Genomic DNA, 57,671 nt, shown 5'->3' on the forward strand with positions numbered 1-57,671 from the left:
GAGCTCACCGTGTGAGCGCATACGCCCACTTCCTCGGCGATGGTCTTGTTGTTAAGCCCCTCATGCATCCGCATCAGCGCACGAGCACGACGCGATTCGCCCTGAGGTAGATTACGGCGACGAAGAAGGGTTTGAAGATACCCAAGCTCATCGGTGTTTAGCTCAATCTTTGCTACATTGCGTCCACGTGTTTCCATCCAAAAGAGCATGAATGGGCTCTCCGAAAAAGTACAGATTATTTTGAGATAAACTTCGCTGACACCACACTAGAGATAACATGAAGTTGCCGGGTCCAGCCACCTCCGCTCGTCCTCGGTCAATGCGATGCGCAAGCCTTCGAGCGATGTCCGCAGCTCGGTAATCGTGCGGGGGCCGATGATCGGAAACGTCGGGAAGGGCTGGCTGAGTACCCACGCCATCGCCAGGTTGATCGGCAGCACGCCTTTCTTTTCAGCGAGCTGGTAGGCGCGCTTTTTGCGCTCGAAATTGCGGTCGCTGTAATAGCCCTTCACCAAGAGCCCATTGTCCTTTTTATCCGGCGCGCTTTGCTCGGTGAAGAAGCCTGCGGCTTGGCTCGACCAAGCGACCAGCGGCACGTTGCGCTCTGCCAGCCAAGCTTGACGCTCAGCATTCGAGCAGGACTCCGTCCCCGGCCAGACCGGGTTAACCATCTCCGCGAGGCTCAACTGATTCGACAAACAAACCGGTCCACGCACGCCCTTGGCCTGCGCATAGGCAGCGGCTTCATCGTAGCGCTCGGGTGTCCAGTTGGAGAGCCCGTAAGCGTGAATTTTGCCGGCATCGATTTGCGCATTGAGTAAGTCCACGAACTCGCCCACCGGCACGTCAAGGTTGTCGCGATGCATCAGGTAGAGGTCAATGTAGCCGCAATAATTCGTCTTCAGCAGGCGGTCGATTTCGTCCGGCATGTAGTCCGGTGTGCAGTTGGGCGTATGCGCGCCCTTGTCAATTATCACACATTCTTCGCGCACGCCGCGCATCGTCATCCAGCGTCCGGCAAAGCTCGGTTTCGTCGCCCAGCCACGGTAGATGCTGCCGTCATCGAAAACATTGCCGCCGCGCTCGAAGTAGGCATCGAAAAGCGATACGCAGTCCGTAAACAAGCGCTGCGTGTTGGGATGCCCCATACACAGACGCGCCATTGGCTTGGCCACGCCAGGCATTTCCGCGCTCGGAATTTCGCAGCCGCGCGCCCAACCGGTACCATACACGCAGGGGAACTTCGGACCCGGTTTTTCCATTTGATAAACCAAGCCGATCTCCTGACGCCAACGGTCGAGTGCCTGCATGTTGCCCAGGGTATCCTCGACGCTCATCGCGCAATTGAGCAAACCGCCGCCATGCGCGAGCTGGTGCAGCGCCTCGATTTCGTAAGTGTAAAGGTGGCGCTCCACAAGCGGCTCGAACACCTCCGGCTGCTGACCTTTGCGCTGCAAAGTAATCGGCTCACGGCAAAACCAGAAATCCTTCACGTGAATCGTCCCTTCCGTGCCCTGCACGAAGAGCTCGTTTTCCGCATTGGCGCGCACAGCGGTAAAGGCCTCGGCCACGATGTCGCCCTCAAAAAGCATGACTGCGCTCGTCCACACATCCACGCCGGTCTTCGGGTCGAGGCGCCCCACCGCCTTCAGCTCCTTTGGTTCGAGGAAGCGCTCACCATGTGCCGCGCCCGCCAGCAGACGGCACATCGACACCGGGTAGCAACCGACATCCAGAATGCCGCCGCCGCCCAGTTCGTTGGCCTGCAATCGGCTTTTCAAGTTCTCACCACAGTCAAAAGCAAACGACACCCGCATACGCTGCACTTGGCCGATGGCCCCGCTTTGCACGAGCTCGTAAAGCTTCGCAGTGGCCGGATGGCAGCGATACATAAAGGCCTCCAAAAACACCACCCCGGCTTCCGCCGCAGCGTCCACCACCGCTAGCGCATCGCCGTAATTGAGCGTCACCGGTTTTTCGCACAGCACGTGCTTGCCTGCGCGGGCGGCCTTGATCGCCCATTCCGCGTGCATGGGGTGCGGTGTGGCAATGTAAACCGCGTCCACCGTCGGATCATCGAGCAAGGCCTGGTAACTATCATAGGCTTGGCCACCGCCAAACTCATCCAGAAACTTCTGCGCCCGCGCCTTATCGCGACTGGCGGCAGCGTAGAGCACACCCGTGTCGGTGTCGTCGAGCCCCGCAGCGAATTTACGCGCAATGTTACCCGGGCCGATAACGCCCCAGTTAAAAACTTTCGTGTCGGAAGAGGAGAGGGAAGCAAGCGTTGTCATACCACCAGCATACGCCACATCACCCTTGAAAACAAGCGTCAGTCTGGTCATAAAGTATAAAAATCTTGCTATATGCCCCAACTCGCCAGCAGTCCGAGAATCATCATCGCCGGCAAAGCCCGACACGATCAAAAGTCTCCCAACCGCATACGCCGCCCCCAAGGCCTCCCCCACTGGCTCCTTGAATACACCACTGCGGGCGAAGCTTGCATGCACCTAAGCGGGCAAGATGTAACCGTAGGCAAACACAGCCTATTCCTCTACGAGCCGGGGGCACCGCAATCCTACGAAAACCATGCCAACTCTGGCGCATGGACCCACTACTGGGTGTGCTTTCAACCGCGCTCTGAGTGGATCGACTGGATGCGATGGCCTCGCGAAGATACCGGATTTGGCCTTTTGCCAGCGCTGGACCCCACCATTGCTAATCATGTAAAATCCTGCTTCATCGACTTGGTGAAGGTTTTCCTTGGCCCCTTGCCCCAACGCCAAGCGCTAGCGATGTCGCTACTCGAACAGCTGCTGCTTTGGAGTGACTCCGCCAACCCCAACACCGCCGCGCAACGACTCGACTCACGCGTTCGGCGTGCCATGGCCTACATCTGCGAACACTACCGCGAACCGCTCACGCTGGACGCGATTGCGGCCGCCTCCGGCATCTCCATTTCCCGGCTGGCGCATCTATTTCCTCAGGAGATCGGCGTCACCCCGATGCGCTACCTGGAGCAACACCGCATTGAGGTCGCGCGGCAGCGTCTGGCGGGCACCACGGACTCCATCACGACCATCGCGGAACACGTCGGCTACGGCAGCGCGAGCTATTTCAGCAAAGTCTTTCGCGCCAACGAGGGCTGCACGCCGCGCGAATGCCGCACCCGCGCCAACCAAGGCTAGCATAACGTTCAACAATAGAGGCGGCGGTATCACTCCTAAGAGCGCCGCCAGCATGGACCTGCTATTTTGACTGTATATATGCTAACTCTTAAAACGAATCTCTCTGCTATCCATTCACGATAATAAGACGCCCTGCCCCTGTGTTGCCTCTTGGGGATAGGGCTGTAGCCGACTGAGAATGTGGCAAATGCTGTGGCTTGGCAGTTCTTTATGAGCGCCGTGCGGTCGCACGTTTCGCATCCCACCCGAGTTCGAAGACTGAGCCGACTACAAGGTCGTCATTCGCGCCCGCGCGCCATGCCCCGAAAAAGCCTACTTAGGAAACTCAGAAAAGCCTGCGTAGGAAACTGGCCAAAGCCTATACGGTTGTTTCCGAAAAGCCTATGTAGGAAACTCAAAAAGAACCGCTCGGTTCTCTCCCTAGTACAGCATCGGTTGTCGACCAAGTACAGCCACTGTTGTTGCTCCAGTACAGCATCGGTTCTTTTTGAAAACGCAGGTGTGGGAATTGAAAAGCACCCTGGATGGCATCACTGAACGTCAAAAAGCTGGTTGATGATGTCGTGGCAGAGATCCACTTCGAAAAATGTTAACCCGAAATGCCTGCCTCCTTTCTCCCTTTCTGGGCTGGTCAGCGAGGCATGGGATTCACCGGGCGTAACTGTGTTTCACGGTGGACTTAAATTGATAAACAATGCAAGGTTGATTCACGAATCACAATGTTACACATCAGCGCCTTAGATGATTTTATGGGTAGAGTATGAACCTTCAAATTGAGCAGTTCTTCAGAGAAATCTTAGTCAGAGATTTTAAGCGGCGAGAAGATGGTGATGCTGCTCAAATCATTGGGATCCAATGGTATGCCGATACGGCCCCAGCGGTAACCTTTTCTGAAGGTATAGAGAAATCGATTTCTGGGTATTTCGGATTAAGCGACTCCCCAGCGGTAACCTTTTCTGAAGGTATAGAGAAATACTTCGATGATCTGAATACATCCACTTTATGGCTGAACGTAGCTGGCACTAAAACCGAACCGGACGAGAAGCTTCTGGAGTTTGCGCACACGGCCTTGGTCGAACTTGGTCGCTTTGCGGCAAAATTACCACAATGGGCCATTGAAGACTTTGAGCTATGTGGACTGACTTTCCCATACGGATGCAGAGATAAGTGTTGGTATATAGAGATGATTTCGGAATATGGATCCATGATCGATTTCGCGGTGTTCAGTGGGCTTGAAAATCGCGAAGCAGAAGTCCTGTCCGTTGATTCAGCTATCACATTTCAGCGCATCCCAGACTTGATCGACTCTGCGATTCGAGCATTGAATGTGTGTGAGGATCAGAACGCTCAGGAATTGGTGAATTACGTTAGAAATGGCAGCTTCTTCGGCGACGAGATTATTGAGCGCGTCTATGAAGCATTTATTAGCTATGCTTCGCCTGACAACACATGGAACTATGAAATGATTGCATCAGGCCTACAGACTGCGATGGCCATGAAAATGAATGGATTTAAATGAGCCACTTCTTTCAACGCAGGCGATAGTAGTCCAGAGATCGAACAGATAGCTATGCGACTCACCATTTACGGCACAACTGATCCACCTGCTTTAACAGAGTAGGAATGCGGTGAGGTCCGTGCATTAAGGCAATCGCGTTGCAGGCGTCCTTTAAATCAATGCCAGATGTAGTCACATAGAGCGGGTTTTTACTTATGCCTCGGAGAACCTCACCAGGATGACTTCCCGCGAAATAACTCTTAGCTACACCAATGACTTTATATGCGGGACCGACCGCATTCTGCAAATGTGCACCGAGGCCTGGCTTATCGCCCAGCTTCACATAGCCATCTACAATGATCGTATAGAAAGACACTTCCATCTCATCTATGAGTGCAAGAATGCAGGGCAACTCGCGCCTGTAGAATTCACCCGGATGATATTCTTCGGTTTGAGAAATGCGCTTAGTGTAGCAAGCTACTGAGTCAGCATCTGCGTATTCCTCGAAAACGACGGCAGCTGCATGGGCGCTACCATCTTCAGCATAGTCGACATCGAAAGCGGCAATCATAGACTTTGTTAATTCCAGAACACTGTTCTTTGGGCTTAACGATGATGGTGCAATCGTATTTATGCTGCAATGCGGAGCAGAAACAGAAACCTGACCCTGTGCTATATTTTTGGAAAAAGTTATCGACCTACGACTGTGGCAATGTCAGCTAAAATAGCAGTATGAGATAGTTGAAGTAGTGTTTTGTTATGAATATAAAATTATTGATGTTTGTGTTAGGGGTGACGACTGGTGCGTTATTGAGTGCTTTGTTGTTTAGGGAGCGAAGTATTCCTGATAAGATATCAAAATTTTCTAATGAAAGTGTTGTAGATAAAAGAATATTGTTTGAGGAGTTTTCTCAATCTGCTGAAGGAATGATGTTTATGATGGCTGTATTGGGTGATGACGGTTGTAGTGTTGAGGATCGAAAGATGGCTCTGTCTGGAATCCTTAACACTTCATTTGTTTATAATGGTGCGTATCTGTCTACCGCTCACGCCACGCTTGATTCGGAGGATTCAATTAGAGCAGAGACAATTGGTATTTTGTCTAATAAGTATTATGTTTTGCATGGTTCATTGCTGAATATTATTTTCAAGTCTGCGTACTATGAAAATGATCCTGGTATAAAGGGGGATAAGATTAGTTTTATTGCTTTGCTTATCGGCCGTGATGATCAATTTATCTGGAAGCTGCTTAATGGATATTCAGACGATGTTGATGTTGGAGTCTATCTAGAAGAATATTACCTGAGTAAATCGAAGGGGACAGACTAAAGGCCTGACCCTGTGTTGTCTCTTTGATGAGGCGCGCTAAACATGACTCCAATCCAAGAGGATGCCGAGATTGTCTTGAGACGGGTCCGAAGCCATAGCGTAAGCTTCCTTAGCCTCGGTTGCAGGAAAACGGTGGCTGGTTAAGCGAGCAACATCGAGCTTGCCATTGGCTAGTAACCTGAGCCCGTAATTAATCATACGGTCCGGTGTCCAATTATTGCGCGGAGCAAAAGCCAATGCCGGATGATTATCGTGAGCCCCCAGTAAACGGACACCGCGCAGGATGATATCCTTAGTAATGTGCTGGCCATTTGGGTCGCCGGGGTCGCCCAGCAACACGACCTTTCCGAAATCGCGGACCATTGCCAAGCAGTGAGGCAATACGGCCGAAGAGCCGGTCACATCAATCACGATGTCAGGCGCTTCGCCGTAACAAGCTTGGAGCACGGCCTCGCCCGATTCCCCAATGCCGGACGCAATAACGTGCGTAGCGCCGTTTGCTTGCGCGGTGTCCAGGCGTGACTGGTTGGTGTCAATAGCGATGATCGTTTCACAACCCGCGTGCGCCATATATTGCACTGCCAATTGCCCCAAGATTCCGCAACCGACAATGACCACCTTTGAGCCCAATTCGGGGTCCGCGGTTCGGGCTCCTACCTGAACGATTTTCAGCAATCCAACCCAAGCCGCCAGGCTGGCATCCAAGCCATCCGGCAAGCGGTAGAGGCTTTCTGCATTCACACACACATGGGAAGCATGCGCGATGCGGGCGGCCACGCGATCGCCTACCGACCATTCCTTAGCGGCTTCACTGCCGACGGCAATGATCCGCCCCGCTGCGCTGTAGCCAGGCGTATGCGGATACTTGAGCCAGTCATCCCAATGCGTGCCCGCCGCAAAGCGACGATGCAGGCAGGTGAGCTCGGTGCCAGCGGAAATCAGGGACCAGTCATTTTTGACAATGACTTCGTTTGCGTTGGGTTCGCCCAGCTCGCTGGAAACGAGTTCCACTTCTCCTTGGGCAACGAATTGAACGGTCTTGGTTGGGTAACTCATGATAGATAAACTCCTCTCGAAATGAGCTCGGTGCGTAATTGTTGGACGTTGATTTGATGAATGTCTTGGCTCGCTATCGCCATGCTCGCAGCGACGCCGGCGGCCTCCCCCGTCGACAAGCAAACTGGCATGACGCGCACGCTTGCGTTAACGGCCCGATCCGTGCCGATGCAGCGTCCGGCAACGAGCACATTTTTCAAAGCTTTGGGGCAAAGGCTGCGGTAGGGAATGCCATGGGATTCGCCCGGCTGGTATTTCTCAAAACGCCCATGCACGCGCTCTTCCCACGGCTTGTCATCCTCGACTTCTTCCGAATAGAGGTGGATGTCGATGAAGTAGGCGTTGCGGCAGATGTCGTCTTCAAACGAGCGCCGGTCCAGGTAGTCCTTGATCGTTAATTCATAGTCGGCGATGATCCGGCGCGTTTCACGAACGCCCAACAAGGAGCCCGTGTTGATAAGCACTGCCTCACCAAAAATTTCCGGCAAATACTTGGCGAGCCCGTCCCGGTAGAGCTGCGCCAGACGCCGACCTTGCATCACGCCGCGAGAAACGCTTTCCGGCTGGGTGTTGTCGATGTCATAAATATGACCGGCATTGAAGCTCATGCAGCCGGGGCCAGTCAGGGCGACGCAGATGTGGTCATCCGGAATTTCTTTAAACAAAGGGTCTTGGCGAATCTCGTGGATGACGGATGGGCGGTCGCCTCTTGGATTGATGAGATCCAGCGAGCGGTCATCGCCAGTTTTCTGACAGTTAGCCAGGGTGAAACACATGGTTGAGGGCATCAACTCACCGCCCTGATCATCGCCCATATGAATGTCGACATCGCAGCGGGCAACCAAGTCGGCATCTCCCGTGCAGTCGATAAACACGGCGCCGCGGATCAAGTGTAGGCCCGCTTTATCCGCTACGACCAGACCACTCATCAGGCCTTCCTCATCGGACACCACGTCCACGACCAAGGTGTCGAAGCGAACTTCTGCGCCGCTATTCGTGACCTCTTCATCGTAGATGACTTTGAGGTGCTCAAAGGAGATAGGAACCCAGTCCAGACGATTGGGATCAATGTGTGGGGTCGACGCAAGAGAGCGGCTCAACATACGGCCTGCGAAGCCGCGGTGAATTTGCTGTTTACGGTCGCTGTAGGGACACCAGGCCGGAACTCTCGCCAGTGTGCCCATGCCTCCAAGTGCGCAGCAGCGTTCGATCAGCAATGTACGGGAGCCACTCGATGCAGCGCCAACGGCCGCAGCGCAGCCCGCAGGACCACCGCCAACGACAACGACATCCCAGTCGCCAGCATGGTCCAGTTGATCAGGCGACAGTTGAAATGAACGACTTTTCAGCCCAGGGATAGGTTCGCTTTTCATGCCAACAGTATATTAAATGGAGAAAGATTGCTCAATGGGGGCAAACCGCATACTTTTGCGTTTTTATGACGTATAGGTCTTTTAAGACTAAAAACAGCCTCACCGAACAGGCGCTTGAGCTGATTGACAGTGTCGAAAGCGCCTGGGATTGCCGTATCACCATCCACGATCAGCTTGGGTGTCTGGCGCTCGACGGCACCCCGCTGCTCCCTAAAAATCGCTACGAGCACTCGCATCGTTTCTGTCGCTGGCGGCGATACAAGCAGACCGGCTGGCACACCGCCTGCAACCAGCATTGCCTCTACGACATGGGTAAGTATGTGCTGCGGGGCAGTGGCTGCCACAGCTGCTGGAAGGGAGCACAGGAAGTTGTCTGCCCAATCATTGTAGGTGACGCTCACATGCTCACCATCTTTGGAGGCGTCTTTCGCGGAATCCAACCCACTGGGATCGAGGGGAGCGTCGCTTGGCAGGAAGAGTGGAGTCGTTTGCCAGAGCTATCCGCAGCTGATCAACGTCGTTTGGTGTCGCAACTACAGATGCTTGGGCACCACCTATGCCAACTGGTTCAGCCACGTCCGAAGAGCAGCATCACGCGCAAAGAGCGCATTGAGCTATTCTTCGCGACCCGAGCCCATGAGCCCGTCATGCTTGGTGATTTGGCCAATGAGCTCGGGCTCAGTGATGCCCAATGCAGTCGTGAAGTGAGTCGCCTGATGGGAAATTCATTCAAGAAGCTCTTGCAACTTGAGCGACTGAAACGCGCAGCGATACTCTTGCAATATTCCGAACTGAGGGTTGGCGAAGTCGCGCAACGTGTTGGCTTTGGCGACCCTTACCATTTCAACCGCATCTTCAAGGTGCAATACGGTTCCTCACCCGGGGCCTGGCGTTCCGATACGAAAAGCTGACAGAGTAAGGAAGAGCGTGGTGCATAATCATCAAATTGCGAATATTAGGATGCGCAAGGACTACTTCGTTAAATTCATTTAGAACCGCCTCAGGAAGGTTCATGAGGTGGAGATGGCCGCAAAAAGGCTCACAAAACACAAATACTTGCTGCGCTGCCTACTGGTCTTGCGCTCTTTTGTGCCTTTTTGTGGCGATCTATTCTTTCTAACTAAGTAGAACTATGTTGCCTGCAGCGATTGGATCGCCGCCGCCGTCTGACCTTTGCACTTATTCAGTTTGCGCTCAATCGCCACCCCAGCCCGTGTCTCTCGGGGATTGCGATGCAGCCGTCCACAATGTCGAAGGGAGTGGTTAGTATATCGGTGCGCAGTTGATTGCGATTGATGTCCCATTCGCACAAGCCCTCTGGGCAACCCGCTGCATAGTGCAGCGAGGCGGCTTGCCCAATTGCCGATCCGAGAAAGTGCGGCACCACTCGTTTTCCGCCGAGATCAGCTTTCAGCAAGTTTAGCGCGAAGCTTGGCATCGTGTACTTGGTGATGTCGGGCTGGAGAATATCGAGTGGCAAAGCGAGCGTCTGCGTCCAGTGCTCCTCGTCGGCCATCAACTGGTTTTCGCCGCCGGAGATCGGTATCGGGCTTAGCCGCCGCAGTTCACCGAGCCGATGTTCATCGTTCCTCGACAGTGGCTCCTCAAGCCATTGGATATCGAGCCCTGCCAGCATCGGCAACCACTCGAGTGCTTGTTCGAAGGACCAACCGCGGTTCACGTCGACTGCAACCTTGGCATGCTCGCCAACATGTTGCTTGAGCGTATTGAGGTTGTAACGGTCAATGGCATCGCCAAATCCTAGTTTGAGCTTAAATAGCTGCACGCCTGCCTGCATGTGGGCATCGACCAAATCAAGTGGAAGCGGGCTGTTGATGCCGCTGGCGTAGAGCCGAATTCGGTCATGGGGCTGTTCAAACCACAGCTTGGAAAGGGGGAGCTTTGCGCGTTGGGCTTGGATATCCCACAGTGCGAGTTCCATTGCGCTCAGTGCTTGAATCAGCGGTCCGATCGTACCGGCTTGATGAGCCGGGCCCGAAAAATCTTTATAAGCCTGCGCCATGGTTGTCTCAATGGAATCGACTGCTTTCCCACGAAAATAGGGAAAGATACCTTGTTCAAAAGCGGCGATTCGCTCAGCCCATGCCCAAGTGGGAAAATTCACCCAACTTTCGGCGACACCCGACACGCCATCGGTGTCGACTATCTCGATGAATAGCGCATGCCGCTCAGTCATTTCGGCAAAAGCAGTTTTAACAGCATGTGCTATGCTCACAGACCGATGACGAACTACGCATTTATCGATTTTCATCATCGCAGGAAAATAGATCTAAAAGCCTGGGTCAATGGCGTGATTTGGGCGACTTGATAGTGTGCGCTCGGAAGTTTTAGGCTATGTGGCTTCAGTCGCTTCTCGTGGCAAGTCGTTGATAGAGGCTTTGATCGTCTTTGGGCATCGGTTGGCCTGAGTGCCGCGGTGGCTGGGAATCGCAGAGATGCGATGCATACCTATTGCAGATTTCGCGGGATGTGGTATTCTATAGGCTAATCTGTTGCGGAAATGAAAATTATCTCTCTTGTTTGGGCGCTGGTCGCCCTGGTGGTCGGCGTAGTCATTGGCTACTCTTTGTCGTCTGGCGATGCGCCGACGGGTGAAACTCAGGTTGTCGCGTCTGCGCCGAAAAAGGACGCCCTGGCGGCGACGAAGGCGCGCGAGGCAAGCTTTGCTGTGGATGAAGTCACCGGCGAAGAGCAACTGGCCGAAATGGTGACGGAAGAGGATGTCCGCATTGCGGCGTTTCAGGAATATCTAGCCCTCAGTCAGGCGCAGCCGCTCAAGGCCGCGCGCGAGGCCCTGCAGTCGACCAACGATTTGGAGCGCATGATGAAGCTTTCCATGCTGCTCGAAGGGGCGTCGGCAGATGACTTACCCGCGATCGCGGAGATCATCCAAGAAGAGTCCGATGGCTGGCAGCGCATGCAGCAGATGGGCATGCTTTATTACGCTTGGGGCCGCGTGGATGCGCCGTCCGCAGTGGCTTACGCCGAAACGCAGGGTGGCCGCGCAGCTGGCATGGGTGTCACGGCGGCCTTGTCTTCCTGGGCGCGGGTGGACCCGTCTGCCGCACGTTTTTGGGTCGAGGAAAGCGAAGATCCGGGCCGTTATCGGCGTGGGCTGCTGATCGGCTGGAGCGAAAGTGACCCGACGGGCGCTCTACAATATGTGTCTGCGCAAGAGGGTGAAGGCTCGATGCTTGATCGCTGGAGCGGTCGGCAATTTGCGCGCAATTTAGTGAATGCGCGCGGCGTTCTGGCCCTCGATGATGTGGCGGCGATGTCGAACAATGAGACGCGTCGCGAGCTGTTGGAGCGCATTGGCAGCGAGTTGGGTGAAAACGACCCCGCTAGCGCCGCCGCACGATTGTCCCGCATTGAAGACGCCGACATTTTGCGCTCAACGATTCCTCAGCTCGCGCAGCAGTGGGCGCAGGATGACCCCGTGGCCGCCATCGAATTTGTTTCCCAATACCAGAGTGATCCGAGCATCTACCAGCATGCGATGGCGGAAGCCATTGAAGAGTGGGCAGAGCGCGATCCTTACAGCGCGGGGAATTACCTGAATGAGCAACCGCCCTCGCCCGAGCTGGACCGCGCCGTGGCGGAGTATTCCCGCGAGGCGGCCCGCGTTGACCCCGATGCGGCCATGACTTATGCGATGTCGGTCAACGACGATGGCATGCGCTCGCAGGCGGTCCAGCAAGTGGCGCGTCAGTGGAATCGCAATGCGCCCGAGGCCTATGCCAAGTGGGCGGCGGATAATCCCGAGATCGCGCCGTCGGCTGATTCACTGCAAGATCGCCGTGGCGATCGACGCTGGTAGGGTAGGGCGCAGTATTTTTAATTAGTGCTTCCGGTAAAAATCAAGTATGCGCATGTTGATTCGCATGTTTCAGACATGGCGGTAGGCTATGCGGCCAGTCGCCCGGTAGCTGACTTAGATGAAAAGTGCTGCTATGAAGTTTTTTGAGTCAAGCATGCTGTTTGTTATTTTTTCTGGTTGAAGTCCTCCCTCGTTTGCTCGCTTGTTTTCAAGCGGCTTATACTGCTATGCGCGCGACTGGTCGGCGCTTAATGACGTATTCAATGTCGTTTGAGGGTGGCAGGCGGTCTTATCTCTAGAACGGGCTTGGCCCATACATTTTTCCAGACGCGCTCCTTCACCGAAAGTTTTGTTTGGTTGGCTTTTCTACTTTGTTTATCTTGAGCGAAGTTATCCTATTGACGGTTTGATGAGCAGGCCGATTTGCTCGGGGGTGGTTTGCTCGGTAAAGAGTCGCCACAGGTCCACGGCCAGTCGTCGTGTGACGGCGACGATGGCTTTTTTCCTGGCTGCCGGGGAGGTTTTCTTTTCCAGCAAGGCGGCGCGGAACTTTTGGATCGGCGGGTAGTCGGGCTGATAGCGCACCAGGCGCCAGGCGCACTCGACCAGCTTGGCGCGCACGCGCGGGTTGCCGTGTTTGGTGATGTGGCCCTGCCGTCGCTTTTTGCCCGAGGAGTGTTCGCTGGGGCACAGTCCGGTGTAGCTGCTGACTTGGCGGCGGTTGTTGAAACGACTCCAGCCAAACGGACCAGCCTCGTAACAGGCATACACCTGCTCGGCCTCAGACTGCTGCTTGCTCACGAAGCGAAGAAAAGACTCACGAGTGCGAAACTTTTGCGAAGTCTGAGGCGTGCTGCCATCAACTTGACGAACCACCACGTAACTGTCAGCGTGAACATCGATGCCGAGCTTAACGGCCAGGTATTGTTTTTGATCTATCATCAGTTGCCGGGTTGAGCAAGGGCTGGACCCGGCAACTTCATGTTATCTCTAGAGCACGGGAAAGCGCCCACAAAAAAGCGCCCACCCGCTAAGGTGAGCGCTCTTCATATACCCCTTCTTGATACGAAATTATGCGACGGGGGCGGCGGCCTCGGCGTAGGGCACGAAGCCATCCGGGCAGGCTTCGCCGTTGACCGTGATCGCGTAGCCTTCGCCTTCGCGGCGAATCTCAATCGCGTAGAGCTTGCCCCGAACCATGCGGTCGACCTTTACGTTGTCCCACTCGGTCGGCAGGCACGGCGTGATGTCCACCCCCGCGTAGCCCGGCTGAACGCCGCAGAAGTAGTCGACGATCGAGCGGAACATCCACCCGGCTGAGCCGGTGATCCAGCCGCTGATCGACTCACCCGCGCGACCGTTGTCCGGCCCGAGGTATTGGTTCGTAAAGGCATAGGGCTCGCAGCCGCTGATGAGTGACGGGTGCTCCGGCGTGTCGGGCATGACCTTGCGGTAGCTGTGCAGACCTTCGTCCGGGCGACCGGCCACGCAGTCCATGACGATCTTAAACGCGGTGCCGTGGCAATACGGCGTGCCGTTTTCATACATGCCCGGCAGGAGCATGGTCACGCGGCCGACGTTCTCGTCCTTGGCGTTGTAGGCGGGCGTCAAAGTCAGCGAACCGTGATCGGACTCGAGCTGTTCGTCGATGGCCTTGAGGCAAGCTTCGCGGCGTTCGCCCTTGGCGAGACCGGCGAGGATGGCCCAGGTTTGCGGGTTGAGGAATACTTTGCCTTCGGCGTTTTCCTGCGAGCCAACGGCATTGCCGAAGTCACTGTAGCCGGCCAGATACCACTCGCCGTCCCAGCCGTGTTCTTCGATCGCGGCTTCGATCTTGGCCTGGCGGTCGCGGAGCTCGGTGGCGAGCGCGGCGTCCTTGAGCACTTCGTCGGCAAGCTCGATCATGGCGGTGAGGCCGTAGTGCAAGCCGATGGAGGTCCAAACGCTTTCGCCCTTGCCGGCGCGGCCCATCCAGTTGAGCGAGTCATTCCAGTCGCCTTCGTGGGCGAGGCAGAGGCCGTGTTCGCCAAGGTCTTCGCTCAGGTGGCGGAGGCCGGTCAAGGTGTGTTCGAGCACGGTGGCTTCGCCTTCGTCGAGGTAGGGGACGACTTCGTCGAGCAGGCTCAGGTCGCCGGTTTCCTTCAGGTAGCCGCAGATCGCGAGCGGGATCCACACGGGGCCGTCCGAGTAATGGTGCGGCTGCAGCGGAAGCCAACCGCGAACGGCGTGGCCGTCGGCGTGCTGGTGGCGCAGCGTTTCAATGATCTTTTCGCGGGCGAGGGCCGGGTTAAACGGCGCAGTGCCCCAGGCGTCCTGCAAGGTGTCGCGGAAGCCGCGGGCGCCGTCGCGACCAAACTCCACGCAGAGCTGAATCTGCTGCTTGGACCAAATATTTGTCAGCAAGTTGATGCGCTCGTCCGGCGTTTCGACGCGGACGGTGTCGATCATGGTTTGCTTTTGCGCGGCGAGTTCGGCGAAGGCCTTGGCGCGGTAATCGGCGTCGAGCACCTTGCCGATCAGGCGGTCCTTTTCCGCGTCGGAATCGAAGGAGCCAATGATCACGCAGCAGGTCTGCGTTTCACCGGGCTGGAGGTCGAAGTCGATGCCGAGTGAGCCGGCGAGCTCTTCCACCCAGGCTTCGCGGCAGGCCATGCCGTCCTTGAGCGCCTGCGGGCGCGCGGCGTCGCCATAGGGGCCAAAGAAGTCGCGGCGGCCACCGCACCAGTCGTCAACCTTGCGGTCGGTGGCGAGGAAGGCGTTGTAGCGCTCGTGCGGACGCTCGTCCGAGGTGTTGTAGCTGAGCACCGCGTTGCGCTCGGCGTCAAAGGTGCTGCGCAGGTAAGAATACGGGCTGCTGAACGTCGCGTAACCGCCGAGGTGGAATTCCACAAACGGCGCGAGGCGAATCTGGCGCGCGCGGTCGGTCTGGTTGGTGACTTCAAACTCCCAGATTTCGACGGGCTCATCCGGCGCCAGGAAGCACTTGGAAACGGTGCGGACGCCTTCATCTTCCATTTCGAAAACCGAGTAGCCGAGGCCGACGCGGGTGACGAGCTTGCCGCCCTCCTTGTTGACCGGGAACAGGCCGGCGCTCCAAAACGCGCCCGACTCGCGGTCCTGCAAATAGAAATACCGGCGGCCGTGGCGGATCAGCTGCACGCGGCCCTTCGGGTGGTTGAGCATCAAGGTGCGGTCGTTGAAGATGCCTTCGCCGCTGCCGAACTGGTTGAGCCCGGAAATGATGTGGTCATTCCACAGGAAGTTAATCTGAGCGCGGGGCGGAGCCAGCGGATCAGTGATCACATACTCGAGGCCATCTTCTGAAAAGTGGCCGAAGGTAGTTGGGGTGTTTGTCATAATTGCATCCATAGAAAAAAGGAGGCCACCAGCAAGAGTGACGGCTTCCATACATTTGAAACAATAACCACCGCGACGGCGGGTAATTTATAAGTTTACAGTAAAATGGCCTCCGAGGATAGGTCTGGAGCCGACTGAATTTGTGGCAAATGCCGTGGCGTTAAGCTCTAGATAAGCGCCGCCATAGCGTATTGGACGGAGCCGACCACAAGGTCGTCATTCGCGTCCGCACGCCACGCCCCGAAAAAGCCTACGTAGGAAACTCGCAATTGCCTACGTAGGAAACTCGGAAAAGCCTATACGGTTGTTGCCGAAAAGCCTACTTAGGAAACTCAAAAAGAACCGCTCGGTTCTTTCCCCAGTACAGCATCGGTTGTCGACCAGGTACAGCCACTGTTGTTACTCCAGTACAGCAGCGGTTCTTTTTGAAAACACAGGTGTGGGAATTGAAAAGCACCCTGGATGACATCACCGAACGTTAAAAGTGGGTTGATGATTTCGTGGCAGAGATCCACTTCGAAAAATGTCAATCATACCCAAAGCCCCCCCCTTGACCTGACCGCCCAGACAAGCCACTGCCCTACAGTGCCATTTAAAAGATCTGGAAAAGGTAGCAACTGAGAGGCAACGCGGCGGCTTGTCTGGAGACTGCGCCCTACCATCAGAGAGGCAATGCGAGCAGCTGATAAATCGACCAATAAAGCACTGAACAAGCCACGCCTATTCGCGCCTGCCTGCCGTAGGCAAAAAAAGCGCCAGGCCGCTGACGACCTGACGCTATTAATGAGGGATATACAAGCAAAAGCTAACTTTCCTTAAACTGCGTGACCAGCCCGGTGATGGTCGCCTTCGCGTCGCCGTAGAGCATGCGCGTGTTCGGCATCAGGAAGAGCTTGTTCTGCAGTCCGGAGAAGCCGGCACCCTTACCGCGCTTCAAGCAGAAGCAGGTCTTGGCGTGGTGCGCGTTGATGATCGGCATGCCGTAAATCGGGGAGCCTTCGTCTTCGGCGGCGGCGGGGTTGACCACGTCGTTCGCGCCGATGACCACCGCCACGTCGACCGTTTCCATGGTCGGGTTGACGGCGTCCATTTCGCAAAGCTGCTCGTATTCCACGTCGGCTTCGGCGAGGAGCACGTTCATGTGGCCGGGCATGCGGCCCGCGACCGGGTGGATCGCAAAGCGGACTTCCGCGCCGTTGTTTTCCAGCAGCTCACCGAGCTCCTTCACGGCGTGTTGCGCCTGCGCAACGGCCATACCGTAACCCGGGATGAAGACCACGCTCTTGGCGGCTTCCAAAATGTAATACGCGTCTTCCGCGCTGATCGGCTTAAGCTCGCCTTCGGTCTCACCGGCCGACGATTGCTGCGTCGCGCCAAAGCCCGAGAAGAGCACATTGCTCAGCGTGCGGTTCATCGCCTTACACATGATCACGGTCAGGATCAGGCCACTGGCGCCCACCAAGCAGCCCGCGACGATGAGCACGTTGTTCGCAATGACGAAGCCAGCGAAACTCGCGGCCAAGCCCGAGAAGCTATTGAGCAGCGAAATCACCACCGGCATGTCGCCGCCGCCAATCGGCATGACGAACATCACGCCCAGCACCAGCGACAACACAATGACGCCAATCAACACTGCCGAAGCCGTGCTGCTCATCGGCGAAATCGTGAAGACCACACCCGCGCCCACGAGCGCCAAGGCGATCAGGCCGTTGACGGCTTTTTGTCCGCCAAACACTGTGGCCGCGCCGCCGAGTTTACCACTCAGCTTGCCCCACGCGTAAATACTGCCGGTAAAGGTCACGCCGCCGATGAGGATCGTCAGGATGATGACCGCCGCCGTAAAGGCGCTCAGCTGAATGCCCTCCGGGTAGTGCGTGGCGAGGAAGGAATCGCCGCCACTGGTCAGCGCGCCGACTACGTTTTCCTTGGTTGCCAAGTAGGCTTGGTTGATCGCTTCAACGCGGGCAAACTCGGCCCAGCCAACCAGCAAACTGGCGAGGCCGCCAAAGCCGTTGAACAGCGCCACCAGCTCGGGCATGCCCGTCATGGCAACCTTTTTGGCTGCGACCAGGCCGATGACCGCGCCGATTAAAATGCCGGCAATGATCAGCTCATAACGAATGATGTGGTGGTCGAACATCGTGACCACCACGGCCAGCAACATGCCGACCGACGAGAGTTTGTTACCCTTGCGCGCGGTGTCGGCGCGCCCGAGCATTTTGATCCCGAAGACAAACAGGATCGCCGCTACAATGTAGGCGAGATTAACAAATGTTTCCATGACGCGTTACTCCGGGCGCTTGGCCTTTTCCTTCGGCTTAAACATGCCGAGCATGCGGTCGGTCACCACGTAACCGCCCACGACGTTAATGGTCGCCAGCACGACCGCCGCAAATCCCAACCAGGGCGCGAGCGCGCCGGCTGTTTCATTGGTGGAGCCCGCCGCGAGGAGCGCGCCCACAATCGTGATGCCGCTGATCGCATTGGAGCCGGACATGAGCGGCGTGTGCAGCTGCGACGGAACTTTCGCAATCAGCTCGAAGCCGAGGAAAGCCGCCAGCGTGAAAATAAAAAGAAGTAATACGAGGTCCATGATTTGAATGGGGTTAACTACGAATAGCGCGAATGTTCACAGATCCATCAGGACGCATAGGCACGGGCAAAAACGCTGCGCCTTGGAGTCAAATCTGCGTCTATCTGCGACATTCGTAGTTTTAAACTTCGTTGGTTAGGCTTTGAATTTTTCGTGGACGATTTCGCCGTCGCGGGTGATCAAGCTGCCGCTCAGGATTTCGTCTTCGGTGCGGTAAACAAACGCCTGCTGCTCAGCGTCCCAGAAGTGCTCGATGAAGTTCGCAAAGTTTGCGCCGAGCATCTGCGTGGCGTCCTTCGGGTAATAGCCCTCGAGGTTTTCCGGGCCAATGATCTTTACGCCGTTTGCCGTAATGACGTCTTCGCCGACCTTGGAGCCAGCGACGTTGCCACCGGATTCCACGGCGAGGTCCACCACGATGCTGCCAGGCTTCATTTGCTCGAGCACGGCCTCGTTGAGGATCACCGGCGCCTTGCGGCCAAAGAGTTTCGCCGTCGTGATGACCACGTCTGCGCGGGCGCAGGCCTTGGCCATTTCGAGGCGTTGCTTTTCCATTTGCTCGGGCGTGAGCTCCTTTGCGTAGCCCTGGTCGGTCTGGCCAGTGTCGCCGAGGTCCACCTTGACAAACTTTGCGCCGAGCGAGCGGACTTGCTCTTCCACGACGGGACGGGTGTCAAAGGCTTCCACGCGGGCGCCGAGGCGCTTGGCGGTCGCGATGGCCTGGAGGCCGGCCACGCCCACCCCGATGATGAAAAAGCGCGACGGGGAAATCGTCCCGGCCGGCGTCATCATCATGGGCAAAATCTTCTGCATGCGGTCCGAAGCGAGCACCACGGCGGCGTAGCCAGCGAGGTTGGCCTGGGATGACAGGGCGTCCATCTTTTGCGCAATCGTCGAACGCGGAATCATTTCCACGCTGACGGCGTTGACCTTCTTCGCGGCCAGCTTCTGGATCAGCGCCGACTCGTTAAAGGGATCGAGGAAACTCAGGTGCAGCACGCCGGTGGGCAGGGTCTCGATCTCCGAATCCTCGGGCTTGCGCACGCGGAGGATAATCTCCGCTTCTGGCAACGCCTTGGAGCGTTCGGCGACGGCTGCCCCGGCTTGACGGTAGTCCTCATCCGAATAGCCGGCCCGGTCGCCGAGGCCTTGCTCGACGGTTACAGACAGGCCGAGCCCCGCCAATTTCTTAGCGGATTCGGGAGAGAGTGCGGCGCGGGTTTCCTTAGGGTGGCTTTCGCGCAAAGCGAGTACGCGTTTCATGGCGATACCGTGTCGCAAAAAGTTTTACTAATCAAGCTCGTATTTCACTATTAGAAATTTAACTCAGAGATAAATACAGATTCTGCCGCTCAGTGCATAAAACGGCCTCTCACACTTTGGGATTTTATCAGAACGCATTGGGAACGTTAGCTGGCGGCGGCGGCGGGAAATCTTTCTGGAATTCTTGCGTGCCATCGGCGGCATTCGTGACCAAGCTAGCCCCGTGAGTCAGAAAACAGCTCCTTTAAAATGCGGTGTCGCCGGCGTTGGCTATTTGGGCCAACACCATGCGCGGCTCTACGCAGCCCTGCCCCAGACCGAGCTCGTCGGCATCTACGACGTCGACCCGAAGCGCGCCAAGAAGATCGCGTCCGAGCACGGCGGCCAAGCTTACACCTCGCTGGAAGAACTCGGTGCCGCATGCGACGCAGTCAGCGTGGTTGTCCCCACGGATCACCACTGCGCCGTCGCCCAAACGCTGCTCAAGCAAGGCTGCCACCTGCTCATCGAGAAGCCGCTGTGCACGAGTCTGGAAGAAGCGGAGATTATCCTCGGCGCCGCCAAGGAGGCCGACCGCATGGTGCAGGTGGGCCACATCGAGCACTTCAACCCGGTCATGTCGTTCCTGGAAAAACACGTGACCAACCCGCGCTTCATCACCTGCGACCGCCTCGCGCCGTTCAAGGAACGCGGTATCGAAGTCAGCGTGGTGCTCGACCTGATGATTCACGATATCGGCGTGATCCTGCAGTTGGTCAACTCCCCCCTCGAGCGCGTGGACGCCGTCGGCGTGGACGTGCTGACCAAGACTGAGGACATCGCCAATGCGCGCCTGACCTTTGCCAACGGCTGCGTGGCGAACATCAACACCAGCCGCGTGAGCCTGAAGCCGGTCCGCGAGATTCGCCTTTTCCAAAGCAACGCCTACCTGTCGCTCAATTTCGCCGAACAAAAGGGCCACCTGATCCGCAAGACCAAGCTCGGTCTGCGCAAAAAAAACGTCCCCATCGAAAAAGGCGAACCCCTCGCGCTCGAACTGGCTGGCTTTGCCCACGCCGTGCAAAACAGCGCTGCGCCCAAGGTCAGTGGCGAGCTCGGCAAGACCGCGCTCGAAGTCGCGATCAAGGTCACCGAAAAGATCCGCGAAAGCGCGGCGAAGGGGAAGACTGAATTATGAAGTATGAATTCAGAATTATGAAAACCACCCACAAGGATTCCACAGAAGATCCCTTTCATAATTCAACCTTCATCATTCATAATTAGATATCCATGCCTGAGCCCATTCAGCTACCGGTGCCGACGCAGCAGCCGGACTTGCTCATCGTTGCGGGCGAGCACTCGGGAGACCAGCATGCCGCGGAGCTGCTCGACCAGTTGTCCGAGATCAAGCCCGGGCTGACCGTGTGTGCGCTCGGCGGGGAAGCGTTGTCCAAAGCTGGCGCGCAGGTGATCTTCGACCTCGTGGACCATTCCGTGGTCGGCATTGCCGAGGTGCTGAAAAACTACGGCTTCTTTAAAGAACTGTTCGAAAAGGTTGCAGCGTGGATTCGCGAGCACCGCCCCAAGGCGATTTGCTTCGTGGACTACCCGGGCTTCAACCTCCGCCTCGCCGAGCGCCTCGTCAAAGAAGGCCTCGCAGTCAAGGGCGGCGGCGACATCCCCCTGCTCTACTACATCAGCCCGCAAATCTGGGCGTGGAAGGGCAAACGCCGCTTCAAGATGGCAAAGCTGCTGGACTCGCTCGGCGTGATTTTTCCGTTTGAAATCGACTGCTATCAGGACACCGACTTGCCGGTGGAATTCGTCGGCCACCCCTTTGTCGCGAAGGATTTCAACCTCGGCCTACGCTACGAAAAAGGCGCGCCGATCCTGCTCCTGCCGGGCAGTCGGTTGACGCCTGTGCGCCGCATTTTCCCGACGCTGATCGAGGCCTTTATCGACTTCCATGCCGAGCGCGCCACGAACCGCGCCATCGTGCTCTACCCGAGCCCCGCGGTCAAAGCGCTGCTCGAAGAGCTCATAGCCGCGCGTCATGGTGCCAAGGATTTGATCAAGCTCATGCCAGCCGATGCGGACATCGCGGCCTCGGCGGTGTTGACCAGCTCGGGCACGATGTCCCTCAAGGTCGCGTTGGCGGGCATCCCCGGCCGCATCGTTTACCGCGCGAATCCAATCACCTACGTGCTCGGCCGCATGCTCGTGAAGATTCCCTACCTCGGCATTTCCAACATCCTGCTCGATCGCCCCAGCTACCCGGAGTATCTTCAAGGCGCAGCCAACTCGGCTGTACTTGCCCGCGAGTTGGCCAAGATCACCGACGGCGACGAGGCGGCCAAAGCAGCGCAAGCCGACGCCCAAGAGCTGCGCAAGCTCCTCGGCGAAGGCCAGGAACACGCCGTCGCCGCATGGCTGGCAAAGTTTCTATAAGAGGGCGTCTAAAAAGTCTAATCGAGTCGGCGAGATGTATTTGGGAGGCAAAATTTCGGCTTCTGAATCGAGGCGAAACCAGTTTCGTCGAAATGAAGAAATGATATTTTGACCCCGAAGACGCTCTCCGGCGAAGACCAATTGAGTTTTTAGACGCCCTCTGAGTGAATCAGCCAAACTCCATCGTCAAAATGCAGCTCAGCAAGTGACATTGCCCGCGTGTTGACGTAACACTGGTTCGTTTGCTTTCAAAATTGATGGACGTGGAAATAGGCAATGCCCATCCCGCGCAAGGATCACTCCGTTTCGTCTTCGAGTTCGAGCTCCTCGCTTACTTTTTCCATCAGATCTTCAGTCGTAGCTTCCGTATGCGCATCGACGATTTGCTGCAATGCATGCGCGGGTTCACGGGCCAGGATCGGGCTCCAGATGCGTTTGAGGTTCCAGCCTTGGCCACGCAAAATTTCCGTTCGGAAATACTCCCAGGCAATGGGGTCCGGCGTCTTGCGGAAGCGATTGAAATCGATCAGCAACCCCAGCGTGACATCCTCGGGCAGGTCAGGATGCGTCAGGGCGACATCGACGCAGAAGCCATCATTGCCCCAATGCACCGTGCTGCCGATCTGGCAGTCATCGCGCAAAGCCATGCCGGTCTGCACCGCCAGCTTACTGGGCGCATCCGTCTCAACGACGTGACACACCGACTGCGCATCTCGCTTCATCGTTTCGAGGTAGTCCTGGTAATTCTCGAACTGCTCCTCAACATACTCCGCATAGCGCAGGTAGGCGTAAAGCTGATGGCGTCCGGTGACTTGGCCAGGCTCCGGCATGACGCTGGATCGGTATTCACTGCGGGGAATCGACGTCAGCACGTGGATGGCTGAACGCGCACGCGTAACCAGCACATTCAAACGACGGTCGCCACCGACTCGCGACAAGGCACCGAAGTTGCGGCGAAACTTTCCGTCCGCATCTGGCCCAAAGGTCGTGGATATTATGATGTGGTCGCGCTCATCGCCTTGAACGCTTTCCAGATTGCGTACAAATAAGCCTTCAAACGAATCCCGTCCGCGCCGTATCCGCGCGGCGGCGAGGCGTTCCGCGAAGTCCTTATCCTGCTCGGCGCGATCTTCCAGCGTTTCGATGATCAAGTCGCGCTGGTTGATGTTAAAGCTCACAACGCCAATGCTTGGCGGGTGTTCCTCATCCAACAACTTCGCGAGCAAATCAACTGCCGCAATGGCTTCGTCCGGGTTCGTCCGCTCTTGGTAAACACCATCGACGGAGGTCAGCTTAAGCGGCGCTTGCAACGCCTTGTTGCGAGGATGCCCGGGGATCGGCTGCAAACGGCGACCGTAAAATGCTTCGTTCGAAAAGCCGATCAATGCCTCATTACGCGAGCGGTAATGCACGTCGAGAAACGCTTCTTCCACATCGAGGTTGAGCGACGCGGAAAGCAAATCCTCCGTCTCGCTCATTTGCTGCTCGGCCAGCTCTTCAATCGTCTCCGCATCGGTGTCGTCCGACTCCGCGACATTGCTTTCGAAGAAGCGAGTTGGCGGCAGTTGCTTCGGATCACCTGCCACCACAACACGCGCCCCGCGCAGCAACACAGGCATGGCTTCTTCCAGGCGACATTGGCTGGCCTCATCAAACACCACTACATCAAACATCTCGCGCCGCGGAAAGATCTGCGCCACCGTCGAGGGGCCCGCCATCCACACCGGGCAAAGCTCGAACAAAGGATCTCCGCCCTCGATGCCCTCGCCCGTGGCAATCATCTGCCGCAGCTTCAACGCCTTCTTGCCACGCACATAGAGGCGGTTGCGCAACGCGGCACCATTCGAGTTAAGTCGCGAGCCGGTTGAAGCTAAGAGCTGCTCCCGCTGACGCTTGTCCCAGCTGCCCACAATGTATTGGCGGACCAAGTCCTGCTTCTCCGCCATGCGGCGACCATACTCATCGAAGGCTGCATTAATGCGAGCAGAGTCGATCCGCAACAACTCGGGATCACGCTCCACATAGCGTCGTATTTCATGCTGCAAAGCCAGTTGCTTCAGCTCAATCAATGCCCGTTCGGCATCGAGTTCGCGTAAGGCAAGTTCGCGCAATGCTGGCTTGAGTGAGTCGGGTATTCTTCCCATCGCATCCTCCAAGCGAATGACTGCCTCAAGGCAGTCCACATGCTCTCGCCACTGCGCAACGAGGGGGCTCGCGCTTTGGTTACTGCGGATCGCGAAATCGGTGGATTGAATATAGCTGTCCTTAAACAGCACCGCCTGCCCCATCGCTTCGATGAATGCCTGTAATGCACGCGCCCGCTGAGCGGACACTTGAAACACCTGAGCAGTCCGGGGTGCCGTCTCCACATCTCGCAAGCCTTCGCTTATCCGCGACCACAAGTCGGTGGACTCCTCACTGCCACAAGATTCAAACAAGGTGAAGAATTGCTCCAAAGTCGTGAGCGCACGACGCAAGCTTTTCTCATCGTTCGCCGATAGCGTCGCCTCCGTGATCCGGCTGTAAAAATCAACAAGCCGCCAACGCGCGCGCACACCTTGATAAAATGCAATCGCCCGGTCCACGCTGTCATCACTCAGCGCCGTCCCCAACTGCTTGAGCACTTCACTCGCGGCCGACTTTTTCTTAAACTGCAGGAAGCGGAAAAAGCTCCCCTTCGTCGCCGAGTATTCTTCCAATGCGGCAAGACGCTGCATTGCATCGCCAAGCGGCGGAATCGAATTGGAAAGCAGCAACACCCATTCGCGGTTCAGATCTTCACGCACGCCTTCGACCACCGAGTGCAGTGTTTTCCACTCATCGAACTTGGCTTCCAGTTCATCGCCAGGAAGCCCAGCCAACGCAGCCGCGAAAGCAGCATCGCCATCCTCAACGATGGCATTCAGCGATGCCTGAATCGACTCACGTTGCGCCGCCTGATCGAGCAATGCCGCTTGCTCATTGAGAGGCGGCAAGTCGTCCAGAGATTCCCCATCCACGCCGCCTGCGAGCTGCTTAAGCGGTGTCAGCTTTTCAGTGATCGCGCCGTGCCCCAGTTGGAAATACGTATCGAGCGTGAGTACTGTATTTTCAAACAACGGATTAGACGAAAGCCGAGCATCGCCAGCCCGCAACATGACTTCACTCACATCCGTCTCATGCGTTTCAACGCCTTCCAGTGAAACGTCATTGCCGATATCAGAAGGCAGATCACCTGACGCGAGTCGTGAGCAGGCGAACCACTCACCCACCAATTCATGAAAGCTGCGTTCCTGATCCTCATCGCGATGATGCAGCAGCTCGAAGTAGCGAGCCAGCTCAGCATTGAGTTCGGTTAGGCGCGTATTCGTCTTTCGCAGTTGGCGCTCTTGGTTCGCCAATGGCGCATTGTCCACGAGCGCTTCCATGCGTTCCCGCAAGCCCATGTAGAGATTTCGCCGGTCGCGCGAAGGATCGTGAATAATTCCGCAAAGATGCCCGAGCCCATAGTGGTCCAGGCGATGCATCACCACATCGAGCGCCGTGCGCTTGTCGCAGACGAAGAGCACGCGCTGCCCACGCGCCAAATGATCGCCGATGATGTTGGTAATCGTCTGGCTTTTGCCGGTCCCCGGAGGACCATGAATCACGAGCGCCTTGGCGCTGCGCGCTGCGTCCGCCGTTGCGGCTTGGCTGGGGTCAATCGGCGCAATGAAAAACTCCTGATCAAATGCCTTACCTTGCTCACCCGCGTGCTGCTCGGGTAACGGTGGCGGCGTGGCTTCGTCATAAACCTCTTGTGGCTGCGCAAGGACATCCTGCCGCAGGTAACGCGTGATCGGGCCAGTGAGTGTGCCCTCATTGGCCATCATCCACTTCGTGTCGCGCATCAAACCGGGGTTGGCGAGCGGGAACAAGCCCAGGATTGCGCTCGGTATCAATGCCGATTCATCGGGCAACGCTTCCGCCTTGGGGATCGACTGCAATGCCGTTTCAAAATCAAACTCAGCCCCCTTCAGCGCCAATGCCTTACGTGCAAACTCGAGGATCTCGGCAAATTCTTTCTCCGGCGCATCGCCAGTCTCGTCATCAAATAAGTCCGGCACCTCATGCCCGGTTTCCTTCTCAATCCAAGCGAGGAGCGCGGGGTTTGGAATCAGCAGGTCCGCGCCTTCGCCCACCACGGTCAACGTGGCGCCGGGATTCGCTCCCTTGCGGACGGCCAGATTGACCGGCACAAACGCCAGCGGCGCCAGCACCCGCGAGCTGCGCAACGTATCGTCACCCGACTTCGGCGGCAGGGATATAATGGGGAAGCCAACGAACAGCGCACTCTCCCCGTGATCATTAAAATACTCCTGCGCGTCGTTGGCGATGTCATGGAGTTTCTTGAGCAAGCGCGTTTGCTGCTCATAATCCTTGGCCTGTCGCTTTTGCTCGTCCGACCACTCGCTCTCCGGATATTCCGGCTTACGAAATGCCGGAACCTTGGCCGGGAGCGCCACTTTCCGCACCTCACTCAGGAGCGTCGGTAAAACCTTATCGGTCGCAATGCCCTGGAATAGCTTGAGCTGAGTCAGGTCAACCCGCTGGCGAGAATTATGCGGCCGAGCATTCAAACAGGGCCCGCGTTGCAGACTCGCATAGAGCCGTTGGAGCATGGCATTGAGGATCATGAAGCGCCTTTGAGTGAGATTCGATACAGAAGTAATTCCACAAGGGAGGGCACTCAAATAATCGCAACGAGCAGCATCTAGTCAAGAAAGCTATTACACTCTACCTTGATTCATCACCGCCATCCAATTAGCACCCTGCAAACGCCTAGCCGGAGGCCTGACATCAGCAGGGTGAATTGAAAAAACCTGAACTTTTTTGCGCGCTTTACTCAACAATCAGCTGGATATCCTTCGCAGCCTTGGTGAGTTCCTCCCGGTGGTCGGGGTGGGCGATGCTGATCAAGGCTTTGGCGCGCTCTTCGTTGTTCAGGCCAAGCACGTTGACGCAGCCGTATTCGGTCACGAAGTATTCCGCATCCATGCGTGAGGTGGTGACTTGATCGACGTTCAGCACGATCTTGGAAATGCCTTTCGTCGCCGAGGGCATGACGATGATGGTGCGCCCGCCCTTGGACATGCGCGCGCCGCGAACGAAGTCCGCGTGGCCGCCCGTACCGCTGAACTCATGGCCGGCGAGGAACTCCGCGTTGACGTTGCCATAGAGGTCGACTTGCACGGCGGAGTTGATCGACACGAGGTTGTCGTTTTGCGCGATCACCGCTGGGCAATTGATGTAAGACGACGGGTAGGACTCGATGGCCGGATTGTCATTGATGAAGTCGATGAAGGCCTGGTCGCCAAGCGCGAGTGTGTAGAGCGTTTTGCGCGGGTGGATGTTTTTCCGCTTGTTGGTGACGACGTCTTGCTGCATCAGCTTGGCCATGCCGGGGCTGAGGAGCTCGGTGTGGATGCCGAGGTCTTTGTGGTTGGCGAGGCCGTCGCAGATGGCGTCGGAGATACCGCCAATGCCGAGCTGGATCGTGTCGCCATTGTTGATGAGTTTGGCCACCTGCTCGGCGATTTTTACCTGCTCATCGGTGGGCTGGCCGCCGGGCGGGAGCATCGGGATCGGCGTGTCGTTGTTTTCCACGACCATGTCGACTTCGCTCACGTGAATCATCGAGTCGCCAAACACGCGCGGCATCGTCGGGTTGACTTCCACGATGAGGTTTTTGGCGCTGCGCGCGGCAACGGTGGTAAAGTCGTTATTCGTGCCAAAGCTGAAATAGCCGTGCTGGTCCATGCTCGATACGGTGACGATCATGGTGTCCACGCCGATGTCGTTGACCAGCAGGTCCGGCAGCTCACTGAAGTTATACGTGATGTAGTTCAGGTGCTTCTTGTCGGCGTTGATGCCGTCGCTGCGCAGCTTGCGCTCAACGCCCGTCATGAAGAAAGTGTTGAGCGTTGTCTTTTTCACCACCTCCGGTTTGAGCAACGTGTTGGCCATCGACTGCATGGCCAACTTGTAGTAAATTTTAACCGCGGGCAGCTTGTCGGCGAGCAGGGCATCGGCCAGGCTTTGGAGAAGTTTTTCCGGTGCGCCAGCGGCCATGCCGACGACGATGTTCGTCTGGTCGGCGATCGTGGCAATCGCGGCTTCAGTGGTCGTGAGTTTGCTTTGGTAAATTTCGTCAGACATGATGGGTAGCAGGCTTAGGGGTTTTTGTGATGGATTTTGTCAATCAGCTTTTGGACGTCTTCGCGGAACCAATCACTGGCAAAAATTTCTTCGCGACTCTTCTCGATCGCGTCGACGGTGGCCGACTTTAGCGTGACCTCGCGGCACAGCGTGTTGACCTGATACTTCGTGTTCGCGATGCCCTCCTTGACCGAGCCAATGATGGACTCGCACACTTCCTGAATCTTCTGGTCCAGCGCCTCCGGCGTTTCCAACACCGTGTTGAAAATGCCCGCGTTGTAGGCATCTTCAGCCGTCGCCGGAGTGCAGCGGAAGAAAAGCGCCTTGAGCTTGTGCACGCCCATGACTGCCATCCAGTTTTGGTAATCCTTGATATCAAACGGCACGCCCATGCGGTTCGCGGTGATGACCAGTTGCGCGTCGCGTGTGGCGTAAACCATGTCGCAAACCATCAGCATGTGCAGCGCGCCGGCAAAGACTTTGCCACTCACTTTGGCCACGACGGGCAGCGGCGTGCTTTGGATGGCATCGAACATCTCAAACATCGGGTCGCTGGAGAAATCACTCGCGCTCTTGAGGTCGTTCAGGTCGTGCCCCGCCGAAAAAATGCCGTTCGACAAGTTCGCAGTGATGACAATGACCCGCACGCCCTGGGCGTCCGCATTGTTAATTAAACCGGTAACGGTTTCCGACATTTCGGCATCGAAAGCATTACGCTTCTCGAGATTGTTCAGGGTAATCGTCAGGACATTACCCTCTACTGAGCTTAGTATCTTGGGTTCTGGCATTAGTGAGGTTGTAGAGTATGAATGAAGAAATAACCCTAATTTCAGTCATTCGCAAACATCTTTAACAAGAATGCGTATTTTTCCTAATAAGCCCAACAACTTCAGCAAATCCGCCGAGCATGACCCAAGCCTGAACTGAAAGTTTTGAGGTGCAATACGTTGACCGCGGAACGATACGCAAACTGCAGGTTTCGACAGCGATCAAAAAATTCCATAGAAGGCCAGAAAGACCCCTTGCACTTCCATCTGCCCTCCCATAACATGTATGGCACGCTTTGAGATTCCCCTTATGTCCTCACTAACTCGCACCCTCGGAACTTACCTCGTCACCACGCTTGCAGCAGTCGCGGCAGCCCCCTTGCTCGCAGAGCGCATAGCGTTTCCCACGCCCGATCAATGGGCCGCACGCGGAGACGACATATGGCAGCTCGCGACGAATGGTCAACTTACGCAGCTGACCGACGCCGACGGCGCACAGCATCCGGTAAAGGTCATTGGCTTTGCGGACTTGGTTGTCGATACAACGCCCGCGAACATGGAGATCGACGCTCAATATTACAATGACTTCGTCGACGCTTCAGGTGAGACCATCCAGGGAGACCTCAAAATGCGAACCATGAAGGACCCGATCAATGATTTCGGAGCAGCCCTGACCGGTGGCGAATTCCTCAACCTTCCCGCGCCTTTCGATCACGATGCCAATGGGGCTCCTCTCGGACTCAAGGTGGCGACCGAAACCAGCGCACCAAATCGACTGACGTTCTTCAATCGCACCGGCGTGCGATTCAGCAACACGCCTCCGGGCCGCCTGATGTTTCTCTATGAGATGTCCACCCCTGCCACCGAAGGCGCGCGCTGGTATGCCCGCGAGTTCACGGCGCCGGTTGCCGGCTGCCCCTGGCGTCCGACCAAGGAGGTTCTCAAACAACCCGAGGTCCACTTGCGCAAGTTGTTGGTCGTACAGCTTGAACCGTGGGATAACCCCGCCGGTAAAATTCCGGCCAAGCTCCAACGCGGCGATGTGAAGATCGACTTCGATGCACACGCCGCTGGCCTCGACTGGCCAGGCACGATGGACTGGATCGCGGCCAACGTGAACGACACGCTGATCCCTGCTGGCGGCACTTACGTGATTCAGTTACCCGGGCAATACCTGACCGACCCGGACATCCTAGGCATCCAGGCCAGCCAGTGGACCAAATGGGGCAGGGCCGTGCACGAGCTGACCGAAGGGCGCAAAGTATGGCTGGTCGGGCACCCCGATACCCGCATCGCTTCGTGGCGCAGCTCAGGCGACAACCTTGGCCTGCTGTTTTGCAAACTCACGCGTGAAACGGAGTTCCCCGTCGAAGGCAAAGGAGCGGACAAGGCCTACGAATACATGGTTGAACTTAGCGGCAACAACATCGACTTCCGCAACAACTGGATCGAGTGCCCCGACGGTGCCGCACAGTTCGGCATCTCGATGCGCACGTTAGAGAATAGCACCGTGCTGGACAACATCATCTCTGGCGTCGGTGCGGGCTTTTCCACCGGTGGCCCCAGCAAGCTGACCAATGTCATCATCGCACGCAATTGGCAGGAGCGCGGCTACGACGCCGTGCAAATGTATGGCAGTTGGGTGGATATCATCGTGGCCTACAATCACTTTGCCGGCGCGAGTGGTTTCCCCAACCGCAGCGACACGAGCGGACACCTCGGTGCCAACCTGCACACCGACGAATTCCAGAGCCAGTCGAACCTCACCGACCGCGACCCGCAGTCCATCATCGTCTTCTCGAACTTCTCTCAATTCGGCCGTCACAACTGGCCCGCCGCATGGCACGAAATCGGTGGCGCCACGCAGAACTTCATCATCGATGGCGACTCCTACGAGGACAGCTACATCTACTGGAACATCTTCCAAAACCTCATGCCCGCTGGCCATCGCGGCCTCAAGACGATCGGGCCGGACAAGGACTTTGCCCTGAGCGATCCCAAGGCGCGCGACGATAACTACATCACCAATCTCGGCGTCTTCGGCAACGCATTCCTCGAGCGCTGGGATCACAACAACAACGCACACTACGGCTACCTCGTGGAGGGCAGCGGCATCGGCGGCAGCCTGCATTTTCCGTTCTACGAAATGATCAACTCGGAGAACGCCTACGTGCGCACGCACCTCGACCGCCAGCCCGCCGTCTTTAAGCAACAGATCGACGCGCGCCCCGACGCCGCGGCCCGCGAAGGCTGGCGCGCCAACGCCACGACCATCACGGACGTTTACGAAAATCCCATCACCTTTACCGGCGCATGGGACCAAAGCTACGAAGCCGATTTCTCAAAGACTGCCCACGCGGGCGACAAGCTGCTCGAAGGCTTTGTCGAGCCACTCGATTATGCGCCCATGCCACACTGGGAAAAGTCGCCCGGCGGCGCAGATCGCCTGACGCCCAAAAGCGAACTGGCAAAGATCGCGCCCATGCCCACCGACCTCGCGACGTTCCTCGGCGACCCGTCGCGCAAGGGCAGCTTCTTTGACGAGTTAAAAGCAACGCCGGTTCAGGCTGCGCCGCAAACTCTCGACACCCCCTGGCGCGAAGGTTCACCCGACGACGGCTTCCTGCTCCACATCAAGTTTGGCTCCGTCGGCACGCCTGGCACGCTGCGCGAGATCATCAGCGAGAGCGACGGCAGCAAGCGCTATGAAGTCGTCCTGACCGAACGCGATACCGCGCGCTACCGCCTCTACAACGGCGAGGAAATCCTTAGCGAAATTGAAACAGAAGACACCTTCCAGGACGGCGACCACCTCTCAATGCAGATCCTCACGCCCTACTTCCAAGTCTGCGCAGAGGTCGGCTATCCCACCATGCTCCTCACCCGCAAATACCGCGAGGAAGGCTTGCGCAAGATTCGCTACATCACCGCAGACCAGGCGCCTGACACCAGTGATCTCACGGACGCCAACACGCTTTACGTGTGGATGAACCCGAGCAACGGCTACCGCATCAGCGAGCTGATCAACGGCCAGTGGGTCATCTGCCAAACCGGTATGGACTCGGTGCACGCCAATGCGTTCCGCTCGTTCTCGAGTCAGCGCAATGATAGCTTCCACCGCAATTTACAAAGCAACATCCCGGGCACGCCCGAGAACTTCTGGCGCGACATGTATCCGCAGGACGACCAGTGGCACACGCTCTACATCGACGGTCCCGGCGAAGACTCATCCGAGGTTTGGCAGGAAGCCGACCTACGCTTCATCTACTCGCCCAACAACGGGCCCGGCAACATCATGATAAACCTCGGCGGCAAACAAGCCGGCGCCAACCGAACGTTCAACGGCATGGCTATGGCGAGTGGTCGCCCACGCGGATTCCTCCGCCACAACGTTGACCACCAAGCCAAACAGTGGGACTGGAAATGGACACCCGATGTCGATCTGCCCCGTGGCGAGGTCAAGCTGTTCGACTCCTTCGACGGCAGCTACGAAAGCTTCCGCGTGATCCGAGGTGGCCAAGGCGAATACGGTGCCCCGCCCAACCCGCCTGCCTACCGATCTTTGGAAACGATGGCCGCTGCGATGTCATTCATCCGCGAGCCACTCGACGCCGAAGGCCGCGCCCCCGGCTGGGGCAAGCCGGACATTTACCTGCATCAATAATAGACAACCTTTCACGCCATGAAACTCAGTCTATTCTGACTGGCGGGCTTGTTGCTGGCTGCCTCAACTACGCTCCCGGCGAAACGGTATCCTCCTCGCCTCCAAAGCTTCCTGCTCTTGGCGCTCTTCCTATTATATAAGCTGCATCGCTGGCTTTGCTCTCTTCGCTATCTTCTGTTCAAAACCCTCCCCTCCAAGCCCTAAGCGTATCGCACCTCCGCGCTCTCGGCGTTCTCTGCGGTTAATCCCAACGTCTCGCTGGCCCCACGCTTCCCCAACCGTCCCAATCCCCGCTTTCCCAAAACTTTTTTCAAAAAAGTTTTTTCCACCACCCCACTTTCCCGCCTCCGCAGCCCCGCTTCGCTGCTAGTCAGAGCCACTCACTATTAGTCAGTGGCTTTCACTACGAGCGAGCAGCTCTCACTGGCACCAAAATGTAGACATAATATCGCAAAAGTGCCCCACCGAGCCAACTGAGCCAACCGAGCCTGTGTAGCCAGCCGAGCCATTGACCGTTCCCACGCCTTTTGATAATATGAGCACGTCACTCGGGCGAAGGCGCCCGCCCTTGGGACACCAACTCAAACAAACAACTAAACATAAAAACAAGAAACAGAGTAAGAAAATGCAAACAAACACCCTCAAATACACCCTCCACCAAAACCCGCTCAACGGCGATGCCTACATGGCCACGATGACGCCCTCTCGCGCCGTGGAGATCGAAGAGATCATCAAGCAGATGAAGCTCCTCGGCTCCACCGTGACCGAGGCCGACATCCGCGCCGTCGTCACCGAGCTGCTGCGCGTCGTCGAGCATCAACTGCTCGCTGGTCGCAGCGTCAACCTCGGCGGCATCGTTCGCCTGTGGTTCGGCATTCGCGGCAAGTTCGTTGACGAGCACGACGCCTACGATGCCGACCGACACGAGCTCTACCTCCACGCCGTGGCCGGGCAGCCGTTCCGCAAACGTATCCAGGGCTCCGTCGTCCCGGAAAAGATCGAGACGGTCGACCGCGCCCCGCGCCTCTACCGCCTCATCGACAAGGGGTCCGGCCAGGACAGCGCCACGCTCACGCCCGGCCGCAACGCCATCATCAAAGGCAAGCGCCTGAAGTTTAATGAGGACCAGCCGGACGAAGGCGTGTTCTTCATCCACCAGCCCAGCAACGTCGAAACCCGCGCGGATGAAATCACCCGCAACGATCCGCAGGAGCTCACGTTCCTCATCCCGCCCGAGCTCGAAGCCGGCGCCGACTACAAGGTCGTCATCCGCACCCGCGCCCTCCGCACCAACGACATCCGCTCCGGCACACTCGACGCCATCCTCTCCACCGAGGCCCGCGCCGCCTAACCGCCCCCCCAACGCGCGCCGCCACCTGCCACCCCCAACCCGGCAGACCATGCCCGCCCCACAACGCCTCCGCCCTCACCGGCGGGGGCGTTTTTTTGTGCCCGCCGGACCAAGTAGAAGCGGCATCTTGCCGCTTCTACAAAGACTCCATCCCGCCGACCCACACCCCGAAAAAGCCTACGTAGGAAACTCGCAAAAGCCTACTCGGTTGTTTTCAAAAACCCTATACGGTTGTTTCCGAAAAGCCTACGTAGGAAACTCAAAAAGAACCGCTCGGTTCTTTCCCCAGTACAGCATCGGTTATCGACCAAGTACAGCCACTGTTGTTGCTCCAGTACAGCAGCGGTTCTTTTTGAGAACACTAGTGTGGGTTTTGCCCCTCCCCCAATCCTAACCCACCGGAGGGTGCCCAGTATCAAAGGCATCGATCTTCCACCTCTCGCTCCCCGCAACACCCCTTCCGCAAAACTACGGGGATAGGTCTCTTTACAGATAGAAAATGGACTTCACTACTAAAATCCAAAAGCTCTCAAGTAGAAAAAACTGCTACTGAAGCTTCTAAAGTCCGTCGGGAAACAGCCAGATACCATGCATTCATTCTCTTGTCCCATGAACGCGATTCCACGAACTGCGACCAACTGAATTGGTAGATAGCTTTGAGGCTCCAGTCTTTATCGAGTAAAACAATCAATATACACTCAAACAACTGCCTAGTTTCATCATCGCTGTCAGGATAAATCGTACCGGTCTTTGATCCCTCACAGACGGTCTTGATTGAAAAACGGTCACCATTTCTAGATAGAGCATCTACATTTTTCGTGCCAGGAGGAGCTAGCTGCAACTTTGGCAATCCCGAGGTTTTCTTAAAGTGCTCAATTGCAAGTTGCTCACCCACAGCACCTACATTGTCTGCTATACCACGTCGACGCATTTCAACTCTTAGAAGAGCACGAAGCGCGATCAATTCACTGTCAGGAATGCTAGAAAGAGGAGCTTTCAACATATGTGATTAGGTGGCCTGTTCACGCTCTAACGCTGAGCTCAACCTACTTAAAATCACCCGTTTATCGATATCAGGCGTTCCAAGACGCCCAAAATACCTAGAGAACCGAGCTAAGACAGCTTCCGCAAATGGACTATCTAAGGAGGAAACAACCTCAAGACTATCAATGACTGCAGGCGATACAGACTGCAATCGTTGAAAATCAACTATAAGATTGGGTAGAAAATAAGTTCCGGGAAGAAATTTATACCTCTCGGACTGCATATCTTGCCTATTGTCTCCGATTAAAGACTTTAGCGCACCTTCAGCACCATCGTTCTTCGCTCTCCAATTAACATACTCGGGCGCACTTTCCAGCGGGATACATTCTGCCACGATAACACCTTCAAGCCTACCTGCTTGCTCGAAATCGCATGATGGCGTTAGCACTAGCCAGTAAGTAGAATGGTCTGCTCCATTAATACTTCCCTTAAGAATATCTCCCGCCAGTCGCTTCTGGCTGATAGGCGGGCGAACATAGAGCTCCATAGGGTGAACATTATTGGGATCAGCTAGAGTTATCGAACGCCCTCCCATAGTTCGCGCCATTTTTCTGGCTTCGCGCTGAAGAGATAACGCCAACCTTCGAGCCAGCAAATACGCAAAATCAGCGTGCTCATCTGGAGTTTCGAATTCAGACCAATTTTTGCTAACAAAATCCCACATGTAGCCTCTCTGAATTTCTTCTACGCGCCTTGATAAGACAGGTAGCCGAGTCTCCATGACTGCCAATACTTCCTGCTTCAATTTGGCCACACCTTCCGTTTTCTCCACGACTCTTACAAAGGTAGTCTCCTCCGATCTGACTTTATGAGCCAATGCAGTATAGAATACTACGGGAGTAAACCTAGTCTTCTTCAATTCGTTAAAGACGTAGATTCCAGCGGGTTCTTCATCAACCTCCGGGTATTGATCAGCTTCATCCTTTAAATCGAGAATTATTACATCATACTTTCCAGTAGAAAGCTTATGGCGCGCATCCTCAAAAGAATCGTGGACATCTACTTTAACTGAATCTGGAGCCTCGATGCATGTCTCGAGAATCTGCTCAACTTGCGTAGATATCTCTTCGTCATCCTCTATGACTAGAAAATGCCACTCAATCCCCCTATCCCTGCTCATACTCGTTTCCTCAAGCTAATCAAAAAGTTCGCCCCTTTCAATGGGCCATGATCCAATAGTTCAAGTTTACCGGAATAGTAATCTGTGACAATTTCACCAACTATTGCCAAGCCCAATCCAACGCCCTCTGGTTTTGTCGAAAAATAAGGGTCAAAAATACGATCACGATTTGCAACAGGAACGCCAGGGCCACTGTCTGAGAAAGTAATGTCGACTTGATTTGGAGATATGCGGGCTATACCAATCTTAATCTCACGCTTATGCTCATTCGTTTGCTCAATCCAATACAAACTATTCTGCAATAAATTAATAAAGACCTCCTGGATTTCAGCCTGATCAACCCGCACTAGTGTCTGAGATCTGGGAATTGCGGTCTTTACGTTCAAACGTCTTAAATCGTCTTCAAAAACTGAGAAGGCATCCTTGATAATGTCTTCTAAATAGAGCTGAACAGGGCGTCCTCTACGACGACCACCGAATGGCTCCATTCGCTTGAAAGCGATTGATAATACATCTCCCTGTTTCTGAATTCTATTAAATCGCCCCTGCAGCCGAGGCACTAGCTCATCATTGTATTTTTCTTTATGATCGATATCCAATAAGCCAAGGGCAGTCTCATTGTTTATAGCAGCTATTGGCTGTCGACCCTCGTGAAGAACATGATCTATTAACTGGCCCAAAGTTGCCAAACGCTGATACCGAGCAAGAACCGTCTGAATTTCCTTTAACTGAGTATCTATCGCTCTTTCCGTTTGCTGAACTAGCTTTTCAACTTGTTTATCGCCTTTATAATTCTCTGAAATATAATTGGATAGTGGCTCCAAATCCACCTGCGAAAACAGACCACCAACTGGGCGACTTGACTTAGCAACAGATCGTGGTCGCGCACCGTAACGGAGCGCCTCCAAATTACTCAATGCATAATATAATACATCACGCAAATCTTCGAGTGCCTGATTCTCATCCAAACCTTCACGATTTGATTGGTCCCGAAGCCCTGGGTTTGCATCAGCGGATATCTGTATAACGCCATAAATCTGATTATTTGATAGCCTCATGGTAGGATTCTGCACACGCCGGAGATCCAATCGAAGCCAGTCGTCTCTAGGCTCCCCGTAAGGAAGTACCCGAAAACCATCACGATAAATATTCACACCCGCAACTGCATCTAGATCAGTTCGAATATCCGTTATGGTTGATTGAGTCTTCTGCACTACGTTTCCAAGCTCATCTCGGTCCCAAATTCGAAGCTCCAATTCAATTGGCCCACAAGACAGACCTCTACTATCCTCTAATCCCTCATCTGCACCAGAAGCAAGTTCACGAAGTTCATACCGCCCCCTTCGGTTTGGCACCCTAGCCAACACAGATTTAACAACATGGTCGGCACCTTCAGACAATACTCGATATTTTGCACTAAAAATACCATCTTCATTCACCGATCCTTTAATGATATAGTGCGGGTGGCGAAGAATTGCAGGCGGCTCAATAGGCGCGCTGAATTCAGAATACTCTTCAGTAGCATCTAGCTCTACATGAAAACCGGGATCTTTATTTTCTTTGGCCGCTCTAGCATGCTGCGGTGAAACTAGTCGCGCCAAACCGCGCCTCAACTCCTCAAAATGCTTAGCCTCCCATTTCTGCTTCAAACCCGACATACGCAAAATAGTTCCGTGTGTCCGGTCACGGGATGGCGGCAATTTCCTATCAGATCCCCATAAGCAATCAAAATCCCCTTCAGGCACAATATCAGTTGGATTTCGCTCATCCCATAACATGATAATTTCATCCAAATACTTGGAATCATCATCAAATTGGCCCCAATCGAACAAACCGTATACTTCAGTAGATGCGCCTTTGCGCCTAGTAATAACCTCTAGTTGCTCCGCCAAACGAGAGGAGGCAAATCGTCCAATGCCTTTCTCCCCAAGATAACGACGCTTATATCTATCTGACCTTCGACTACCACCCTTACCACGCTTTGACGGCGTCGATGGCTCCATCCAAACCGTCCTAACTGTCTCAAGGTCCATGCCATGCCCATTATCGATAACCTCGATGCTTCCTACCCCCTTTTCCAGAGGCCCATTAAATTTAACTAGTACCCGATCTGCATCTGCATCATATGAATTCTTAACCAATTCAATAATAGCCACAACCTCACTACTAATCAGTTCCTCTCCGAGAGTACGCAGCAATCGGGCGCGAGGCCTAAGAGTTGATCCGGTATCTTTAGTCATTACATAACACCTTTCGAGGTAAGAGTTTTAACTACATTCTTCATGACAGGTGGACAGACAGCATTGCCGATCATTTTTATCCGATCTCTACGCGTTCCCGATTCCAGTTTCATTTGCTTGGGCATTCCCATCGCTGCCTGTAATTCAGGCACCTGAAGCATACGCATTACGTGCCCATGTATCTTGTCAGGCTTAACGATGGCAAACCGATCAACTGTAGTTATAGTACGAAGAGGTCGCTCAAGCTTTTGCCACCCCCCACAACCATCAGTACCATAATACACTAATAAAAACGGCTTCTCCTTCCCAAGCTCTGCAATACCACGATCTGCTCTCTCCAAAGTCGCCTTGGCACGCCTCGGACTCCTTAGTGGTGACCAACGATATGAACCATTCAAATCAACCAAATCGACGACCTTCTTCTGCGCCATCTTTCTTGGTTTAATCACAGGCGGCCTGCCTACTTGATCAGCGAGCAGAAATAAGCGGCGCCTAGACTGTGGAACCGCAAAATGTGCTGAATTTAGCACTTGCTCATGCAAATTGTAGCCCAACCGTTCTAGCTCCTCCTTAAATTCGCCATATCGCGTCCATTTACGCATATTTACGACATTCTCAATGATTAGCCACCTAGGCTTAAAAGCTTTCGCAAATCGGACCACCTGAAAAGCGGTGCCTTTACTCTCTTCACACCTGGGCTTATTGCCTTTTGCAGGGCTGTGGTTAGTACATTCAGGAGATGCCAATATTAAGTCAATCTCTCCGAATTGCTTAACCAACGTTTTCAAATCCTGATCCTCTAGCCGTCCCTCGATGAAGGCTGATTCTGGAAAGTTAATTCTATGCGCTTCGCCTGCCAACGGCCACAAATCGAACGCAGCGACAATTTCCACACCAGCTTCCCTCGCTCCCCAACTACTACCGCCAGCGCCACAAAATAAATCAAGTGCTCTCACTTTCATAAAGGGGGGTTTAGAGTGGATAATCAAAGAAGGCCAGGCAGAAATCTAAGCCAAGACTGTGTCTATTGAAGGGAACAGAGAACAACATTAGCCTTACTTTCCATTAAAGATGACTAAGCGCAGCGCGTCATTGTTATCAAAAGATAACATTGGTCAATATGCATTACAACTACCATAGAGCAAGACTGCAAATCATCCAAATAGAGACATGGAAATTACCCCAGGACGAAATGAAAGCCACAGTCAAATGCTCTTCTGAGGCTCATAAATATGGGACCACCCCCAACCCGGAACTTTCCGCTTGATCCGCTGTCGTTCAATCACATCCTGAGGAGTTCGTGAAGCAGCGCCTAACAGCATGGATCTATTTCCTACTGGCCGCCGTCGTGTGTTTGTCGGCGGCGGATGGGTCGTTGCTGCTTTGCTTGCATACGAGCGGAGAGCTGCATGCGCCGACGGATGAGCATGAGGCCGTGATCGCTGAGCCGGTGTCCGTCTGCGAGAGCGAGCAGCCCTGCTGCGAAGTCCAACGCGATACAGATTGCGTGGACCTGCAGATCGACGGGCTCGACCTCGACTTTGCGGCGGACCACGCCAAGGCGCTCAAAGCCTTTACCGGCATGTCCCTGCCCGTTGAGCAGGCCGACCTTCTGCTGCCCAAGCCCTCGGCCTGCTTTGCCGAGCTGCAGCCCACGCGCGCGCCGCCCATTGTCGGACCGCACGTCCACGTATCCATCGCGCAGAGCGTGCTGCGCAACTAAAGAAATCTGATTGGTCACGCCTCGGCTTTGCGCTGGGGCATTCGGCGTCCGTGTGGACGCGTCACCCGTAACCGATCAGATTTTTATGTTTCGCATTTTCATTTTCCTAGCCGCTGCGTGTGCGGCCCAATTACACGCCCAAGAACCGCCCCCACTCACCGTCGACCGCGACAGCGCCGTCCAGCGCGCGCTCTATGGCAACCGCGGCCTGCTGGCGGCCCGCTACAGCATCCAACGGGCGTCGGCGCGCACCATCGACGCCGGCGCGTGGAGTAACCCGTCGCTCAACCTCTCCGGCGCCTCGGACTTCGCCTTCAGCAACGAAGGCGAATACACGTGGTCCGTTGGGCTGGAGCAGCGCTTCCCCGTAACCGACCGCTTGCGGCGGCTGCGCAACATTGCCTCGCTGGAAGTGCAGCTGGCCGAGCTCGAAATCCGCGACGCCGAGCGCCTGCTGGCCTACGAGGTCGAGCAGATCTTCGACCGCGTGGCGTTCATCGACACCGAACTCACGCTCTACCAGGAGCAAATCGACCTCAACCAGAAGTTCGCCGCCTTCCTGCAAAAGAAGATCGACCGCGCCGAGGCATCGACGCTCGACCGGGGCCAGATCAAGGTGTCCATGGCGGCACTGAAGCAGAAGGTCTTCCAGCTGGAGCGTCAGCGTTTCGGACAGCTCGTCCACCTGCGCGAACTGCTCGGACTGGAGCTCGACCAGGGCATCGAGATCCAGCCGGACGCGGCGGATGCCCAGCCCCACACGCTACCCGAGTTTCGCCAAGCCCAACTGGACGGCCACCCGGCGTATCAACTGCGTCAACAGCTGGCCGACATTGCCAACGAGCACACCGCCCTCGCTCAAGCCGAGCGCTGGCAGGACATTGCCGTCGAGGTTTTCTATGAAAACGGTCTGGCCAACAACGCCATCCAAGACCCACTGACGAACAACGTCTACGTGGGAGCCGAACGTGAGCAGTTCATCGGCATCGGCCTCTCAATTCCCTTGCCCCTGCACAGTCAAAACCGCGGCGAAGTAATCAGCCGTCGCGCCCGCGAACGCCAGCTTCAAGCCGAGGCCGGTGCGCTGGGCTTTCGTTTGCAAAACGAAGCGGCCGAGATGCGCGAAGAATACGCTGAAGTCGATGAGCAAATCGCCGACTACGACACGGCCGTCATGAACCAGGCGACCGACAACCTGCGCCAACTCGAAGACGCCTACGCCATTGGGCAAATCGATTTAACGACTGTTTTCCGCGCGCAGGAACGTCTCTTGGAGCTGCGTCTAGACCGCGCGCTGCTGGAGACCGAGCGGCAGGACTTGCTGACGCAGTGGCGCTACATCACCGCGAGCAATGTGACGGCAATGGCCGTAGAAGAGGAGGTGGGTGATGAGTAGGGCTAAGCAAAGACCAGCAGGGTTGGTAGCCTCTCACGGAGGCACGAAGGGCACCAAGAGGAATGCGAGGAAACTTTGCATTGCAAAGTCTAATCCAACTAGGGCGTCCTCGAAAACCGCCATAGGTGCAGGGTATCGCGGCATAAAGCCGCTCCCACAGTTAAGGAAGAAACTGTGGGAGGGGCTCCCACTGTTAAAGAAAAAGCCGTGGGAGGGGCTTTATGCCCCGATTATGATTCGTAACGCAGTGCGGATCGAGACGAGCCCCCCTACCTTTGACAGAGGGATTAGAACCAGCAGACTGAAACTGCTCGCTAGGGATAACGAATGCTACCTCAAAAAGATTAAGCTTTGCGATGCAAAGTTATCTGCAATGAAACTAAAAATGACTTTCAAGATACTCACGACATCCATCCTCACGCTGACTGCTGGCGCGCTCGCGCCGACGGCCTTTGCCCAAAGTCGGGCGGACAACACCGTGATCCTCGACGAGGCAGGGGTGCAGAACCTCCGCATCGAAACAGTGGTGGCCGACGAGGAAACCTTTGAAACGACTATCTTCACGATTGGACGCATTGAAGAAATACCCGCCAACCGGTCGGTGGTCTCTTCGCGCATTGCGGGGCGCGTCGTTGAGCTCGATGCGTTCGAGGGCGACGTGGTCGAGAAGGACCAGTTAGTCGCCATTGTGGAGAGTCGCCAGCTGGGCGACCCGCCGCCGACCGTGAAGCTCTACGCGCCGCAGTCGGGGCTCGTAGTGGCGTCGCATGTGCGCCTGGGGCAGCCGGTGGAGCCATCGCAGGAGTTGATGGACATCTCCGACCAATCCACACTGTGGGCCGTGGCGCAGATTCCCGAGCAGGAAGCCGCGCAGGTGCACGTGGGCGATGTGGCGCGCATTCACGTGCCCTCGCTCGGCGAGCAATGGATCGAGGCCAAGCTGGCGCGCTTTGGCGTGAGCGCGGATCGGCAGGCGGGCACGGTGGAAGGCATCTTTGTTATCGAGAACCCCGAGGGGCGTATGCGCCCGGGCATGCGCGCGGAGTTTTCCATCGTCGTGGACGAGCGCGAGTTCGTGCTCTCCGTGCCGCGCAGCGCCGTGCAGGGCGATCCGAGCAACCGCTATGTGTTCGTGAAAGACTTTGGCCTGGACCATGCGTTTATCAAATCCCCCGTGGTGCTCGGCGAAGAAAACGAGCAGCGTGTGGAAGTGATCAGAGGCGTGTTTCCCGGCGACGAAGTCGTGACGCGCGGCTCCTATGGGCTGAGCTTTGCGGGCGCCGGTTCCGGCATGTCGCTCAAGGAAGCGCTCGATGCCGCGCATGGCCATGAGCACAACGAAGACGGCTCCGAGATGACGCCCGAGCAACGGGCGGCCAACGCACGCGCCAAAGAAGAAGCAGCGATGCGCGCAGCGGGCATTGACCCGAATGCGCAAAGCGGCGGAATCTCGCTACCGCTGATGATTTATGCTGGCGTAGCGACGCTGCTCGCGCTCGTGCTGGCGCAGTTACTTTGGAATGCAAAGCGAACGAAGTCGGAGGGCAGCAATGCTTGATCGGCTGATACGTTTTTCGCTGGGGCAACGAGTCATCATCCTCGTGGCCGCTATCGTGGTGCTCGTCTTTGCCTGGCGCACCACGCAGGAACTCCCCGTGGAGGTCTTACCCGACTTAACCAAACCCACCGTGACCATCCTCACCGAAGCGCCCGGCTACTCGCCCGAGGAAGTCGAAACGCTGGTGACGATCCCCCTCGAAAATGCGCTGATGGGCGTGAACCACGTGACGCGTCTGCGAACCGTGAACGACATTGGCCTGTCGCTGGCATTTGTCGAATTCGAGTGGGGCACGGACATCTACCGCGCGCGGCAGTTTGTGCAGGAGCGCTTGGCCAATGTGCAGGAGCAGCTGCCCGAAGGCGTGACACCCTACATGACGCCGGTCGCCTCACTGATGGGCAACATCATGCTCGTGGGCGTCGTCGACAAGACGGGCGACATGGCACCGCGCGACCTGCGCACGCTCGCCGACTGGACCGTGGCGCGCCGCCTACAGGCGATCCCCGGCGTGGCCGAAGTGCTCGCGATGGGCGGCGGCGTGGCGCAGATCCAAGTGCAGCCCAATCCCGACCGCATGCTCGCGCTTGGCATCAGCTATGAGCAGATTCGCGAGGCGGCGACCAATGCAGTGAGCAACACCACGGGCGGCTTTTTAACGGAGCGGCCCGAGGAGATCATGGTGCGCAACCTAGCTATGACCACCGACCTCGATGCGATTGCCGACACCGTCGTTGTCCACGAGAAAGACCGGCCCATCCGCCTGCGCGATGTGGCGACGGTCGTGTGGGATGTGCAGCCAATGCGCGGCGACGCGGGCCTCGCCACGCGTGACTTTGCCGACGGCGAGATGAGTCGGCGCGGCGTGATCCTGAGCGTGACCAAAGCGCCCGGGTTCAGCACACTGACGCTGACCGACGAGCTCGAAGACGCCATTGCCCAAATGCAGGAAACGCTGCCCGAGGGCGTGGAGCTGGTGAGCGTATACCGGCAGTCGGAGTTCATCAACCTGTCGATTCATAACCTCGAGGAAGCGCTGCGCGACGGGGCGATCATGGTGGCGATTGTGCTGCTGTTGTTCCTGCTCAACTTGCGCATCACGCTGATTACACTGACCGCGATTCCGCTCTCGCTCGGCATCACGGTGCTGGTGTTCGACTGGATGCAGTTGTCCGTTAACTCGATGACCTTGGGCGGGCTCGCAGTGGCGATCGGCATGGTGGTGGACGACGCCATTGTCGACGTGGAGAACGTGTTCCGCCGCCTGCGTGAAAACGCGGGCAAGTCGACACCGTTGCCGAAGCTAGAAGTCATTGCGCGCGCCTCGGCCGAGGTGCGCTCTTCGATCTTTTACGCTACGGTGCTGATCATACTCGTGTTCCTGCCGCTCATGGCGCTAACCGGATTAGAGGGGCGTTTGTTCCAGCCCATTGCCATCGCGACGATCGTTAGCATGGCCGCGTCGTTCCTGGTATCGCTCACGGTGATTCCGGTGCTGAGCTCGTTCCTGCTCAACCCGAAGCCCGGTGGCCGCGCGCACGAAGGCACGTTCATCGAGCGCGGCGTGAAGGGGCTCTTCCGCGCGACGGCGCTACGCATGGCCTTGGCGCAACCGTTACTCGTCATCGCCGGCACCCTGGTGCTAATTGCGGTGGCCGGCGTTGCGCTCTCCAAGATGTCAGGCAACTTCCTGCCGGCGTTCCGTGAACCGACGGCGTTGATTGCGACCACGATGTCGCCCGGCACCTCGCTGAAGCAAACCACCGAAGTGGCCGACGTGGCGACGGATCTACTGATTCAGATTCCGGAGATTCGCACTGTGGGCTATCGTGTGGGGCGCGCGGAAAATGGCGACCACGTGGTGCCGGTTTCGACAGTGGAGTTCGACATCGAGTTCATCGAAGAATTTGACCGACCGCGTGATGAAGTGATGGAAGAAATGCGCGCCACCATGCGCAGCATCCCCGGCACCTTCAGCGCGATGAGCACACCGCTCGCGGACCGCATCGGCCACATGCTCAGCGGCGTCTCGGCGAAGATCGCGATTAAGATCTACGGGCCCGACCTCGAAGAGCTGCGCAAGCTGGGCACCGACGTCGCCGAGATCGCGCGCGGCATTCCCGGGCTCGAAGAAGCCCGCATCGAGCAGCAGGCGCCCATCCCGCAACTACGCATCGAAGTGGACCGCCAACGGGCGCTGGCTTATGGCGTGACGCCAGGCGCGCTCAATGAGCAGCTCTCCGCGATGATTGGCGGCGAGGCCGTGGCGGAGGTTTACTCCGGGCAACGCGTGTTCGATCTGGTCGTGCGTTTGCCGATTGATTGGCGCGAATCGCCCGAGCGCCTTGAGCGCATGTATATCGACACGCAAAGCGGTCAACGCATTCCGCTCAGCTACGTGGCGAACCTGCGTTACGCGACGGGCCCCAACACCATCCTGCGCGAGAATACGCTGCGGCGCTTCGTGGTGTCGATCAACCCAACGAGCAACGACCTGAATGCGCTCGTGGAAACTTTGCAACGCAAAGTAAGCGAAGAAGTGAAGTTGCCCAGTGGCTATTCGCTGAACTTCGAAGGCGAGTATCAAGCGCAAGCCGACGCTAAGCGCACAATCCTACTGTCGTCGCTGCTGGTGGTGCTCGTGATTGGCGTTTTGCTCTACAGTTACTTCCGCAGCTTTGCGTTTGTGCTGCTGGTGTTTAGCATCGTGCCGGTGTCGCTGGTGGGCGGCGTCTTGCTGACGTCGCTTACGCTGAACAACATCAGCATTGCGACACTGGTGGGCTTCATCGCGGTGAGTGGCATTGCCGCGCGCAACAACATCATGCTGCTCGCGCACTACCTGCACCTGATGCGGCAGGAGGGCATGGCGTTCTCGAAGGAGCTCGCGATGCGCGGCGCGGAAGAGCGCTTGTTGCCGATTCTCATGACGGCCATCTCCGCTGGCTTGGCGCTACTGCCGCTCGTGCTCGCAGCGGATGATCCCGGCAAGGAAATCCTCAACCCGATTGCGATTGTGATCCTCGGCGGGCTGGCCACCAGCACTGCGCTGGGGCTGCTCATCACGCCGTCGATCTTCTATGCATTCTATGAAAAGGCGGCCCAGAAATCCATCGAACGCGGTTCCAGCGCCAGCGAATAACTTAAAAGCCAACAACGAAAATGAAACACATTATGAAAACCAAAATCCTCCTACTTGCGTTTGCGCTTTGCGGCGCAATCAATGTAAACGCACAACACGACCATGACCACGACCATGACCACGACCACGGTGATCACGGGCATGGCGATCATGGCCACAGCCATGAGCAGGCGAAGGCCGGCCCCAATGGCGGCAAGGTCGTTGAAGCAACCGAGCCGCACTTTGAGCTGTTCATTCAGGACGACCGCAAGGTGCGTGTGACCTTCCTCAATGACGAGCTCAAGCCAATGGCGCATGATGGTGCCACGGTATCGGCCATCGGCGGTGATCGCAGCAAGCCCGCGCGCCTGAGCTTTGAGCAGGTCGCCGGCGCTTATGTCTCGACCGAGCCCATGCCCGACGGCGCCAACGTGCCGCTGATCCTCCGCGTGAAGCCTGACCAAAAGAGCAAGACCGCGACGGCGCGCATCAACATTAACCTGGCTCAATGCCCCACCTGCGACTTTAAGGAATACGCCTGCATCTGCGGGCATTGATCAGCGGGCACACACATCCCTCTAAACAAAATGGCTCCACTGTGAACAATCAGTGGAGCCATTGTTTTTTCGTCTTATTTCAAAGCTAGTGGATTCTCACATTGGAGAAATAGCCGTTGGCGCCGACGTTGGCATCGTCGTCATTCAAGAACGTGAGGTAGCGAATGAATCCGGTGTAATACTGCCCGATCGGAATGACGTAGTGCTGATACCCATTTCCGCTGTAGGTTTCATAGTCGCGGATCGCCCAATTCTGAGTGCCGTATAGTTCAAAGGCCTGGCTTTGGCCATGCACGTTATCGCCATCGAAACCAATGCCTTGGATCTCGCCCTCAACCGTGCTCTGGTAATCAAACTCCAGCACTGTATCACTCGTGATGGTGTAATTGAGATCGATCTTTTTCCAAGCATTGCCGCTGAGCAGCAAGGTCGCGCCATCATCTTGAACCGTATACGAACCATAATCCTGACCGCTCCCATAAGACGTCACGCTGTGGTCATTGAAGTTGATGCGCACATCGCCTGCGCGTTCGAGAATCCATTGGCTGCTCGTATCGCTAGCGTCGATCACATCGCATTCGGCATAACCGAATAGACCATCGGTGTGCAGGTAGGAAGTCGATGCCCAGCGATTGTGAATCCGCGCGTGGAAGCCGTCGTAGTCTTCAATCGCCCAATGCGAGGTCCACGCGCCCGTCTTAATGGAGGTGCTTTCTACATAGTCCAGATTGGTTCCCTCGTAGCGGCTTTCCAGATTCCAAGTGCGGCTGCTCACCCGATTCACCACTCGGTAAAAACTGCCGTATTCCTCAAGCTTCCAATGCGACGTCAAGTCGTCAGCGGCCATGGCGTCATACTGAGTAATGTCGGCATCGTTGTAGTAATCCAGGAAGAGGTATTCATTCGTTAAACGATTTCGAATGCGGTAATACTCACCCGCTGGCGGCAGCCCGTCATTAGGCGTGAATGAGAAGTTGGGCGTGTCGGGGCCAACTTCGATTCGAGACGACGTGCTGGTGACGGTAGAGCCGTTGATGCTGATGTTTTCGAAGGAGACATTTTCAGCCTGATAGGCGCTGCTCCAACCAGACGTGAGCATGTACTGCCCCCCATGCTCACCGGTGCAAGTGATGCCCTTGAACGTAACGTCATCAACATGCCCGGGCAGACGAACAGTCATCCAATGGTTAATCGTCGGCCGCACCAAGATGAACGCGCTCTCGCTGGCGGCATTTGCCATCGCACGAATATCTTCAAAGAGCACGTTCGGCCCGACGGTTCCGTTTTCTCCGGGCTCAATAAGAAAGGCCGGATTACTCTCGCCGTAGTGAATGATGTCGCAATCCGTGACGGAGATATTGCTCATGTTGTTGGCCCGCGTTTCATGGCCGAGCAGGAATATCCGGGCGCGGTCTCCCCAGAAGACGCAGTTGTTGATCGCGATGTTATCGAGGTCGGTCCGCAGATCGCTCATGCCCTTAAAGGTGATGCAGTCATCGTCGGTGCGGATGAAGCAATTTTCGATGGTCTGATTCACCGTGCCGTTCACCATGTCAATGCCATCGTCGTTGGTCATGTGGCCATTGCAGATTTTCAGATTCGAAATGAGCAGGCCGTCCGTATTCCAGGTAACCACAGTCCACGCCCAAGAGGAGCGAATCGTGATGCCGTCGATCGCGCAGTTTAAGGCGCCGTTGATATGCACCGGGTAGGTCGTTGGGCCGCTGTTTTTCGCGTAGCACGATCCATCCAAAATGCCGCGCCCAGCGATTGTTCCATTTTCACAATCGAACATCGTGACGCCCGCTTGCACAAAGGCGCCGCCGGCCAAATAAAGCGTCTGGTCATCAATCAGGTCGATGCGGCCAACTTCAGCATACATGCCAGGCCCATAATAAAGAACATCCGGGTCGTTGGGATGCGGCGGGGTTAGGTCTGGCGCAGTCGCAAAGATATGCAGCGCGTTATCGGTGTCGGCTCCATCCGGCAGCACCGTAATCTGCGCCGGATCACTCACGCTGAAGGTGATGGTATTGCCATTCACCGTTGGGCTGATGCCCATAGATTCCGGCAAGATTACTGGATTGGATACGGCGACATTGGACGTAACTGACACAACCACCGAGTCAGAGAAATCAAACAAACAGAAGTCATACGCGTAACCATTGTTCTCCGCCCCAGCGTAAACATCCACCGAGGCGCCATCGACACTCACTGTGTAGTCCGCTGAAAGCGGCGCGCCTAGGGGAGCCGGATACGTCATTAGATCTTTGACGGTTAAGACTTCAGTCCAGCCCGTGGAGTTATAGCGATTCGCCCAACTGTCTGGCGTCAGATAGGCGAGCCATGAGTATTGCTGACCATCGGCAGCGGACTCGGGAACAATGAAGTCGAGGTCCAGGCTTCCCAATCCAGAATCCACCGGGGTGTCCGCAAAATCCACATACACGCCGTCCGATACGCGGCGGACAATGGTTCTGAGGATAATGCCATCCGCCGGCGAATTGAAGTGCACCGTCATGCCGACAGTCTGCCCGGCAAATGCCTCTTCGGGGCCACTGACTGTCACATCGACAACTGACAGCGTTTCCGTCCAACCCGTTGAGACATAGCGATTGCTCCAGCTGTCGGGCGTCAGGTAGGCGAGCCAATCGTATTCTTCGCCATTGGCTACGCCGAGCGGCACCGTCCAGTCGATCTTCACCGTGCCACCGCCCGCGACCACAGTGGTGTCGATCGCCTGCATGTAGGCACCATCGGAAACGCGGCGCACAATAGTTCGCAGGATGGTGTTGTCCGCCGGAGAGTCGAAGTGGGCGGTCGCGGTGATGGTTTGCCCTGCGCATGCTTTGTCAGGACCGGAAATATTTACCTCCGCAGCGAGGCATGAAGTGGACACCAAGCATAGCCAGAGGAACGAATAGGATACGGCGAAAAGCCGTTTAAGCACAACATTCATAGGTAATCATTCAGGGGTTTGAATTCTAACAGCCGGTTCGAGTAACTGGCTGCGATCAGCTATTTCTATCTGCAATTGCCCGACCCGATATGAATAAGCACAGCTCCTCCAAAGGTCCGCAGACACTTTAAGCAGGCAGACTCCTATCTTGGTAAAGCTAAGCCAACCGATGAAGTAGACTCAGTGAGACTCTCGGGGTGTTACTGGGTAGTACGCATATTTGGCGGGTAACGCGATATGCAACTACGGTCTCCCAAACAGTAATGATAGACGAGTATCAACGACACGCAATTCTGGGTAAATCATTGCCCGATTTGGTACGTCTATCTGCAATACCATCGCCAGATAATGAAGCCGACAGGTTATTCGAGATAACATCAAGTTACCGCACAGCATTGCTCAAGCCGACAACCAATGATAGATCTAAGAGGGCGTCTAAAAACTCAAGTGGTCTTCGTCGGAGTGCGTCTTCGAGGGTCAAAATATCATTTCTTCATCTCGACGAAACTGGTTTCGCCTCGATTCAGAAGCCGAAATTTTGCCCCTCGAATACATCTCGCCGACTCGATCAGACTTTTTAGACGTCCTCTAAAACAATGCCTCGCGAACAAGCTCGGCGTCGATGGGCGTGACCAATTTGTGGCGGCTCCGCAAGACTGGGATGAGCAGGCGCGCGGAGTCCCAGCTTTCGAGCCTGATGAAGGTGCGCCAGGCGCAGAGCTTGGAACAGCGCTGGACGCGCTGCTTCCCTAGCCAGAGGTCAGCCCAATTGCCCTGAGAAAGCTACAGATATGCGAGCGACAACACACTCCGGGCAAGCAGGCCACGGACACAAAAACCACACGCCCCAATATTCATCCATCTGAAGGAAGGCAGCAACAGTGTCATGATACAAATTCGCTCGTGGCCAAGTTGGCATAGAGGAGACTCCCCAATGTTCCGTTCCCCCGCCCACACGCGACAGCTCGCATCGGCAATTGACTTTGTGGGCTGGCTGAATGTCCTGTAGGGCCATGAGCGAACCACAGCCGCACCCTTTTCTCGACCCGTCCTTTCACGTTGCCTGGAGCAGCCTCGACCCTGAGCTGATTGAGGAGGACATTACGCTGGCCCTCACCAAGGCCCAGAAGAATATCGACGCCATTGCCGGGCAGTACGCCGACGCCGCGACCTACGAGTCCACCATCCTCGCGCTGGAGGACGCCGCGGAAGAGTTCTCCCGCGCCTGGGGCTACGCCGACCACCTCTCCAGCGTTTGCGAAGGGCCCGAGATCCGCAAGGCCTACAACGCCATGCTGCCCAAGGTGTCCGAGTTTTCGACCCGCATCTACCTCAACGAAAAGCTGTGGCAGGTCTTCAAGACCGTTGCCGAAAAGCCGGAAACCAAGGCACTCGGCGGCGTGCATGCGCGCCTCGTTGAGGACACGCTGCGCAGCTTTAAGGACCACGGCGCCGATCTCCACAACGACCGCCGCGAGGAGTTTGAAAAGCTGGCCACCGAGCTCTCCCAACTCACGCAAAAGTATTCCGAAAACGTCCTCGACTCCACCAACGCATGGGAGCTGATTGTGGACGACGAGGCCGAGCTGGCAGGCATCCCCGATAGCGCCAAGGAAGCGATGAAGGAAGACGCCGCCGCCAAGGGCCATGGCGACGAAGCCTCGCCGAAGTGGCGCATCACCCTGCACATGCCGTCTTACCTGCCCGTCATGCAATACTGCGAGAACGGAGCTTTGCGTCGCAAAGTATGGGAGGCCAGCAGCCAGATCGGCAAGACCGCCGAGCACGACAACACGCCGCTGATCGGCAAGATTTTAAAGCTCCGCCAGCGCAAGGCCGAGCTGCTCGACCGCAAGGACTTTGCCGAGCTGACGCTGGGCCCGCGCATGGTCAAGAACGGCAAGGCCGCCCTGGGCTTTGTGGAAACTTTGCATGACAAAGTGGAGGACGCCTTCCGCGACGAGATGGCCGAGCTACGTGTCTTTAAGTCCGGCCAGACGGGCGACGCGCCCGATGCGCTCATGGAGCCGTGGGACACGACTTACTGGGCCGAAAAGCGCCGCCAAGCCGAGTTCTCTTTTGACGAAGAGGAGCTGCGCCCGTTCTTCCCGCTGCACCACGTGATCGATGGTCTCTTTGCGCTGACTGAGCGCCTCTTCGGCGTGAGCATCGTGAAGCGCAGCACCTTCTACCGCGATGCCAAGACCGGCGCCGAAAAGCATGCCGACGAACCCGGCGACAACGAGCCCGTGGAAGTCTGGCACCCGGAGGTCCGCTTCTATGACTTGCTCGACGACGACGGCACGCACCTCGGCTCGTTTTACGCCGACTGGTTCCCGCGCGAAAGCAAGCGCGCCGGCGCCTGGATGAACGCCCTGCGCACCGGCGGCCCGCGCAAGAAGGGCTTTGCCCCGCACCTCGGCTTGATGGCGGGCAACATGACCAAACCCACCGCCGCCAAGCCCGCGCTGATGACGCACCGCGAAGTCGAAACGATTTTCCACGAGTTTGGCCACCTGCTCCACCACCTGCTGGGCACGGTGGAGATCCGCTCGCTCAACGGCACCAACGTCGCCTGGGACTTTGTCGAGCTGCCCTCGCAGATCATGGAAAACTGGTGCTGGGAGCGCAGCGCGCTGGACCTCTTTGCCCGCCACTACGTAACCGGCGAAGTCATCCCGGACGACCTTTACAACAAGATGATGGCCGCGCGTAACTACATGCAAGGCACGGCCACGATGCGCCAGCTGTCCTTCGGCAAGCTCGACCTGGACCTGCACATCAACCACGCCAACGACGCGGCCGAGCGCGACCTCGACGAGCTGATCGACGAAATCCTCGATGGCTACACCGCCGAATACGCGACCAAGCCGCCCTCGATCGTGCGCCGCTTTGGTCACCTGTTTTCCGGCCCCACCGGCTACGCCTGCGGCTACTACTCCTACAAGTGGGCCGAGGTGCTGGAGGCCGATTGCTTCACGCGCTTCCAGAAAGAAGGCGTGCTCAACAAGGAAACCGGCCGCGCCTTCCGCGAGTGCATCCTCTCCAAGGGCGACAGCGAGCCGCCGGAAAAACTCTTCCGCGACTTCATGGGCCGCAACCCGGATTCCGACGCCCTGCTCCGCCGCGCAGGCCTGCTCGAAAAAGCTTAACGCCAAGCCTAGGCGACTGCGGCATCGCGCAAGCGCGAGCCCTACGGCCCGACGCTGAATACTTAAAACACTCTCCCACGCCATGACCGACGCCATTGCCCACCTCCGCGAATTCATCACCGCCGAAGGCCGCAACCTGGGCAATGGCATCCTGAAGGTCGATGCGCTCATCAACCACCAGATTCAGCCCGGGGTCATGCAGGCCTTCGGGCAGATCTTTGCCGATCGCTTTGCATCGCAAAGTCCGACGCGCATCCTGACCGCGGAGGTGTCCGGCATCGCGCCGGCGGTCTTCACAGCGCAGGTGCTCGGCGTGCCGGTGGTTTACGCGCGCAAGAAAAAGCCGGTCACGATGTCGGGCCGCGTTTACATGGCCGTGGCCGAAAGCCGCACCAAAGGCGGGAGCAATGAGCTGGTCGTCTCGGCAGAGTTTCTCCACGCCGACGACCGCGTGCTCGTGATCGATGATTTCCTGGCGCGCGGCAAGACGTCCGCCGCCCTGCTCCAACTGGTCCGCGAAGCCGGCGCCACGCCCATCGGCTACGGCTGCCTCGTGGAAAAGCAGTTCGAAGGCGGCCGCCAATATTTGCGCGATAACGGCTTCGCCGACATCCCCATCGAGGCCCTCGCGAGCATCATCCACATGGACGACAGCAAGATCACGCTGGCAGATAGAGGGGCGGTTTTCCGCGATCGCGGCTCAAACAGGATGCCCCCCACGTAGGAGAGGCTTTATGCCGCGAACACCCATTGACTGGAACAATTTGGCACACCAGTGGGTCATTTTGAAACCATCGTCTCACCTGTGCCACCGCGCGCCCCGGTGCCGAAAATCGGTCGAAGTCGCTTGCAATCAAGCCTTAGGCGGCAATGGTGCCCCTACCGAATGACTGGAACCATCTCTGCTAATACCTTTCCAAACCAATAAGCAACCATGACACTTTTCCTTCTTCTCATTGTTCCGACCATGATCCTCGGCTTCTGGGCCCAGAGCAAGGTCAGCAGCACCTACAACCAATTTAAAAAGGTGCCGACACGCAGCCGTATCTCCGGTCGCGAAGCGGCGGACGCCGTCATGCGCAATGCCGACATCTACGACGTGGAAATCGTCGAAGTCCCCGGCCACCTGACCGACCATTACGACCCGACCAACAAGCGCCTGGCCCTCTCCCGCGAAAACTATCGCGGCTACAGCCTCGCCGCAGTCGGCGTCGCCGCGCACGAAGCCGGCCACGCTATTCAACACAAGGTCGGCTATAAGGCATTGCAGGCCCGCATGAGCTTGATTCCGATTACCACCTTGGCGTCACAAGCATTGCCCTTCGTGATGATTGGCGGCTTGTTCTTCGGCGCCCTTGGGCTCATCAAGCTCGGTGTCATCTGCTACGCGATCCTGACCGTATTCCAGCTCGTGACGCTGCCCGTCGAATTCGACGCCAGCAAGCGCGCCCGCGTCCAACTCGGTGAGCTCGGCATAGTCGGCCAAGATGAAATGCCCGGCGTGGTCAAGACGCTCAACGCCGCCGGCCTCACCTACGTCGCCGCCTTCGTCAGCAGCCTCGCCAATTTGCTCTACCTCTTCGCCCTCTCCCGGGACTAGGCCAGCCTCCGGCTGGACCGTCGGATGCGTTGCATCCGGATTTGGCAACGTGCCGTTGCATCCATTGATTTGCCCATTGGGCAAATGGCCAATCCAACTGGCAAAAGGTAGGGCGCAGTCTCTAGACAAGCCGCTACAGAGGAATGGCCCCAATCGACGACTCTGAGGTAGCGCGAGCGTCCCCGCTCCGCATCGTGCTGCCATCCGGAAAAATGGTTTAGCCTTGGCGAATCGGCGTCGAGCTGGTATATCAACACATTTAACTACTACTACACTTATGAAGACACTCGGGATTCTCTCCTCCGCGGGGTTTGCGCTGGCCTGCGCTAGCGGGCAAGCTGCTTCGATCTCCAGCACATTCGACACTGATGCAGAAGGCTGGACGCAGAGTAATGGCGACAGCGCATCGTCGGTGCTCTGGCAGGCCACCGGAGGCAATCCGGGAGGGCACATCCTCTACGATGAAGCCGCGAATGGCGGGATTGACCGCATGAGCGCGCCAGCGAAGTTTCTCGGCAATCGATCCGCATACGTGGGCGGGACGTTATCCTTCGATTGGCAAACCGACAACCTCAGCGCGCCAACGAACTTCAACGATGACGTGGAGCTAACGGGCAACGGCATGACGATTCGCTTCGACCTCAGCTCTCCATCGCTCGGGGAATGGGAGACGACGATCATCGACCTCACCGCAGGTGCCGGCTGGCTAGTCGACACCACCGGAATTGCGCCGACGAATGTAGAGTTTGCGAACCTCATGGCCGACCTCACGCAATTCACCATCCTCACGGATTTCAACAACGGCGTAGAGAACCCACGCTTCGACAACATCGCGCTGACAGCCGTTCCAGAGCCGTCCACCGTGGCTGCACTACTCGGGGGCGCAGCCCTGCTCGCCGTCGCGATTCGCCGACGCCGCAGTTAAGGCGATTCGCTAACTGACGGTATCGGAGATAAACCAGGTTGCCTAAGCTGGAGGGCAACACTCTGTGGTTGCCGCCGATTGCCACTAAGTCCTTGCCTTCTCATGTCCTCTCCAACGAACGGCGATGACAGAGCATCATCATCGATGGTGAAACCGGCTTCCAGACCCCGCTCGAAGTGGAGTGTGCCCTGGGGGGCGTTCAAGGTGTTCAGTTTGCCGGAAGAGGCAGAGTGAGAGCGGACAGGCAGGTCTGCAGAAAGCCACCTTACCCACGACGTAGGCGGCGGAATACAACCGAACCAAGACAGAGGCCGCCCAGGACCAAAGCATATGTGCTAGGCTCAGGCACCACGACACCAGTGACCGCGTAGCTCGCAAACCTGTCGATGTCAAAGCTCACCCAGCCATCGAGGTATTCAGCGAGATCAGGGTCGTAGGCTGTCCACGGGCTCGAGTCATTCAACTGGCCATAAATCTTGACCGACTCCACCCCGGCACCCACGTCAAAGGAAAGTAGACCCAGAAAGTCACCGGATAATGACGAGTCGATTTCGTAGGCACCAAGCACGGTCTCGCCTGCAATTTCGCCAATGGATAGCTCCATGACGGTGATGTCGATAACACCCACTGGCTCGCCGAAACTGATAATGAATTCACTCTCGCCAGCGGTTTGCTCCACGGCCAATCGCTGGGCGCCAGCGTCGAAGCCCGTGAGACTGCCCGCCTTGGTCTCTGAATCGAGCACCAGGTGGGTGAAATCACTGACCACGAGTCCGCTTTGGGACGCGCTCCACTGGCCACCCACGCCGATAATTTTTGAGCCGGTGATGCCGGACTGCGCCTTGATCGGTGTGGCCAACCCAGCGGGCATCAACGGGCCAACTGCCAGGGTAATGTCGCCATCGACGGCAACACTACCACTGCCGCCCGCGCCTGCCTCCAGCATATCGTTTCCCGAAACAAGAATATTGATGCGACCAGTGGAGGCAATGGAGATATCGCCTTCGGTCATTATAGAGCCGCCGCCCGCAAGGTTGACTGTGCCGAGATTGCCCACCGTGAGTGCTTGAGCGCCAAGGAAACCGCTCACGCCCAGCTTGGCTTCGCTGCCTGAGCCGCCGACGCTGCTCGCACCAGTGAACAGGTTGCTCCCGCTGAGGACGATTTTTCCCGCCTGCACATCGACGCCAGCAAAGGTGTTGCCACCCGAAAGATGCAGCTCGCCGGTCCCTTGTTTGATGAGCTGACCCGGGCCGGATATGTCGTTATTCCATAGGTCTTTGGCGTGGAAACCGCCTTGGGAAGCGTCCATGACAACAGTCGTGTCACCTTGTAGCGACCCATAGCCGCCGGCGGCATCGAAGAGGTTGAGCCGGAACCAGCCAGCGTATTCAGGGTCGGTGTTGTCCAGCGGGGCACCGGACTCGATCATGGTGGTGCTGAGTACATCAAGCCGCTGCTGAGTCGTCAGATAGGGAAAGCGTGTCTCCAGCAGGATCGCGGATGCCTCGGGGGCGACTGCCTCAAGCTCGGTGCTGTGGGTGGGCGTAAGGTCATAAGTCATGCGGTAGCGGTAGATTTCACGAGCCTCGGCCAGCTCCGATCCGGAGATGCCTTGGCTGAAAATGTCAGTGCCGTCGCCCGCCCCGATGATGCTGCGGAAGTCCGTCGCCGCCTGCATGAGGCTATTGTAATTGTCCTCATCCTGAAGGTATTGAGCGATGGAGTACATGGCGTTGGTGCGGCCGCCCATGACATCGAGCGTGTAGTGGTGGCCCATGACAATGCGACCGTTGCCAAACTCGGAAGCGCGGTAGAGCATGTCTTGGTATTTCTCGGGAACCATGATGGCGAACAGCAGGCCACTGCTGTAGGCGAAGTCCGTATGGCCACTGGCAAAGGAGGCGCTGTTTACCAAATATTCCTCACCAGTGACATTGGAGAAATCAGGACCCACCGGCGGCGGCGTTCCCCCGGCAACCGGGATAACGAAGGAAGGGGCACTGAACTCAACTATGGTTCTGCCCAGATGTGGGGCCACCTGAAAGGGGCGCGGATCGCCCTCCCCGTTGGGATCAGGCGTGACAGTGGGGATGTAGGCCTTCTGATAAATATTTGCCTGGCCGTCCGTCGGGAAGTTGATGGTCAGGTTACCGCTGTCGCCTGTACCAAAGAATTGCTTACTCAGATCGAGCCCCGGCCCCGTGTAGCCAATACCACTGGAAAGGGCATTGTAGATGGTGCCCCCGCTCAGGGTGGTGGTGTCCCCCGCGTAAATAGCGGCAAAATAGCGGTTGGTGTAAGTGCTGCCGAGCCCGGTGGCCATCGTCGTGCCGAGATCGGAGTCGATCACAAAGTCATGGATCGCCTGGTGCTGCTCAGCTGCGGTGGC

37 protein-coding genes and 1 pseudogene (1 of these 38 running past the window's edge) are annotated in these 57,671 nt (G+C 56.7%); 18 read left to right on the top strand and 20 right to left on the bottom strand.

The window, feature by feature from the left end:
- Positions 1-197: helix-turn-helix domain-containing protein (locus tag RBB62_RS09110; RefSeq protein ID WP_309398445.1), on the bottom strand; the 197-nt coding region annotated here is incomplete at its 3' end.
- Positions 198-266: 69 nt separating this feature from the next.
- Positions 267-2,345 (bottom strand): aldo/keto reductase, encoded by a 2,079-nt coding sequence (locus RBB62_RS09115; protein WP_309398446.1) that lies wholly within the window; start codon positions 2,343-2,345, stop codon positions 267-269.
- A 21-nt stretch (positions 2,346-2,366) separates the two neighbouring features.
- Here RBB62_RS09115 and RBB62_RS09120 point away from each other — a divergent pair, with 21 nt between their 5' ends.
- Positions 2,367-3,188 (top strand): helix-turn-helix domain-containing protein, encoded by an 822-nt coding sequence (locus RBB62_RS09120; protein ID WP_309398447.1) that lies wholly within the window; start codon positions 2,367-2,369, stop codon positions 3,186-3,188.
- Positions 3,189-3,948: 760 nt separating this feature from the next.
- Positions 3,949-4,707: a hypothetical protein gene (locus RBB62_RS09125; protein WP_309398448.1), complete on the top strand. Its 759-nt coding sequence runs from the start codon at positions 3,949-3,951 to the stop codon at positions 4,705-4,707.
- 58 nt (positions 4,708-4,765) lie between these two features.
- On the opposite strand, the gene RBB62_RS09130 is transcribed toward RBB62_RS09125, so the two are convergent.
- Positions 4,766-5,257: an endonuclease V gene (locus RBB62_RS09130; RefSeq protein ID WP_309398449.1), complete on the bottom strand. Its 492-nt coding sequence runs from the start codon at positions 5,255-5,257 to the stop codon at positions 4,766-4,768.
- Positions 5,258-5,445: 188 nt separating this feature from the next.
- Here RBB62_RS09130 and RBB62_RS09135 point away from each other — a divergent pair, with 188 nt between their 5' ends.
- Positions 5,446-6,015 carry a hypothetical protein gene (locus RBB62_RS09135; RefSeq protein WP_309398450.1) on the top strand — a complete coding sequence of 190 codons (570 nt, stop codon included), beginning with the start codon at positions 5,446-5,448 and terminating at the stop codon, positions 6,013-6,015.
- A gap of 36 nt (positions 6,016-6,051) precedes the next feature.
- Here the strand turns inward: RBB62_RS09135 and RBB62_RS09140 are convergent, their stop codons facing one another.
- On the bottom strand, positions 6,052-7,071 hold the full coding sequence (locus tag RBB62_RS09140; RefSeq protein WP_309398451.1) for a zinc-dependent alcohol dehydrogenase: 1,020 nt from the start codon (positions 7,069-7,071) through the stop codon (positions 6,052-6,054).
- A complete protein-coding gene (locus RBB62_RS09145; RefSeq protein ID WP_309398452.1) occupies positions 7,068-8,444 on the bottom strand; it encodes an FAD-dependent oxidoreductase in 1,377 nt (458 codons plus the stop codon). Before RBB62_RS09145 ends, RBB62_RS09140 begins: the two co-directional genes overlap by 4 nt.
- 65 nt (positions 8,445-8,509) lie before the next feature.
- Between RBB62_RS09145 and RBB62_RS09150 the strand changes: the two genes are divergently transcribed.
- Entirely contained in the window at positions 8,510-9,355 is an 846-nt protein-coding gene (locus RBB62_RS09150) for a helix-turn-helix transcriptional regulator (protein ID WP_309398453.1), read from the top strand.
- 272 nt (positions 9,356-9,627) lie between these two features.
- On the opposite strand, the gene RBB62_RS09155 is transcribed toward RBB62_RS09150, so the two are convergent.
- Complete coding sequence (locus tag RBB62_RS09155; protein WP_309398454.1) at positions 9,628-10,719, bottom strand: mandelate racemase/muconate lactonizing enzyme family protein; 1,092 nt, start codon at positions 10,717-10,719, stop codon at positions 9,628-9,630.
- 246 nt (positions 10,720-10,965) lie between these two features.
- Here RBB62_RS09155 and RBB62_RS09160 point away from each other — a divergent pair, with 246 nt between their 5' ends.
- Entirely contained in the window at positions 10,966-12,285 is a 1,320-nt protein-coding gene (locus RBB62_RS09160) for a hypothetical protein (protein ID WP_309398455.1), read from the top strand.
- Between the two features lie 390 nt (positions 12,286-12,675).
- On the opposite strand, the pseudogene RBB62_RS09165 reads toward RBB62_RS09160, so the two are convergent.
- From RBB62_RS09165 to RBB62_RS09185, 5 genes and pseudogenes are all read right to left on the bottom strand, one after another.
- Positions 12,676-13,020 (bottom strand): annotated as a pseudogene (locus tag RBB62_RS09165) (transposase); the annotation flags it as partial.
- A gap of 336 nt (positions 13,021-13,356) precedes the next feature.
- A complete protein-coding gene (locus RBB62_RS09170) occupies positions 13,357-15,642 on the bottom strand; it encodes a GH36-type glycosyl hydrolase domain-containing protein (protein WP_309398456.1) in 2,286 nt (761 codons plus the stop codon).
- A gap of 805 nt (positions 15,643-16,447) precedes the next feature.
- On the bottom strand, positions 16,448-17,923 hold the full coding sequence (locus RBB62_RS09175; RefSeq protein WP_309398457.1) for an NAD(P)(+) transhydrogenase (Re/Si-specific) subunit beta: 1,476 nt from the start codon (positions 17,921-17,923) through the stop codon (positions 16,448-16,450).
- Between the two features lie 6 nt (positions 17,924-17,929).
- Positions 17,930-18,235, bottom strand: a complete 306-nt coding sequence (locus RBB62_RS09180) for an NAD(P) transhydrogenase subunit alpha part 2 (RefSeq protein ID WP_309380703.1) — start codon at positions 18,233-18,235, stop codon at positions 17,930-17,932.
- A gap of 135 nt (positions 18,236-18,370) precedes the next feature.
- A complete protein-coding gene (locus RBB62_RS09185) occupies positions 18,371-19,498 on the bottom strand; it encodes an NAD(P) transhydrogenase subunit alpha (protein WP_309398458.1) in 1,128 nt (375 codons plus the stop codon).
- Between the two features lie 223 nt (positions 19,499-19,721).
- Between RBB62_RS09185 and RBB62_RS09190 the strand changes: the two genes are divergently transcribed.
- Together RBB62_RS09190 and lpxB are read left to right on the top strand one after the other, a co-directional pair.
- Positions 19,722-20,675, top strand: a complete 954-nt coding sequence (locus RBB62_RS09190) for a Gfo/Idh/MocA family oxidoreductase (protein ID WP_309398460.1) — start codon at positions 19,722-19,724, stop codon at positions 20,673-20,675.
- Positions 20,676-20,767: 92 nt separating this feature from the next.
- The gene (gene lpxB / locus RBB62_RS09195; RefSeq protein WP_309398461.1) at positions 20,768-21,925 is read left to right on the top strand and encodes a lipid-A-disaccharide synthase; all 1,158 of its coding nucleotides are present in this window, start codon (positions 20,768-20,770) and stop codon (positions 21,923-21,925) included.
- A 296-nt stretch (positions 21,926-22,221) separates the two neighbouring features.
- On the opposite strand, the gene RBB62_RS09200 is transcribed toward lpxB, so the two are convergent.
- The 3 genes from RBB62_RS09200 to RBB62_RS09210 all read right to left on the bottom strand — a co-directional run bounded on the left by RBB62_RS09200 (position 22,222) and on the right by RBB62_RS09210 (position 28,890).
- A complete protein-coding gene (locus tag RBB62_RS09200; protein WP_309398462.1) occupies positions 22,222-26,580 on the bottom strand; it encodes an AAA domain-containing protein in 4,359 nt (1,452 codons plus the stop codon).
- A 205-nt stretch (positions 26,581-26,785) separates the two neighbouring features.
- Positions 26,786-28,102 carry an acetyl-CoA hydrolase/transferase family protein gene (locus tag RBB62_RS09205; protein ID WP_309398463.1) on the bottom strand — a complete coding sequence of 439 codons (1,317 nt, stop codon included), beginning with the start codon at positions 28,100-28,102 and terminating at the stop codon, positions 26,786-26,788.
- Positions 28,103-28,116: 14 nt separating this feature from the next.
- Positions 28,117-28,890: an enoyl-CoA hydratase-related protein gene (locus RBB62_RS09210; RefSeq protein WP_309398464.1), complete on the bottom strand. Its 774-nt coding sequence runs from the start codon at positions 28,888-28,890 to the stop codon at positions 28,117-28,119.
- Positions 28,891-29,179: 289 nt separating this feature from the next.
- Here RBB62_RS09210 and RBB62_RS09215 point away from each other — a divergent pair, with 289 nt between their 5' ends.
- Entirely contained in the window at positions 29,180-32,533 is a 3,354-nt protein-coding gene (locus tag RBB62_RS09215; RefSeq protein ID WP_309398465.1) for a hypothetical protein, read from the top strand.
- A 625-nt stretch (positions 32,534-33,158) separates the two neighbouring features.
- Positions 33,159-33,884 carry an HU family DNA-binding protein gene (locus tag RBB62_RS09220; RefSeq protein WP_309398466.1) on the top strand — a complete coding sequence of 242 codons (726 nt, stop codon included), beginning with the start codon at positions 33,159-33,161 and terminating at the stop codon, positions 33,882-33,884.
- Positions 33,885-34,413: 529 nt separating this feature from the next.
- Here the strand turns inward: RBB62_RS09220 and RBB62_RS09225 are convergent.
- Genes RBB62_RS09225 through RBB62_RS09240 form a run of 4 tightly spaced genes read right to left on the bottom strand, consistent with a single transcriptional unit; the run spans position 34,414 to position 39,250 of the window.
- Positions 34,414-34,887, bottom strand: coding sequence for a hypothetical protein (locus tag RBB62_RS09225; RefSeq protein WP_309398467.1), 474 nt, complete (start codon positions 34,885-34,887; stop codon positions 34,414-34,416).
- Positions 34,888-34,893: 6 nt separating this feature from the next.
- Positions 34,894-36,048, bottom strand: a complete 1,155-nt coding sequence (locus RBB62_RS09230) for a response regulator (RefSeq protein ID WP_309398468.1) — start codon at positions 36,046-36,048, stop codon at positions 34,894-34,896.
- Complete coding sequence (locus RBB62_RS09235) at positions 36,045-38,288, bottom strand: sensor histidine kinase (protein ID WP_309398469.1); 2,244 nt, start codon at positions 38,286-38,288, stop codon at positions 36,045-36,047. Before RBB62_RS09235 ends, RBB62_RS09230 begins: the two co-directional genes overlap by 4 nt.
- Positions 38,288-39,250: a DNA cytosine methyltransferase gene (locus tag RBB62_RS09240; protein ID WP_309398471.1), complete on the bottom strand. Its 963-nt coding sequence runs from the start codon at positions 39,248-39,250 to the stop codon at positions 38,288-38,290. The genes RBB62_RS09235 and RBB62_RS09240 overlap by 1 nt, the downstream gene beginning before the upstream one ends.
- Before the next feature lie 338 nt (positions 39,251-39,588).
- On the opposite strand from RBB62_RS09240, the gene RBB62_RS09245 reads away from it, so the two are divergent.
- The 5 genes from RBB62_RS09245 (at position 39,589) to RBB62_RS09265 (ending at position 46,643) form a co-directional block, all read left to right on the top strand.
- Positions 39,589-40,011, top strand: coding sequence for a hypothetical protein (locus RBB62_RS09245; RefSeq protein WP_309398472.1), 423 nt, complete (start codon positions 39,589-39,591; stop codon positions 40,009-40,011).
- Between the two features lie 85 nt (positions 40,012-40,096).
- Entirely contained in the window at positions 40,097-41,407 is a 1,311-nt protein-coding gene (locus tag RBB62_RS09250; protein WP_309398474.1) for a TolC family protein, read from the top strand.
- A gap of 373 nt (positions 41,408-41,780) precedes the next feature.
- Entirely contained in the window at positions 41,781-42,965 is a 1,185-nt protein-coding gene (locus RBB62_RS09255) for an efflux RND transporter periplasmic adaptor subunit (RefSeq protein WP_309398475.1), read from the top strand.
- A complete protein-coding gene (locus RBB62_RS09260) occupies positions 42,958-46,107 on the top strand; it encodes an efflux RND transporter permease subunit (RefSeq protein ID WP_309398476.1) in 3,150 nt (1,049 codons plus the stop codon). The genes RBB62_RS09255 and RBB62_RS09260 overlap by 8 nt, the downstream gene beginning before the upstream one ends.
- 32 nt (positions 46,108-46,139) lie before the next feature.
- On the top strand, positions 46,140-46,643 hold the full coding sequence (locus RBB62_RS09265; protein ID WP_309398477.1) for a hypothetical protein: 504 nt from the start codon (positions 46,140-46,142) through the stop codon (positions 46,641-46,643).
- A gap of 85 nt (positions 46,644-46,728) precedes the next feature.
- On the opposite strand, the gene RBB62_RS09270 is transcribed toward RBB62_RS09265, so the two are convergent.
- Positions 46,729-49,542, bottom strand: coding sequence for a glycosyl hydrolase family 28 protein (locus tag RBB62_RS09270; RefSeq protein WP_309398479.1), 2,814 nt, complete (start codon positions 49,540-49,542; stop codon positions 46,729-46,731).
- A gap of 1,073 nt (positions 49,543-50,615) precedes the next feature.
- Between RBB62_RS09270 and RBB62_RS09275 the strand changes: the two genes are divergently transcribed.
- The 4 genes from RBB62_RS09275 (at position 50,616) to RBB62_RS09290 (ending at position 55,279) form a co-directional block, all read left to right on the top strand.
- Positions 50,616-52,754, top strand: coding sequence for a M3 family metallopeptidase (locus RBB62_RS09275; RefSeq protein ID WP_309398480.1), 2,139 nt, complete (start codon positions 50,616-50,618; stop codon positions 52,752-52,754).
- 82 nt (positions 52,755-52,836) lie between these two features.
- Positions 52,837-53,478 (top strand): xanthine phosphoribosyltransferase, encoded by a 642-nt coding sequence (gene xpt, locus RBB62_RS09280; protein ID WP_309398481.1) that lies wholly within the window; start codon positions 52,837-52,839, stop codon positions 53,476-53,478.
- Between the two features lie 210 nt (positions 53,479-53,688).
- Positions 53,689-54,354, top strand: a complete 666-nt coding sequence (locus RBB62_RS09285; protein WP_309398482.1) for a zinc metallopeptidase — start codon at positions 53,689-53,691, stop codon at positions 54,352-54,354.
- A gap of 277 nt (positions 54,355-54,631) precedes the next feature.
- The gene (locus tag RBB62_RS09290; protein WP_309398483.1) at positions 54,632-55,279 is read left to right on the top strand and encodes a laminin B domain-containing protein; all 648 of its coding nucleotides are present in this window, start codon (positions 54,632-54,634) and stop codon (positions 55,277-55,279) included.
- 265 nt (positions 55,280-55,544) lie between these two features.
- Here RBB62_RS09290 and RBB62_RS09295 read toward each other — a convergent pair whose 3' ends face one another.
- Positions 55,545-57,671, bottom strand: partial view of a phosphatase PAP2 family protein gene (locus RBB62_RS09295; protein WP_309398484.1) — the 3' portion only. The gene runs 207 nt beyond the window's last position; the window shows 2,127 of its 2,334 coding nt (coding positions 208-2,334); its start codon lies off the right edge, out of view; it ends in the stop codon at positions 55,545-55,547.

The sequence above is a fragment of the Cerasicoccus maritimus genome (assembly GCA_031296935.1).
GTDB lineage: Bacteria > Verrucomicrobiota > Verrucomicrobiia > Opitutales > Cerasicoccaceae > Cerasicoccus > Cerasicoccus maritimus.

Excerpts from the sequence above, each read along its gene's own strand:
- RBB62_RS09290 (WP_309398483.1), top strand. The coding sequence starts at position 54,632 with ATGAAGACACTCGGGATTCTCTCCTCCGCGGGGTTTGCGCTGGCCTGC.
- RBB62_RS09250 (WP_309398474.1), top strand. The coding sequence starts at position 40,097 with ATGTTTCGCATTTTCATTTTCCTAGCCGCTGCGTGTGCGGCCCAATTA.
- RBB62_RS09285 (WP_309398482.1), top strand. The coding sequence starts at position 53,689 with ATGACACTTTTCCTTCTTCTCATTGTTCCGACCATGATCCTCGGCTTC.
- RBB62_RS09115 (WP_309398446.1), bottom strand. The coding sequence starts at position 2,345 with ATGACCAGACTGACGCTTGTTTTCAAGGGTGATGTGGCGTATGCTGGT.
- RBB62_RS09225 (WP_309398467.1), bottom strand. The coding sequence starts at position 34,887 with ATGTTGAAAGCTCCTCTTTCTAGCATTCCTGACAGTGAATTGATCGCG.
- xpt (WP_309398481.1), top strand. The coding sequence starts at position 52,837 with ATGACCGACGCCATTGCCCACCTCCGCGAATTCATCACCGCCGAAGGC.
- RBB62_RS09125 (WP_309398448.1), top strand. The coding sequence starts at position 3,949 with ATGAACCTTCAAATTGAGCAGTTCTTCAGAGAAATCTTAGTCAGAGAT.
- RBB62_RS09265 (WP_309398477.1), top strand. The coding sequence starts at position 46,140 with ATGAAAACCAAAATCCTCCTACTTGCGTTTGCGCTTTGCGGCGCAATC.
- RBB62_RS09140 (WP_309398451.1), bottom strand. The coding sequence starts at position 7,071 with ATGAGTTACCCAACCAAGACCGTTCAATTCGTTGCCCAAGGAGAAGTG.
- RBB62_RS09185 (WP_309398458.1), bottom strand. The coding sequence starts at position 19,498 with ATGAAACGCGTACTCGCTTTGCGCGAAAGCCACCCTAAGGAAACCCGC.
- RBB62_RS09255 (WP_309398475.1), top strand. The coding sequence starts at position 41,781 with ATGAAACTAAAAATGACTTTCAAGATACTCACGACATCCATCCTCACG.
- RBB62_RS09200 (WP_309398462.1), bottom strand. The coding sequence starts at position 26,580 with ATGATCCTCAATGCCATGCTCCAACGGCTCTATGCGAGTCTGCAACGC.
- RBB62_RS09135 (WP_309398450.1), top strand. The coding sequence starts at position 5,446 with ATGAATATAAAATTATTGATGTTTGTGTTAGGGGTGACGACTGGTGCG.
- RBB62_RS09145 (WP_309398452.1), bottom strand. The coding sequence starts at position 8,444 with ATGAAAAGCGAACCTATCCCTGGGCTGAAAAGTCGTTCATTTCAACTG.
- RBB62_RS09260 (WP_309398476.1), top strand. The coding sequence starts at position 42,958 with ATGCTTGATCGGCTGATACGTTTTTCGCTGGGGCAACGAGTCATCATC.
- RBB62_RS09130 (WP_309398449.1), bottom strand. The coding sequence starts at position 5,257 with ATGATTGCCGCTTTCGATGTCGACTATGCTGAAGATGGTAGCGCCCAT.
- RBB62_RS09160 (WP_309398455.1), top strand. The coding sequence starts at position 10,966 with ATGAAAATTATCTCTCTTGTTTGGGCGCTGGTCGCCCTGGTGGTCGGC.
- RBB62_RS09150 (WP_309398453.1), top strand. The coding sequence starts at position 8,510 with ATGACGTATAGGTCTTTTAAGACTAAAAACAGCCTCACCGAACAGGCG.
- RBB62_RS09180 (WP_309380703.1), bottom strand. The coding sequence starts at position 18,235 with ATGGACCTCGTATTACTTCTTTTTATTTTCACGCTGGCGGCTTTCCTC.
- RBB62_RS09155 (WP_309398454.1), bottom strand. The coding sequence starts at position 10,719 with ATGATGAAAATCGATAAATGCGTAGTTCGTCATCGGTCTGTGAGCATA.
- RBB62_RS09235 (WP_309398469.1), bottom strand. The coding sequence starts at position 38,288 with ATGACTAAAGATACCGGATCAACTCTTAGGCCTCGCGCCCGATTGCTG.
- RBB62_RS09230 (WP_309398468.1), bottom strand. The coding sequence starts at position 36,048 with ATGAGCAGGGATAGGGGGATTGAGTGGCATTTTCTAGTCATAGAGGAT.
- RBB62_RS09275 (WP_309398480.1), top strand. The coding sequence starts at position 50,616 with ATGAGCGAACCACAGCCGCACCCTTTTCTCGACCCGTCCTTTCACGTT.
- RBB62_RS09205 (WP_309398463.1), bottom strand. The coding sequence starts at position 28,102 with ATGTCTGACGAAATTTACCAAAGCAAACTCACGACCACTGAAGCCGCG.
- RBB62_RS09240 (WP_309398471.1), bottom strand. The coding sequence starts at position 39,250 with ATGAAAGTGAGAGCACTTGATTTATTTTGTGGCGCTGGCGGTAGTAGT.
- RBB62_RS09210 (WP_309398464.1), bottom strand. The coding sequence starts at position 28,890 with ATGCCAGAACCCAAGATACTAAGCTCAGTAGAGGGTAATGTCCTGACG.
- RBB62_RS09215 (WP_309398465.1), top strand. The coding sequence starts at position 29,180 with ATGTCCTCACTAACTCGCACCCTCGGAACTTACCTCGTCACCACGCTT.
- lpxB (WP_309398461.1), top strand. The coding sequence starts at position 20,768 with ATGCCTGAGCCCATTCAGCTACCGGTGCCGACGCAGCAGCCGGACTTG.
- RBB62_RS09220 (WP_309398466.1), top strand. The coding sequence starts at position 33,159 with ATGCAAACAAACACCCTCAAATACACCCTCCACCAAAACCCGCTCAAC.
- RBB62_RS09120 (WP_309398447.1), top strand. The coding sequence starts at position 2,367 with ATGCCCCAACTCGCCAGCAGTCCGAGAATCATCATCGCCGGCAAAGCC.
- RBB62_RS09170 (WP_309398456.1), bottom strand. The coding sequence starts at position 15,642 with ATGACAAACACCCCAACTACCTTCGGCCACTTTTCAGAAGATGGCCTC.
- RBB62_RS09175 (WP_309398457.1), bottom strand. The coding sequence starts at position 17,923 with ATGGAAACATTTGTTAATCTCGCCTACATTGTAGCGGCGATCCTGTTT.